This is a genomic window from Magnetospirillum fulvum (genome assembly GCF_900108475.1).
Taxonomy (GTDB): Bacteria; Pseudomonadota; Alphaproteobacteria; order Rhodospirillales; family Magnetospirillaceae; genus Phaeospirillum; species Phaeospirillum fulvum_A.
In genome coordinates this window covers 230,687-287,395 of the sequence record NZ_FNWO01000003.1, presented here as the reverse complement: position 1 = coordinate 287,395, position 56,709 = coordinate 230,687, and the positions used below count along the sequence as shown (strand labels likewise).

The window sequence follows — 56,709 nt, the reverse complement described above, 5'->3', positions numbered from 1 at the left end:
GAGGATTTTGCCGCGCAAGGGGAGGATCGCCTGGGTCTCGCGGTTGCGGCCCTGCTTGGCCGAGCCACCGGCGGAATCGCCCTCGACCAGGAACAGTTCGGTGCCGACATTGACCGAGCGCGAGCAATCGGCCAGCTTGCCGGGCAGCCGCAGCCGCTTGGTCGCGGTCTTGCGGCTCATCTCCTTGGCCTGACGGCGGCGGAGTCGGTCCTCGGCGCGGTCGATCAGGCGGGTGAGCAGCGCGGCGGCCGAGGCTTTGTCGGCCGACAACCAATGGTCCAGCCGGTCCTTGACCGCGTTCTCGACCAGACGGGAGGCTTCGGGGCTGACCAGCTTTTCCTTGGTCTGGCCCTGGAATTGGGGATCGCGCAGGAACAGGCTGACCATCACGCAGGCCCCGGCCATCACGTCTTCGGCGGTGATCTGGGCGGCTTTCTTATTGCCGGCCAGATCGCCATGGGCGCGCAAGGCGCGGGTCAGCGCGGTGCGGAACCCGGCTTCGTGGGTGCCGCCGTCGGGGGTGGGAACGGTGTTACAATAGGTGTTGACGAAGCCGTCCTCGTCATCCTCGGGCCAGGCCACCGCCCATTCGACCTGCCCCATATCGTCGGCCAGCGGCGCGATCCCGTCGAACAGGTCGCGGGTGACCAGCGGGCGCTCCTTCAGCACGGCGCGGAGGAAGTCGGACAGGCCGCCGGGGAAGTGCAGCACGTCCTTGGCCGGGATCTCGTCGCCCTCGGCGATCAACAGCGGATCGCACTTCCAGTGAATCTCGACGCCACGGAACAGATAGGCTTTCGACCGGGCCAGCCGGTACATCGGACCGGCGCGCAGATGGGCGCGTTCGCCGAAAATCTGCGGATCGGGGCGGAACATCACGGTGGTGCCGCGTCGGTTCTGCACCGGGCCGACCGTTTGCAGCGGCCCCATCGCCACCCCGCGCGAGAAGGTCTGGCTGTAGAGGGTGCGGTCGCGGGCCACCTCGACCACCAGCTTGTCGGACAAGGCATTGACGACCGAGACGCCGACGCCGTGCAGACCGCCCGACACCTTATAGGCGTCACCGCCGAACTTGCCGCCGGAATGCAGCGTGGTCAGGATCACTTCCAGCGCGCTTTTGTCGGGGAATTTGGGGTGGGGGTCGATCGGGATGCCGCGCCCGTTGTCGCGGACCGTCGCGGTACCATCGACCGACAATTCCAGCTCGATCCAACTGGCGTGACCGGCCACCGCCTCGTCCATCGCGTTGTCGAGCACCTCGGCGACGAGATGGTGAAGCGCCCGGTCGTCGGTGCCGCCGATATACATGCCGGGGCGGCGGCGAACGGGCTCAAGTCCTTCAAGAACTTCGATGTCCTTGGCGGAATAGTCGGTGCTTTTGGGAGCAAGCTGCTGGAACAGGTCTGACATGGCGGGCATTATAGGGGGGCGAACGCCGGGTGCAAGCCCATGCTGTGCCGCACTATGCCCTTAATACAAGATGTTGACGAAAAGAGGTAGCCCCAATGAGCGAGAGCGCTGACGCGTCGGACGGCCCGAACGGACGGTTGTCGATCAGGACGATTGCGATGCCCGCCGACACCAACATGTTCGGCCATATCTTCGGCGGCTGGCTGCTCAGCCAGATGGATCTGGCCGGGGGCACCCATGCCTATCGCCGCACCGGGGGACGCTGCGCCACCGTCGCGATCGAGGGGATGGAGTTTCACCAGCCGGTCTTCGTCGGCGACGAACTGAGCTGTTACACCGACATCAAGCGGATCGGCCATACTTCGATTGCGATCCGGGTCGAAAGCTGGGTCCGTCGCCATGGCGGCAACGACACCCAGGTCAAGGTCACCAGCGCGATGTTCACCTATGTCGCCGTCGATGATCTGGGACAAAAACGCCTGATTCCGCAGGAAGATTAGGACCGCCCCCGGCCGCTCTGCTCGCGGCCGGGGACCATCTCATCATCGCGGGCCTGATTTCGGAAATACAAAATCACCGCTTGATTTGGGTATTTTCCGATTCTAAACAATCACATCAATATTTGATAGTTTTCATCGTCAATCATGACGCCGCGATTATGTCGCAGCCTCATTAGTCTTATATTCATTTCACGATGGCAGGGGCGATACGGATTTCCGACGGATTTCCGATCGCGGCAAGTTCCCGCCATTCGTCCCTCAAGGAGGGCGCACTGATGTCCACAATTCTGCTGATTATCCTGGTGCTGTTCCTGGTCGGCGCTTTGCCGAGATGGCCGCATAGCGCGAACTGGGGCTATTACCCCAGCAGCGGGGTCGGAATAATTCTGATCATCGTCGTCATCCTGCTGCTTACGGGACGGCTATAGCCTTCCTGCCCTAACCGGATCAACGATCAGGACAGGATCAAAACACATGATGCGCCCTCTCCATCTCATCGCCCCTCTTCTGCTCTGCGGAGTGGCCGCCTGTACCGGCACGCCGCAGAACGGGATGATCCCGCGCAGCACCTACCAGTTGGAACTGCTCAATCGCACCACGCCCACCGGCTCCCCCTTCACGCAGGCACTGACGAACGATTACCGGACCCTGGCCCTCTATGAATGGGGCGAGTACGACTGGTACGCTCAACAGGTTTTTGCCAAAAAGGGGCTTGCCGCCGCCGCCGGAACTGCGGTGCCGCCCGAGCGGTTGGAGGATTGGGCCGTTTCCGATCCCGACGCCGCCGCCGACCTTCGGGTGGCACGCGGGCATCTGATCACGCTGTTGTCCAGCGACGCACCGCGCCAGTTTCCGCAATGGATGTCGACCGCCCAGACCCGTTTCGATTGCTGGCTGCACGAGCAATATGAAGGCTGGGAAACCGAGCGAATTCGGGAATGCCGCGATGGATTCAGACAGGCGATCAAATTGATCGCCGCCAAACATAGCGTCGGCTCCGCTCCGGCGGCCCAAGAGAGCCCTGACGCAGCGCGGACTCAGCCCTCCTCCTTCATCGTGTTCTTCGATTTCGACAAATCCGATCTGATGGAGGAATCGCGTCAGGTCATCGCCGCCGCCGTCAAGGCGATCACGGCGACCAAGGGAAGCACGGTCAAAATCGTCGGCTACACCGACACCTCGGGTACGGCCGCCTATAACCTTTCCCTGTCGTTGCGGCGCAGCACATCGGTCGAACAGGAATTGATCGACAACGGCATTCCGCGCGGCTCGATCAGCATCGACGGCAAAGGGGAAAGCGACCTGCAACTGGCAACCTCCGATGGCGTCCGGGAGCCGCAAAACCGGCGGGCGACGATCCAGGTGATCAAGCCGTGACGATCCCGCCGCCTCGCCCCCATGGCGGCATGAAAGGAACATCTGAGATGAGCCGTATCTTCTTTACCCTTGCGGTCGTTGTCACCGTTTCGACCCTGTCTGCCTGCGGATCAAGCACCGGAGACCGCGCCTTGAGCGGCGGCGGGATCGGTGCCGGGGTCGGGGCGCTGGGTGGGTTTCTGGTCGGCGCCCCTCTGGAAGGCGCGCTGATCGGCGGGGCCGTCGGGGCGGGTACCGGTGCTCTGACCAACAAGAATCAAGTCAATCTCGGTCGCCCGGTCTGGCGTTAACACTCCGTCCCATCACCGAAGCAGAGGAAATCGCCATGTATCCGTTCAAGAGATCGGGCTCGATCGCGACGGCGTTGCTCGCCCTTGCGACCCTTTCCGCCGCCGCGGGCTGCACCGAATCGGGGGACAAGCCGCCGCTGCGGCACACCCGGTCATCGACCGCCACCCCCGAACTGGCTGGGGCTTGGTATCAGATCTTTTTCGACAGCAACAAGACCGAGATCGATGAACGGGGGCGGATGATCGTCCAGAACGTCGCCTATGTTGTTGCTCATGACGACACGACGCGGGTGACTGTGATCGGCAAGACCGACCGGGTCGGCAACGCCTCGACCAATTTGAGCCTGTCGGAGAAACGCGCTGGCGAGGTTCGCGACGCATTGATCGCCGCCGGGATTCCGACCGGTCGGATCGATGTCAGTTGGTCGGGGGAAAAAGGTCAGGCGGTCGAAGCCGCCAACAGCGCGGCCGAGCATCATGACCGGGTCGTCGATATCACGGTGGTGAAGAGTGCGAAACGACAATAATCCGTCGGGATGTAAGACGGTTGCCTCACTCTCAGGGAGAGCTTCTCCCCCTGAGAGTGAGGCGCCACACCGGCTCTTACCAAGCCCCATCGGCTAATTGGTCTTACTGGCGGCGGATGTTCTTTTTCGCCACCCACCCGACCGAATCTCCCGACTTGACCTCGATCCACCCCTCTTTTTCGCGTCCGGTCGGATTGACCTCGGTTCCAGGGGCCAGACGCCCCAGCGCCTCACTCCCTTTGCCGGGCGATTCGCGGAGGACGAGATTGCCGTTGGCCAGCCACCGGGGGGCCTGGGCCTGGAGCGCCACCGACGGCAATGGCGGCATTTCGCGAACCGAGCGGACCACTTTATTGAAGGCGTCCATCAGCGCGGCGGCGATGACCTTGCCTTCCGGCGTGTTGCCATAGGCCCCGACCGAGCCGCCAGCCATCCCGCCGAACAGACCGCCGCCGATGCCGATATCGCGGGCGGTCGCGGTGCCTTCGGCCGACGAAATCTGGATGCCGGAGCGAATGTCGGTCACCGCCAGCATCGTCTGGGCTGAGGTGAATTTGAGCGAACTCGCCACCGCGCTGGCGAGAATCCCACCGACGCCGGGAATCAGCCCGCCCAGCGCGGCAACGCCGCCGCCGGTATTGCCCTGGAACAGCACCGTGGGGGTCAGGGCTAGGTCGGCCGCGACCAATTGCCCGCCGCCCATATTGCCCCCGGCGCGCATTTCACCGGCCTGAGACAAGGCGCGTTCCTGCTGGATCGCCTGCATCGCCTGACCGCGATCGGCGATGATGAAGCATTTCGATTGCTGGGCGATCAGCCGTAGCACCGGAACCGGCGAACCCAGACCCAACGCCGACAGCGATTGCGACATGCCGACATCCTGACTCTCGATCAGGGTCAGCACCCCCAACGGCCGCTCGCACCGTTCCAGTTGAGACGAGGCGTTTTCCGACGCTCCGCCCGGACCGGCCGAGCCGGTCACCGGCCCCTGATCGGTCCCCATCGTCGTTTGCGACAGGCAGCCCGACAACGCGACGACCGCAAGGGCCGACACCGCCTTGGCAACATTCTTGAACGACATACCCCCTCCTCCCCTCTTCAATGCACAGTCCGCCACGATCCGTCCGGCTGCTGGCACTCGGTGCCGAACTTCGTGATTTTGTAGCCATAGAGCACCTCCTCGACCGGGACGGTGCGGCACTCCAGTTCGTTCAGCCCCGTGCGCCGCACGGGGGCAACCTTCGGGAGGTCAAGCGGTCGCGGCGGCTCGACCGGCCGCGCCGCAGCGACCGGCTGCACCGCGACTGGAGGCGGAACCGGCGCGGGCACGGCGGCGGGCGCGATCACGATCGAGGCCCGGTCCTGGCCATCATGCGGCGGGGACGGGACGGCAACCGGCTCGACACGCGGCGCGGTCGGGATGGAAACGGCTCCTTCGGGCGGCCCGGCGAAATAGAAATCCCCGGTCAGCGACGAGGATTCCCACGGCACCTGCTCGCCGTTGGATTGACGCGACACCGCGACCCGCACCCGCTTGAACATTTCCTCGACCGAGCGGCCGGGTTCCTGCATGAAGCGGATCAGTTCGGCGGTGTAGAGTCCGTTCTGCCCCTCGCCGTCGCTGGCGACCTGACCGGGCGCGGTGGCATAGGCGATCAGGGTTCCCTCGGGCGCGTTGATCTGAGCCAGTCCGCCGCCGGACGAGCGGAACTTGCGCTCGAACGGATTGTTGCGGCAGGCATCGAGGATCACGATGCTGACGCGAGCCTTGGCGTGGGCCATCTGGTCGAGAACGACGTCGATATCGACGGTTTCCAGCCGGACCCGCTGTTCGGCGCTGATCGCGGCATCGACCGGGATCAGGTAATTGTGGCCCTGCACCTGCATCGCGTGACCGGCGTAGTAGAAAATGCCGGTCGAGCCGCTTTTCAGTCTGTCGCCGAAGGCACCGATCGCCTTTTCCATCCCGACCTTGTCGAGATTGCTGTGAAAGATCACCTCGGCCCCCAGCTTGGCCAAGACGGCGGCGACGTCGCGAGCATCGTTCTGCGGATTGGTCAGGCCGGGTACTTTTTGATAGGCGGCGTTGCCGATCACCAGCGCCACCCGCCGCTCGTCCGGGGCGGCGGCGGCGGGGACGGCAATCGTCGCAGCCAGGATCAGGACGAACAGCGCGGCCAGACGCATCAACGGCCCTCGATGCGGCGGAACTGCACCCGGCGATTTTCCGGGGCCGCAGGGTCGGCGGTATTGAGCGGGTCCGATTTTCCCTTGCCGACATGCTGCAACCGCGACGGCGCGATAGCGTAGGTGGCGATCAGATAGCGTCGCACCCCCTCGGCGCGGCGTTCGGACAATGAAAAATTGTACTCATCCGATCCCACCGCGTCGGTGTGCCCCTCGACCAGCAGGGCCAGCGACGGATCGGAGCGGAGCAGCTTGCCGACCTGATCGAGATAGGGACGGGATTCGGGCAGGACGCTGGCCGAATCGTAGCCGAACGCGATCGGCAACCCGACCGAGGCCGACAGCGACGCCGAACTGTCGCCCGCCACCGGACTAGGCGAATCGCCCAGGACGATGCCCCGGCTGCGCGGCTTGGCCGGAGCCAGGGCCGAGCGCAATTCCTCGATTGTGGGAACATGCTGGAACATCTGGACCTCCTCGGCCCGGACGGAGCCCACTCCCACCAGCACCAAAGCGGCGGCCAAGCCCCTCCATGCGAGTCTGTTCATCTCCCCCCCTTTCTTTCAGTCGTCGTCACTCGCTGACGGCATGGGTGTAGTCCGACAGCATCCGGCACCAGCCCAACGAGTAGATGAAGCCGGGCGCGCAGCCCGAATTCGGCGGCTTGGGGTGACGGGCGATCACGCAGCGGCGGAGGTAGAATTCGAGGCAGCATTTCCCGTCACGAAAGCCCTCGCACGGGCCATTGCCGCCCACGGTCAGATTGCCGCCCATGTTCATCACGCTGCCGCTGACATGGACGTTGGTGCTGGCCGCCCGCCCCACCTCCGAGGTGGTCGAGCCGATATAGGTTCCGGCATCGCGGGTGCGTCCGTCGGTGACGACGCTGCCGCTGACATCGACCGATGTCCTTGTGTTGCCCTTGGAACTGCCGATATCGGTGCGGGCGGTATTGCCCATCGCGGCCTTGGTGGTGACCGAGCCATCGACATGAGCGTCGATCCGGACGTTGCCGCCGGTGGTGGTGCCGACGCGGGTGACCGCCGTACCCCCACCGGTCGCGGTGTTGACGATGTTCTTGGCATCGGCGTTGATCTGGACCCCGCCGGATTCCTGGGCCCGCGCCGCCGCCATTCCCACGGCGATCAGCATCGCGACGGCACAAGCAAGGAAGCGCGACATCGTCCTCTCCCTTCTGTTAACGGAGGGAACGGCAGGATTCGTCGCCGACCCCCACCGTTCCGATCGTGACGCAGGCTTTCCCCGACCGGGTCTTCTGGACATTGACGATGGTCGGCCCCACTCCCGGCCGGGTGCCGAGGACAATGACTTCGGCGGTGTCATCCTCATAGGCGGTGACCTGCCCCTCGTTGAGGGCACGCACAGCCCTGGCCCGCGCCTCTCCAGCGGGAGTGCGCTCCCGCAGCCGGATTTCGATCGAACTGTCGCCACCTGCCGGACCGGGGTCGATCCGGCGCACCTCGACGACGTCCGAGGTCGAGGGCAAGTCCGTCGGCTTGCCCCGCTCGATCGCCGCCACCGCCTGATCGCGGATTTGGGCCGCCGATTGACGGCGATCCTGTTCCATCAGCAGGATTGGTCCGCCCCGTCCCTCGCCGGGATCGACATAGACCTTCCCGCCCCGCAGCACGATTGCCCCGGTCGCGCCGTCGATCTGGACCGAGGTCGGGCCGTCGAGCCGGGCGGGCGGGGCCTCCTGCGCCGGGGCGACAGCGGCGGCTCCGATCAGGAGAAGTGCTAGGAACAGCCCCCGACCCTGCCGCATCTCGTCGCCTCCTACTGGACAGCGATGGTCAGGGTGCGGACGCTGCTCCGATGCCGGTCCGCTCCCTGATGCTGGTAGATCACCGACGACAGATTGTTGACCTGGGTCAGGGGGACCAGATCGCCCTGGCTCAAGACCGCAGGCTTCTTCTCGGGCGGATAGGGGACCTTGGTGGCGATACAGGCGATCCGTTCCTGAACCCCGCTTTTGTCGAGTTTGATCGAAAAGCCGGATTCCGGCGGAATCTGAACCTGGGTACCGGGCAACAGCTTCGCATTGGGCTGGAAGCGGTTCGGAAAGATCCGCACCACCGAAGAGGCGCCGGATTCGTAATAGCAATAGAGATCGGCGGGTTGCTGGACCGACACCGAGAGCCGGACCCGGTCCCCGGCGTGATAGCCGCCCTTGGGCGTCGCGGCGGGAGCGATGGTCAGACCGATCGGGTCGAATCCGGCGGTTTCGTTGTCCAGCGCCGTGGGAGTCGGCAGCGGCGGCGCGCCGCCCGGACCGGACTTGGCCAGCTTGCTGTCGGGCGAAGCCAGATCGTCGGCAACGAAGCGGAAATAGAGATCGAAATCGACCCGGCCGTTGGCGATCAGGTCTTTTTCCGATTTGTAGCGATTGATCGCATCCTTCAGGGCGCGGTTGTCGGTTCCGTCCTCGGGACCGTCGTAATAACCGATCCGGCGCAACGCCCCCTGGGCCATCCGGATGCGGCCTCGCTCGTCGAGATCGTCGAACCAATCGTGCGCCACCTGCATCATCTCGGGATTGGTCGATTCGATTTCGAGGCAGCGCCAATAGGGCACCCGGGTGAACTTGCCCAGAAGCTCGATCATCCCCAGTTCGACCAGATTACGGACGGCGGCATGGGTGCCCTGCGAGCGGTCGGCCGACACGTTCAGCATCACGCTGGCCTTCTGGATCAGACCCTCGGACTCGACGCTGCTGCCGCTTTTGACGATCGCGATGGTGTTGGTCGAGGAAATCCCCGGCATGATCTGAAGGGTCTCGGTCTGGCCCATGTTGAGGTCCATCGACACCAGCGACACCAATTGGTCGCGCGAATAGCCCAAGGACAGAAACGGCAGCGCGACGCTGGCCGAATGGCTGTCGTTCAGCACCGATTGATCGACCTGGGTGATCGCGCCGCGAATGTAGAAATTGGGAACGGTCAGGCTGTTGCGGGTGTAATTCTGGTTGAACCAGAACACCGCATCGCCCGAGCGCTCGACATCGACATAGCGGAACGCCCCGCTTTTGGTCGACATCTTCGAGATGGCGCTGATCATCATCTCTTTCGTTCCCGAGGTAATCACCCCGGTATGGTCGGGCAGTCCGTCACTGGTGATGACGATGTCGCGCTTGCCAAACGAGACGAACAGCGAATCCATGCAGCGCAAGGCGTTGGAGAAGTTGGTCAGATTCTTGACCACCGGGGTGGTCGGCTGCGACACCACCGGGGCCGAGCCCGGATCGGCGACCATCCGGCAGCCGGGCAGCCCCAGCGCAAGACCAACCATCAGACCGAGGAGAGGGACGAGTCGCAGGCTCACCATCGACCTCACCGGCACAGATTGACGACATTGCCAAGGACGACGGTGGCATTGTCCTTTTGCAGGCTTTTCTTGCCCTGCCCCGGCTGGGGCGCGCCGATCGAAAGGTCGGAACAATCGGTATTGACGATGTCTTGACGGCTGAGATCCTTGCCCTGCCCGGCAACGGTGCTGCGGGTCTTGGCGACCAGCCGATCCTGCACCGCCTTGGCCGAGGGCGGCGCGTCGGTCCGCTTGTTCAGTTCCTGGGCAGAAGCCAGAGACGGCATCGCCATCAGCAGCACCGCCAGCATCCCCCGCATTGTCCGCGTCATCGCTCCTCCGATCACTGACAGGCATTTCGGCCGACGGTTCCGACCTCGACACAGGCCTTCGATCGGCTGGTTGCGCGATTGGTGATGTTCTGACCGGTCGCGTTAATCCTGACGTCGCCGCCAACCTTGCTTCCGGCCCCGACCCGGCCGATGCCCAGATCGGCGACCGAGCCGTCGGTCGCGGTATTGGTCAGATCCTTGCCGGTGGCATTGATCGTGACGCTGCCATTGACTTGAACCCCGTTGGCGGTTTGGCCAAAGGCGGCGGGCGAAAGCGACGCCAGAACGACGACAGCGCAAAAAATGACCGGAATGCAGCGGCGCATCACATCCCCCCAACCGAAAGGGAGAGGGTTTCCCCTCCCCCGGACCGACTATTGGCAATCGGCGTTGCTGCTGATCCCGCCGATGTTCTGGCAAGCGCGCGACTTGTTGCCGATCGCGGCGTTGACGACGTTCTTGGCCTCGGTTTCCTGGGTCACGTTGCCTTTGATATCGACATTGCCCTGGATGCCGCCGACCTGCTGCTTGGCCAACGTGTCGTTGCCGACCGCCGCGTTGACGGCGTTATCGACCTTGGTCTTCATCGTCACGTTGCCGCCGATCTTGACTCCACCCGCCTCTTGCGCCGGGGCGATCCCCGCCGACGCGACAAACACGACGGCGGCAGCACCCAAAAACAAAGCCTTCTTCATGATGTCCCGTCCCCTCTTCCGGTTCCAATCAAACCGGGAGCATCCATCATCGCTCCCACCATAGGAATAAGGTTATCTCAAATTTAAACCAAAAGAAAGCTGTACACAGAGCTTGCAACCATAGGATTCTGGCGACAAGGAGCCAGCCCGCCGACACCCCGAAGACGATTACCTAAGGTTGTGACGTCCCGCCAGAGCGCCGGACAGACGGCGCGACACGGCAAGCCCCCTGAGCCGACGCTTGATCGCGACGACACCCACCCATACTGTTAAGGGAAGGACATCCGCTTTGACGAAGCCGGACAGAACGCGGGGCAATGCGGGGGCCTGGATTTAAATAACTCAATAAAAACAATCATCAGGGAAGGATTCGATATGACGGGAGTGAGCATCCGGCACGACGGGGCGACGCTGATCCTCGGCTTCGACCGGCCGGATAAGCGCAATGCGATCACCGTGGCGATGTATGGCGAACTGGCGGCGGCGCTGGAGGCGGCCGAGGCCGATCCGGCCGTGCGGGTCGTTCTCTTTCAAGGCCATGGCGGCTTTTTCACCGCGGGCAACGATCTGCGCGATTTCCTGGACAACCCGCCCGAAGGCCCCGACCACCCGGCATTTCGCTTCATCCGCGCCCTGGCCTCGGCCAGCAAGGTGCTGGTCGCAGCAATCGAGGGACCGGCGATCGGGGTCGGTGCCACGATGCTGCTGCATTGCGACGTCGTGATCGCCGCGCGGGGAGCGCAAATCGCGTTCCCCTTCATCAATCTCGGTCTGGTCCCCGAAGCGGGCAGTTCGCTGCTGCTGCCCCGCCTCGTCGGCTATCACCGCGCCGCCGCGATGCTGATGCTGGGCGACCCCATCGACGCCGAAACCGCGCGCGAGATCGGTCTGGTCGCCCGCGTCGTCGATAGCGAAGACCTGCTCCCCGAGGCGCTAGCCCTAGCCGCCCGCCTCGCCGCCAAGGCCCCCGAAGCGTTGCGTCAGGTCAAGGCCCTGCTCAAATCGCCTCGGGAAACGGTCGATGACCGCATCGTCGCGGAAGCGGACGTGTTCATCGGTCGGCTGCGCTCGCCGGAATTGCGCGAAGCGGTCGATGCGTTCTTCGCCAAGCGTCCGCCCGACTTCTCGCGCTTCGCCTGATCCGTCAGAGCTTTGCAGATCGAGAACGATGTTGAATGCCGTCTCATGGGAGCGGCTCGGCCCTTGCCTCCCGGCGAGGGCCGGGGGGGATGGCCTTGTCGGCCAAGCGAAAAGCATGGCTGATAATTTTAGGTATATCCCTTTGACATATCCCAGGGCGGGATATACGGTTTATCCACTCACACACTGAGGTGCCGGATGACCCGTACAACCTTGTTCCAAAGCAATCGGTCCCAAGCTGTCCGCCTGCCGAAGGATGTTGCGTTTCCCGAAGGGGTGCGGGATGTCGCGATTCTGCGCGATGGTGCGCGTCGAATCATCGTTCCGGCCACAGCTATATGGGATGATTTTTTTGACGCTTCCGGGATTGATGTGCCGGAACGCGAACAGCCCGCGATGCAGGATCGGGAGAGCTTCTGACGTGCTCCGCTTCATGCTCGACACCAATCTCTGTATCCGGCTTTTACGTGATCGCCCCACCGGCCTCCGAGAGCGCTTTAACGTGGAGGCGGCGGCGCTCTGCATCTCGACGGTAACGCTTGCCGAACTCCTGAACGGCGCGGAGAAATCGGCAAAACCAGTCGAAAACCGAAATCAGGTTGAGGCATTCGCGGCGCGGCTTGATGTATTGCCATTCGACAATGCGGCGGCGGCGCATTTTGCCGATATTCGAGCCGATCTCGAACGAAAAGGGCACGTCATCGGCCCCTATGATTTGATGATCGCCGGGCATGCTCGAAGCCGGGGGTTGGTGGTCGTCACCGGCAACTTAGCTGAGTTCAAGCGCGTCGATGGCTTGCGGTCAGAAGACTGGCTCGCAAATCCTGCCGGAGATTAAACGGCGACAGCGCTGTTACACAAATCCAGGGGACACGATCCGAAGTGGCGTGCGCCTATCAGATCCCCATCAACCGGCTAACGACCTCACCACGTCATTGAAATGGGCTTCAGCCAGCTGGTGGCTGTCGAAATTTTTTATCTCTGGAGTGTCCGGTCGTCTCACCACATAGGCTTTCGCCAAGGGCAATCCTCCGGGACCATCCAAAGTCACCTCCACCAAAGTAACCCCGAGCTTCGAGGCCAACACCTTCTTCGTCTGAGACATCATTTAACTCCTAGTTGATATAAATTACGATACATCACCTATAGAGTAAACGCAAAGCCCCGCTCGCCCCCCCCTATGCCGCGCCCCTGCCTGGACTTTCGGGCGTGGCGCTGCGGATCGGCGGTGGAGTTGGATGGCCATCGGGATGTATGGCCTCGGTGGAAAATGAACCCCAAGGCCGGGAAGTATATCAGCGGCTTTGGTGAAGATCATAAAGAGAAAACCCCTGCCGCCATAAGACGACAGGGGCTTCCTTTAACTTAGTCCACCGGGCTGGTCCACCATCCCATTGTCTGGGTCGGTGAAAGCCACGGAACCCCTTACAGCGATTAAACGCTGTAATACATCTGGAACTCGACCGGATGCGGGGTGTGCTCGAAGCGATAGACTTCTTCGAACTTCAGGTCGATGTAGCTCTCGATGAAGTCCTTCGAGAAGACGTCGCCCTTGACGAGGAAGTCGTGGTCGGCCTTCAGGCTGTCCAGAGCTTCGCGCAGCGAACCGCACACGGTCGGGACCTGGGCCAGCTCGGCCGGCGGCAGGTCGTACAGGTTCTTGTCCATCGGATCGCCGGGGTGGATCTTGTTGGCGATACCGTCGAGGCCAGCCATCAGCATCGCCGAGAAGGCGAGGTACGGGTTGGCACCCGGATCGGGGAAGCGGATTTCGACGCGCTTGCCCTTCGGCGAGGCCGAGTAGGGAATGCGGCACGAGGCCGAACGGTTACGCGACGAGTAGGCCAGCAGCACCGGAGCCTCGAAGCCGGGGATCAGGCGCTTGTAGCTGTTGGTCAGCGGGTTGGTGAAGGCGTTGATCGCCTTGGCATGCTTGATGATACCGCCGATGTAGTACAGCGCGGTTTCCGACAGGTCGGCATAGCCGGTGCCGGCGAACAGCGGCTTACCCGCCTTCCAGATCGACTGGTGGACGTGCATGCCCGAGCCGTTATCGCCATAGATCGGCTTCGGCATGAAGGTCGCGGACTTGCCATAGGAGGCGGCGACGTTGTGGACGACGTACTTGTAGATCTGGATCCAGTCGGCGGCCTGGACCAGGCTGCCGAACTTGATGCCCAGTTCGTGCTGCGACGAGGCCACTTCGTGGTGATGCTTCTCGATCGGCAGGCCCATTTCGCCCATCACGGTCAGCATCTCGGCACGAATATCGACATGGCCGTCCACCGGCGGAACCGGGAAGTAGCCGCCCTTGACGCCCGGGCGGTGGCCCAAATTGCCTTCGGGGAAGTCCTTGCCCTGCGCTTCGACGCCGTCTTCCGACGACACTTCGTAATAGCCCTTGTTCATCCCGACCGAGTACTTGACGTCGTCGAAGATGAAGAATTCGGCCTCGGGGCCGAAATAGGTCGCATCGCCCACGCCCGACGACTTGACATAAGCCTCGGCACGCTTCGCGATCGAGCGCGGATCGCGGTCGTACAGCTGGCCGGTCGCCGGCTCGACAATGTCACAGTTGATGATCAACTGCGCCTGGGCGGCAAACGGGTCCATCACGGCCGACGAGGGGTCCGGCATCAGAATCATGTCGGATTCGTTGATGCTCTTCCACCCGGCGATCGACGAGCCGTCGAACATGATGCCTTCGTTCAGCATGTCGGCATCGACGGTGGAAACGTGCTGGGCGGTGTGCTGCCACTTGCCGCGGGGATCGGTAAAACGGAAATCGACGTACTTGACGTCATTTTCTTTGATCAGTTCGAGGACCTTCTGGACGTCGTCGGACATGGCCACTTTCCTGACAGTTGGATTCAAAAGACGGATGTGCTCAGAAAACGTGTTCGGCGGCCCTTGCCGTTCATCACGAGATGGAGCCGCCACCCCCCTTAGATTGCGTCGCTGCCGCGCTCGCCGGTGCGGATGCGGATCGCTTCCTCGACCGTGGAGATGAAGATCTTGCCATCGCCGATCCGGCCGGTGTGAGCGGCCTGCTGGATTGCCTCGACGGCGCGTTCGACCAGAGACTCGTCGATCACCAGCTCGATCTTGACCTTGGGCAGGAAGTCCACCACGTACTCGGCGCCGCGATACAGCTCGGTATGCCCTTTCTGCCGGCCGAAACCTTTGGCCTCGGTCACGGTAAGGCCCTGAAGCCCGACTTCGTGAAGGGCTTCCTTCACTTCATCAAGCTTGAAGGGCTTTATGATCGCTTCGATCTTCTTCATGTACCCGCCGTCTATGGAAGAAATGGCGTAGGGCCCGCGTTGAACGAGCGTCGAGCCCACGTTGAATGAGCCAATCATTTAGCACGGCTCGTGCCACTTCGGCCACCCGGAAAAGCGCATGAATCCGCCGCTCTGCGTCGTGAACTCTGCCCGATACTTGTGCAGGAGCGCCTGTTTTTCAGGCAGAGCGGCCATGTTTGGCAATCGAGCGCCCCGTCGTGTTTCCGGTTGCCTGCGGCGTCATCTGCTGAAATGGTTATGGTCAGAGCGGCGGGGGGCGCCGCCACGCGACGAGGGGGATGAAATTCGCCGCGATGAACCTTTGAGTTCCCCAGGAGGGACTATGACGTCAAGAACCCCTTCCCTGCCGCGGGCAGCCGCTTTGGTCGGCCCTTACGCCAGCGGCAAAACCAGCCTTCTCGAAGCTTTGCTGTCCGCGTGTGGGACGATTGCCCGCAAGGGCCGCACCCGCGACGGATCGACCGTCGGCGATTCCAGTCCCGAGGCGCGCGCCCGGCAGATGAGTGTCGAGCCCAACATCGCCGCTGCCCAGTATCTGGGCGAGACCTGGACCTTTATCGACTGCCCCGGCTCTGTTGAATTCAAACAGGAGTCCCTGAACGCCCTGGCCGTCGTCGATGCCGCCATCGTGGTGTGCGAGCCCGATCCCGCCCGCGCGGTGATGGTCGCGCCGATGCTGAAATTCCTCGACGAGCGCAAGATTCCGCACCTTCTGTTCATCAACAAGGTCGATACCGCCGGCACCCGGCTGACCGAGACCCTGGACGGTCTTCAGGCGGTGTCGGACCGTCCGCTGGTGCTGCGCGAAGTGCCGATCCGCGAAGGCGAGGCCGTCACCGGCTATATTGATCTGGTGTCCGAGCGCGCCTACCGCTACCGCCCCGGCCAGCCCTCGGACCTGATCCGCATCCCCGACGAACTCCAGAGCGAGGAATCACGCGCCCGTCAGCAATTGCTGGAGCATCTGGCCGATTACGACGACCACCTGATGGAAGAATTGCTGGAGGACATCCAGCCGCCGCCCGACGAATTGTATCAGGATCTGTCGCGCGATGTGGCCGAAAATCTGATTGTTCCGGTGTTCTTCGGCTCGGCCGAGAACGACAGCGGCATCCGCCGCCTGCTGAAGGCCCTGCGCCACGACGTCCCCGGCCCGCAGACCACCGCCCGCCGCCTGGGCGTCGCCGCCGACGGCCCCCCGCTGGCCCAGATTTTCAAGTCGATCCACGCCCAGCATACCGGCAAGCTGAGCTATGGCCGGGTCTGGCGCGGCGAGTTCGCCGATAACCAGACCATCGGCGGCGACCGCATTTCCGGCCTCTACCTCCCCACCGCCACCGGCCCGGCCAAGGCTCCCCGCGTCTCCGTCGGCGATGTCGCCGCGTTCGGCCGCCTCGATTCGATCCTGACCGGCGGGGTTCTGTGCGCGGACAGCGCCGCCGCTTTGCCCTGGTCCAAGCCGCTGTCGCCGCTGTTCGCTCTGGCCGTCGCCGCCGAGAAAAAGGGCGACGACGTCAAGCTGACCGGGGTTCTGGCCAAATTGTGCGAGGAAGACCCCTCGCTGGTGCTCGATCACAGTGAGTTCGGCGAACTGGTCCTGCGCGGCCAGGGCGAAATCCACCTGCTGGTGGCGATCGACCGGCTGAAAAGCCGCTTCAACATGCAGGTGGTGACCCGCAAGCCAACCGTTCCCTACAAGGAAACGATCCGCAAGGCCACCACGGTGCATGGACGGCACAAGAAGCAGTCGGGCGGCCACGGCCAGTTCGGCGACGTCTATCTCGACATCGCCCCCCTGCCCCGCGGCTCGGGCTTTCAGTTCCGCGAGACGGTGGTCGGCGGCGTGGTGCCGCGTCACTTCATCCCGGCGGTCGAGCAGGGTGTCACCGAATCCCTGTCGCAGGGGGCGCTGGGCTTCCCGGTGGTCGATCTGTCGGTCACCCTGACCCAGGGCAGCTATCACGCCGTCGATAGTTCCGACATGGCGTTCAAGACCGCCGCCCGGATCGGGATGGCCGAAGGGATGCCGCAATGCGAGCCGATCCTGCTCGAACCGGTGCTGCTGGTCGAACTGTCGGTCCCCAGCGACTATACCGCCAAGGCGCAACGGATCGTGTCGGGACGGCGCGGCCAGATCCTCGGCTTCGACGCCCGCGAGGGCTGGCCCGGCTGGGACACCGTCAACGCCTATCTGCCCCAGGCGGAAATGGACGATCTGATCGTCGAACTGCGCTCGCTGACGATGGGTGTCGGCACCTTCGCCTGGACGTTCGATCACCTTCAGGAACTGAGCGGACGGGTTGCCGAAAAGGTCATCGAGGCGCGGCGTGAGGCCCTGGCCGCCGATTAGACTGTGATAGGATTATGCTTTTTCAATGACCGGGGACCGGGGGGAGTTCAGGCTGTGGACAAGGCCGCTCCCGCCCGGACCCCCAATCCGGCTGGAGAGGCGCGAAAAGCGGCGCGACGTGGAAGCCGCAGGTCTTTTCGCGTCTCTTCGTCTTCACCAGACCTGACCGGGAGCGGTCGCACCCCCTGCCGTCTGTCGCCTCAATAAAGCTGGGCGACGAAATCGGCCAGATAGGGCACGACGCGCCTGCGCTCGGAATCGGTGCGGCCAAAGCTGCCCAACAGCTTGCGTAACCACGCCGCGTCGATCTTCTCGAACTCGAACATCGCCTTGATCGCCATATGCTCGCCGACATGGTCGGGCATCTTGGCGACCCATTTGATGATGCCGTCGCGCAGGGCCCCTTCGCGTCCCTGGTCGGGACGACCGGAGGGGACGAATTCCTGCGCATAGAGTTGCCCCAGTTCGCGCCAGCATTTGGCCATCACGTCGGCCTCGAAGCGGATCACGTCCTTCAGCAAGACGATGTCGTCCTCGCCGGGCGGCTGGAAATTGCACCGGGTCGCCTCTTCGCGCAGCAGCGGCCACGGATTGTCCTCGGGCTTTAACGTCGGCTTGCGCCCCTTGACCGGCTTACTCGTCCGGAACGAAGCCCAGCGCGAATCCCAATTGTGCAGAACCGGGTTATTGACCTCGCTGCCCTGAATGATCTCGATCAGGCGGTCGGCCCCGGCCTCGGCCCAATTGGTGCTTTGGGCCAGGGTCTGGATGTGGCGGGTGGCGCGCATCTGCGGCAGGACGAAGCGTTGCAGCACCTCGCGATAGGCCTGACCGAATTCGGGGGCGAGCAGAAAAGGCAACCGAACCCCGTGCGATGACCCGGTGATGCGGAACATGCTGAGCGTCTTCTGAGCATAGGCGCACAGGGTTTCGTCGAAAAAAGTGGCGAAATCGACCACAGCGACGGGACCGGTCTCGGACTCGGTGGCGGGAAGGGCCGCCAACATCCGACCGGTTCGGCGCTCGGCGGCGGGGCCTAATTGGGCGGCGAACAACGGCGGCGGCTCGCGCAGCGGAGTCTGGGTCCGCGCCGCCCGTGCCGGAGTGGGCGGAAAATCACGCTCGATCAGCGCCCGAAACGCCGAGCGGGTGGCCTCCGCCTCGCTCATCTCGGGCGGCCCCAGCAATTGGGTAACGACGTCGGACAGCACCCGGAAATCCTCGCCCTGCCCGGTCTTGTCCTTGGGCAGCAGCGGGATCAGCCCCTGCTCGCGCATCCGGCGCAGCGCAGCCAGACCCAGCCGCTCCGCCGCCTTGGCCAGCACCACCGAAAAAACGACATTAAGCTGTTTTTCGCTGGCCCATTTGCGCGCTTCCGGGTCGGCCAGGGTCAGGCGACGCACCAGCAGGATATGAGGAATGTCCAGGGAGCGGGTCGCGGCGATCAGGTTGGCCGCCTTCGCTTCGAAGGCTTTCATGGCGTCGTGCGAACCGGAAGGACTCATCTTGCTGCTGCCGACCCTCTCGAGGCCGCCCCTGTTTTCAAGACGTTGCGCCGACCGGCAAACCCCATCCATGGGGATAACTCATCCTCCGCCGGGGGCGCAAGCCCGAAGAGGCGGGAGCGAGCGGCCCGCAAGGGTGGCCCCATCCGAAACCCTCGGCAAGGCCGTCCCTTGCGGCGAAGCCTCTGGATCAGGCCGTCAGGTCGGCGGCGAGGACACGGTCGCCATGCCGCTCGCACGAGGGCAGGCACAGCGCCAGGAACGCCCCGGCCACCGCGTCGGGCTGGGTCAACCGGGTCTGGTCTTCGCCGGGATAGGCGATGGTCCGCAACCGGGTGGCGACCGGGCCGGGATCAAGCAGGTTGATCCGCAAGGACGTGACGTTGGCGACCTCGGCCGCCCAGCAACGCACCATCGCCTCCAGACCGGCCTTCGACGCGGCATAGCCGCCCCAGAAGGCAGGAGCCTCGTGCGCCTCGGCAGCGGCGGTGAACACGGCGCGGCCCGCCTCGGACATCCGCAGCAGCGGGTCCATCGCCCGGATCAGACGCCAATTGGCGCTGAGGTTGACGGCGATCATCTCGTCCCAAACGCGGGGTTCGAGATGGGCGACCGGCCGCAGCCCGCCGCCGACCACCCCGGCATTGCCGACCAGGGCGTCAAGACGGCCCCAGCGGTCGAAGATCGCGGCGGCAACGCGGTCGATCACATCCGGAGTCCGCACATCCTCGGGCACCAGCACCAGCGGCTTGCCGCCCTTGGCGCGAATCTCGTCGTCGAGTTCCTCCAGCGAGGGCTGATTGCGGGCGATCGCGATGATCTCCGCCCCTTCGGCAGCGAAACGCCGCACCACGGCGGCACCGATTCCCCGCGACGCGCCGGTGACCAGCGCGACCTTACCCGCGAGCAGCCCCGACATCAGGCATTGTCCTCCGTCAACAGGGACAATTGCTCGATCTCGCCGCCATTGTCGATGAAATCGGTCGGCCGCACCGGATAGTCGCCGGTGAAACAGGCGTCGCAATAATGCGGCAGGGCGGCATCGCGGCCGGGTTCGCCGACGGCGCGGTAAAGGCCGTCGAGCGAGATGAAGGCCAGCGAATCGACCCCGATCAGGCGGGCCATTCCCTCGACATCGTGACGGGCGGCCAGCAGCTTGCTCCGCTCCGGCGTGTCGATGCCGAAATAGCAGGAATAGGTCGTGGGCGGGCTGGAAATCCGCATGTGGACCTCGGTCGCCCCGGCCTGACGCACCATCTCGACGATCTTGCGGGACGTGGTGCCGCGCACGATCGAATCATCGACCAGCACCACCCGCTTTCCGGCCAGCGAGGCGCGGTTGGCGTTGTGCTTCATCTTGACGCCGGTATGGCGGATGCTGTCGGTCGGCTGGATGAAGGTGCGGCCGACATAATGGTTGCGGATGATGCCCAGTTCGAACGGCACTCCCGCCTCGGCGGCATAGCCGATCGCGGCCGGCACGCCGGAATCGGGCACCGGCACCACCAGATCGGCCTCGACCCCGCTTTCACGGGCCAGTTCGGCGCCGATGCGCTTGCGCACCTCATAGACGCTGATGCCTTCGATCATCGAGTCCGGACGGGCGAAATAGATGTACTCGAAGATGCAGAAGCGGCTGGGATGCTTGGCGAACGGCTTCAGCGAGCGGACGCCCTCGGCCGACAGGATCACGATCTCGCCCGGTTCGACGTCGCGGACGAATTCCGCCCCGATGATGTCGAGCGCGCAGGATTCCGAGGCCAGCACCCAGCTCTTTTCCATCCGACCCAGACAGAGCGGACGGATGCCGAGCGGATCGCGGACACCGATCACCGAATCCGGCGTCAGCGCGACCAGGGAATAGGCCCCTTCGACCTGACGCAACGCGTCGATCAGCCGGTCCTCGACCGTCGAATAGAGGCTGATCGCGATCAGATGGATGATCACTTCGGTGTCGGTGGTCGATTGGAACAGACAGCCGCGCCGGACCAGTTGGCGACGTAGCGCCATTGCGTTGGTCAAATTGCCGTTATGGCCGAGCGCAAGTCCGCCAAACTCCATCTCGGCGAACAGCGGCTGGACGTTGCGCAGCAGGGTCTCGCCGGTGGTCGAATAGCGGACATGGCCGACGGCCATCGTCCCCTTCAGCTTGCGGATCACCGATTCGTTGCCGAAATTATCTTCGACATGGCCGAGGCCGCGGTGATTGTGGAACTGGTGACCGTCGTAAGTGACGAGTCCGGCCGCTTCCTGGCCGCGATGTTGCAGCGCGTGCAACCCGAGCGCGGTGTGAGCCGCCGCCTCCGGGTGGCCGAAGATGCCGAACACCCCGCACTCTTCATGCAGGTGGTCGTCGTCGAAAGGATGGGTGGTCAGCATCGGGGGATCCTACTGATTGCCGCGGATCAGCCGCTCCATCTGGGCGCGGCTTTCGCTGTCGTAGACTGGGGCCGGACGGGCTGGAGCGGGTGTGGCGCCCGGAGCCACGGTAGAGGGTACGGCCGGTTGGGGGGAAACGAATTTCTGGAAGGTCTGCTCCGCCTCGATCATCTGGCGGGTTTCGGACGAGACGCTGCGGGCCTTCAACTCGGCTTGGCCGAATCCTTCGGGCGCCAGCGCCTTCAACATATTGCCGCCGCGCTCGAGCCAGGGGCGGCTGCGCGCCTCGGCCAGCCACGCCGGATAATGGTCGGGACGGTCGAACAGCCACGCGGCGGCGAGAAAGGCCAGCGACAGCAGCACCGCGCCGCGCGCCAGACCGAACACGAAGCCGAGCGAGGAATCGACACTGTTCATCGCACTTTGGCGGACGCGGTCGGACACCCGTTTGGTCACCAGCGACAGAACCAGCAGGGTGACCAGGAACAGGCTGGCCCCGGTCGCGGCGTCGGCGGCCCATGGCACGCCGATCTGGGAGCGGAAAAACGGCTGGAGCGTCGAGAACCCGTACAGGGTGGCGAATATCGCGCCGACCCACGAGGTGATCGAGAGGACTTCCTGGACAAAGCCGCGCAGGAAGGCAAACCCGGCCGAGCCGAGCAGAACCCCGATCACGACAACATCGACCACGGTGATATTGAGGTTTCCCATGCGCCCTGTTTCCAATCGACGGCTATGCCGGGCGGAACAGCCCCAACACGTCCTGAAGATGCCCGACGGTGCGGATCGTCAACGGCCCGGACGACGCTCCCACCGATTTGTCCCGGCGCGGCCTGGACGGCACCATCGCCTGGGCGAAACCCAGCTTGGCGGCCTCCTTCAACCGAAGGTCAGCCTGGGCCACGGCACGAATTTCGCCCGACAGCCCGACCTCGCCGAACACGACCATATCGGCCGGAACCGGTACGTCTGACGACGAGGACACCAAAGCCGCCGCCACCGCGAGATCGGCCGCCGGTTCGGTGATGCGCAATCCGCCTGCGACGTTCAAATAAACGTCATTCCCCGACAAAGCAAGCCCGCAACGGGCGTCGAGCACCGCCATCACCATCGCCAGACGGCCGGTATCCCACCCGACCACGGCACGGCGCGGCGAAGACAGCGAAGAGGGCGCCACCAGCGCCTGAATTTCGACCAGCATCGGTCGGCTGCCCTCGATCCCGGCATAGACGCACGAGCCCGACACATTGCCCCGCCGCTCGGCCAGAAACAGCGCCGAGGGATTGGCGACCTCGGACAGGCCGCGCTCGGTCATCTCGAACACCCCGATCTCGTCGGTCGCGCCAAAGCGGTTCTTGGTCGCGCGCAGGATACGGAACTGGTGGCCGCGATCCCCTTCGAAGTAAAGCACGGTATCGACCATGTGTTCCAGCACGCGAGGACCGGCGATGGTACCTTCCTTGGTGACGTGGCCGACCAGGAACAGGACGAAGCCGCGCCGCTTGGCCAGACGGATCAATTCGGCGGCGGCGGCGCGAACCTGACTAACCGTCCCGGGCGCGGCCTCGATGCTGTCGGCGTAAACCGTCTGGATCGAATCGATCACCACCACGTTGGGAGCATCGGGACCGTCGAGGGTGGCAACGATATCGCGCAGACTGGTCGCCGAGGCCAGCGCCACCCCGGCCTGGGCATGGCCCAGCCGGTGGGCGCGCATCCGCACCTGATCGACCGCTTCTTCACCCGATATATAGGCAACCTTGGCCCCGGCGGAAAGGGCCGCGCTGGCCTGAAGCAGCAAGGTCGATTTGCCGATGCCGGGATCGCCGCCGACCAGCAGGCACGAGCCGGGCACCAGCCCACCGCCGCAGACCCGGTCCAGTTCGCCGATACCGGTGATCAGGCGCGGCAGCGGGGCGGAATTGCCCTCCAGCGCGACGAAATCGATTCGCCGCCCCTTGCCGCCCGACAGCCCCTTGGGGATCTCGTCGCGGGTGGCTTCCTCCAGGATCGAGTTCCACGCCCCGCAGGCTTCGCACTTGCCCGCCCACTTGGTGGTGACGGACCCGCATTCCTGACAGACGAAACGAGGAGAGGCTTTGGCCAAGACGATCCGGCTTTGCGGTCATGGAGAAGCGGGCAACCTTATCATCGGAACATTGGAGCAACAATGTGAAAAGCGCTCGCGTGATCGGCCTTGGCTCCCGTCGCCTTGTGGGGTATCCCTGACACCGATTATTCACCGGGGGGTGGGGGAATCCATGCTGGAGCGTCTGTTCGCGATCAAGGCTCAGGGAAGCTCGGTATCGACCGAGATTCTGGCCGGGCTGACCACCTTTCTGACGATGGCCTATATCATCATCGTCAACCCGGCGATCCTGGCCGAGGCCGGGATGGATCACGGCGCGGTGTTTGCCGCGACCTGTCTGGCGGCGGCGGCGGGCAGCCTGCTGATGGGGCTGTTGGCCAATTATCCGATCGCGCTGGCGCCGGGAATGGGGCTGAACGCCTATTTCACCTATACCGTGGTGTTGGGGCTGGGCCATTCCTGGCAGGTCGCCCTGGGCGCGGTGTTCGTCTCGGGGCTGCTGTTTCTCGCCTTGGCGCTGTCTCCGGCGCGCGAGACGATCATCGACGCGATTCCCCATTCGCTGAAACTGGCGATCTCGGCCGGGATCGGGCTGTTTCTCGGCACCATCGCGCTCAAGAACGCCGGATTGATCGTCGCCCATCCCAGCACCCTGGTTACCCTGGGCGATCTGCACCAGCCGCCGGTCCTGCTTGCCATCGTCGGCTTTCTGATCATGGTCGCCCTTGACGCCCGCAAAGTCCCCGGCGCGATCCTGATCGGCATCCTCGGCACGGCGGCGGCGGGGATGGCGCTGGGGGTCAGCCCGTTCGGCGGCATCGTCTCCCCTCCCCCCCCGATTGCCCCGACCTTCCTCGCGATGGATGTCCGGGGCGCGCTCGATCTCGGGCTGGTCGCGATCATCTTCGCCTTCCTGTTCGTCGTCGTGTTCGACAATGCCGGAACCCTGGTCGGGCTGGCCCACCGCTCCGGGCTGCTGGATACAGGCGGCAAGCTGCCCCGCACCGGACGGGTGCTGATCGCCGACGCCCTGGCCGCGACCGGCGGAGCGGCGCTCGGCACCTCCCCCACCACCAGCTATATCGAGAGCGCCGCCGGGATCAAGGCGGGTGGACGCACCGGGCTCACCGCAATCACCGTCGCCGCTTTGTTCCTGCTGGCGCTGTTCTTCAGCCCGCTGGCGGCGTCGGTGCCGCCCTATGCCACCGCCCCGGCGCTGCTGTTCGTCGCCTGCGTGATGACCGGCAGCCTCTCCGGAATCGAATGGGACGACGTCACCGAGGCGGTTCCGGCGACGATCACCGCGCTGGCGATGCCGCTGACCTTCTCGATCGCCGACGGGATCACCTTCGGGCTGATTTCCTTTGCCGCGATCAAGCTGTTGTCTGGACGCGGGCGCGAGGTCGGTGTGACGGTGTGGCTGCTGGCGGCGGCGGCGCTGGCGAAACACGCTTTCGTTGGCTAAAGCCGTTATTTATCCCCCTCGCCGGGCGTGCCCTCCGGGCACTTGGCCGCGGCCTCAATGGCCGCCATCATATGGAGCATTATGTGTGACCAACGATGCTCTGTGGAACCGGATCGCGCAGGCGGTCGAGCCGCTCGGCGACGCGGGGCAGCCACAATTCGCCCAGCAAGGCGCACACCTCGTCGCGGGCGGCGCGGTGCGACTTCGTCATCTCCAGTCCGATTCCGGCCTGATCGAGATCAAGCACGGTCAGCCCCCACAGGAACAGATAGCGATAGATCATCCGCTCGCCGAACCCGTCGGCGAGACGAAAGCCCAGCACCTTCTGCATCGCGGGCAGCAGGTCGGCCATCATCAGCTTGTTGCGGTCGGACAGAGTCGATAGGCGCGAGCGGGTTACCACCCAATCAATGCCAGAGCGATGGCGTCGCCGCCGCTCGCGGCGCAAATCCCACACCAGATCGGCATAGGGACCGGCCTGAACCAGCGTGCGGTTAACCGGATCGAGCCGCCCCAGCAGATCGAGATCGAGCAGGCTGTCGTTGATCGGGGTAATCAGGGTATCGGCGTGGATGTGGGCGTGACGGGCCAGCGGGACATCGGAGCCGGGGCAATCGACGACGACGAACTCGCAATCGGTGGCGAGATCGTCGAGAGCCCGGTCAAAGCCCGCGCTTTCCTCGGCCACCGCCCCCGCTTTCGAATCGATGTCGGAGGCGGCGACACCCGCCATTCGGGGCATCGGCAGCGCGACCCCGGTCCGGCCGACCCAGCCGACCCGGTTGGCGACATAGCGACCGAGCGATTGCTGACGGTGATCGAGATCGATGCAGCCGACGCGAAACCCCAGCCGCATCAGTCCCACCGTCACATGCATCGCGACCGTGGTCTTACCCGACCCGCCTTTTTCATTGCCGATCACCACCACATGCGCGCGCGGCCCCACCACCCATGTCCTCCCGTTCCGGGGGCGGACCTCGCCCCGCGCGAAGGGTCATGCTACACTAAATCATGGGGAGCAGGATGCCCCATCCCTGGTTTAAGGCGATGTCATGACCCGTTCCGGCCCGTTCGGCTCCTCAGCCCGCTCTCTCGATGGCGAGGAGGTGTCCGCATTGTTCTGCGGATCACGGGCCGAGATTCTGGCCGAACTCGATTGCCTGACCTGGCAGCGTGAAATGCTGCCTGACGGCACCATCCGCTATCCGTGGATTTCCGACAAGACTGCCCGCACCCTTGGCTTCGCCCGTGAAATTCTCACCGTCACCGCCGACGGCGCGTTGGGAGGAATCCACTGGGCCGACCGCGACACCTATCTGGCGGCGATCCGGGAATCCGCCCGCACCCTGACCCCCTGCCGCCTTGATTTCCGCGTCATCACCGCCAGCGACGAAACCCGCTGGCTGCGCGAATCCTCGCGCCCGCGCCGGGCGGCGGACGGACGGATCGTCTGGGATGGGGGCTGGCTCGACAACACTCGCCAGGTCCGCGCCGAATTCCATCACCAGACCCTGATGGATCACGCCCAGGATTGCATCTTCATTCTGTCCAACGACGACCGGGTGACATGGTGCAATTCCGCCGCGCGCAGGAGTTTCGGGCTTGGCCCCGACGAAGGCCCCGGCCTGCCCTTCGCCGATCTGATCGAACCGGGCGCACCGTCACCGGTGGCGCTGGCGGCGGCCGATCCCGACGCGCCCGACCGCCCGATCGAGAACGAGATGATGGGGCGGCGGCGCGACGGATCGCGCTTCCCGTTCGATATGACCGTCAGTGAATTGCGCAGCGACGGACGGCTGTCGCTGATCGTGATCGGCCGCGACATCACTAGGCGGCGCGACGCCGAACGCAAGCTGGCGGAAAGTGAACGCCGCCTGCGTCTGACCTTCGTTACCGCCGCGCTGGGGATTGTCGTCGTGACGATGGACGGCACCATCCGCTTTTGCAACCCGGCGTTCGAGAGCATGGCCAACGACGGCGAGTCCAGCCTGCTCGGTACCAACCTGCGCAGCTTCATTCCCGACGAATTGCTGCCGCCGCCATCGCGGATTCCCCCGGCAGGGATGTCGTTCGCCCTGCTCTGCTCGCCCCGGCTTGCCGACGGAGTCGAACGTCACTGGCGGATGACCGGCACCCGCTATCCCGCCGCACCCGACGAGCCCGAACCGTCGCTGCTGTTCTTCATCGAGGACGTCACCGAGCCGACCCGGATCGTCCACGAGCGCCGTCAGCTCGAACTCCTGCTGAACGAAGGGCAGAAACTCGAAGCATTGGGACGTCTGGCCGGCGGCATCGCTCACGAACTGAACAACATGCTGGGGCCGATCCTGATGGGGGCCGAGATGATTGCCCGCACCGCCACGCTGGACGAGCGCAACGCCGAGCGCTGCGGGCGGATCATCGACGCCGCGAAGAACAGCCGCGACATCGTCCGCAACGTGCTGGCCTATTGCCGCAAGGAGAGCAAGATCCTCCAACCGGTCGATCTGGTCCGGGTGTTCGACGATTTCACCGCGATGGCGGCCTCGACCCTGCCGCCGTCGATCAAGGTGGAGCGGCGGCGCGAGATCGACAGCGCCACAATCATCGGCGATGCCGGGCAATTGCAGCAAGTGCTGCTCAATCTCGTCAACAACGCCCGCGATGCGATGGAGGGCCACGGCACCCTGACCCTGTCGCTGATCGCGCTCGACCCGGCCGCGTTGGCGGCGCTGATCGCCGCCGGACGCGACCGCCGCAGCGAGACGAACAGCGCCGACCCGCCGCTCAATCCGCTCTCGACCCTTTCGCCCACCGCCCATTACGTCAAGATCAGCATCGCCGATACCGGCAGCGGAATGGATGCGGCGACGGTCGCCCGTATCTTCGATCCGTTTTTCACCACCAAGCCGGTCGGCCAGGGCACCGGGCTGGGGCTGTCGGTGGTGCAGAACCTGATCAAGGGGATGGGCGGCGTCGTTAGCGTCGAAAGCGATCCCGGAGCGGGATCGATCTTCCGGGTCGTGCTGCCGATCGCCGAGACGGAGATGGCGGTTGCGACCATTTGATACAGTTTGTCAATATTTGTGATACAGTTTCAGCTTGTTTGTGTTCGGCCCTTGACCAGAAAGGTTAAGGAATGGCCAACGAGTTCCGCACCGACCCGCTGATCCCCATCGCCCCGGCCAAAGGGAGCGGGCACGAACGCGACTCGCCAGGGTTCGGCCATGCCCCTTCTTCTCAGCATTCGCCCTACCCCCCATCGGAGCCGCCGCGCACCGAGCATTCGACCAACGACGTCGCCTCGATCCTCGGCCTGCCCGAATCGGTAGTAACTCCGGCGGTAATGAAGTCGATTACCGGATTGTTGGGCGAGCTTGACCGGCTGCGCTGGGTCGATTCTCACTATCGTCGCCGTCTGTCCTATCTGGAAACCCTGGCCGATCAGGACGCCCTGCTTCCGATCTCGAACCGGCGCGGCTTTATCCGGACGCTGGACGCGTTGCTGGGATCGGGACACGCCGACGGAACCCTGGTGGTGCTGCACGTCGCCGGAATAGAACTGATCCGCCAGCAGGATGGGATCGCGGCGGGTGATGCCGCGCTCCGCCACATCTGCGCCACTCTGATCGGAGGCTTGCGGACCACCGATCCGCGGGGATTGCTGGGCGGCAGCGATTTCGCTCTGGTGTTGGTAGCCACCAATCTGGCGATGGCGCGGACCAAGGTGCGCGAGATCATGGAGCAGATCAACCTGCTGCCCTTTGTCTGGCAGGGCCAGTCGCACAGTTTCGCCATGTTCTCGGGCTATCACGTCTTAGCGACAGGCGAGAGCGCCGAAACGGCTCTGGTGGCGGCGGATGCGGCCAGACGCGGCGTGGCAAGTTGAAACGCTGCGGGCGTGAACAGTCGCGTTCCCTCTCTGTTCATCGGGTCAATGTGGTATAAATCACAGAGGCCAGATCGGCTTGCATGTTTTGCCCGAAACCTCGTGAAGTTTGACGAAATCTACTTATTCTCCGAGCGGCTATTGACGGGGTAATTCGGGCTGTGATTTCATCCCGCCATGATTCAGGATATTCGCCGCTATCTTCGTCACATTGCCGGACCCCTGGTCGGTGTCAGCGCGGTCGTCTATTTCGCTTATCACACGGTTGAGGGTGATCGTGGGATTCGCGCGTGGCTGCGCCTGCAAGACGAGATTCTCGCGGCGGAGATGCACCTGGCCAAGGTTTCGTCGGAACGGCGCGATATGGAGCACCGGGTTCTGCTGTTGCGGCCCGATCATCTCGACCAGGATATGCTGGAAGAACGCGCCCGCATCATGCTCAACATGAGCAAAGACGGCGATATCGTCGTGTTCGACCGCCGCCGATAACCGCGCCGCTGCGTCGAATTCCCTTTGCTCCCCTTGCGGAGCGGCCTGCAATGCTCCACCTTTGGATATAAGCTCTTCGCTCAAATCCGCAGGGGAGTTTTTATGGCTTCCAAGACCCGCTCGCCGTCTCCCATCCCGCCCCCGACCCCCGCCACCCCCCCGCCCGAAGAATTGTTGCGGCTGTACCGCTCGATGCTGCTGATCCGCCGCTTCGAGGAAAAGGCCGGACAATTGTACGGGATGGGACTGATCAACGGGTTCTGTCACCTCTATATCGGTCAGGAAGCGGTGGTCGCCGGGATGCAGGCGATGGCCGGACCGGCGGATTCCTGCATCACCAGCTATCGCGATCACGCCCACATGCTGGCCTGCGGGCTGGACCCCAAGGGGGTGATGGCCGAACTGACCGGACGCTCGGGCGGCTATTCGCGCGGCAAAGGCGGCTCGATGCATATGTTCAGCCGCGAGCATCGGTTCTATGGCGGCCATGGCATCGTCGGAGCCCAGGTGCCGCTGGGGATTGGTCTGGGCTTTGCCCACCAATACAGAAACGATGGCGGCGTCGCCCATGTCTATCTCGGCGACGGCGCGGTCAACCAGGGCCAGGTCTACGAATCCTTCAACATGGCCGCGCTGTGGAAGCTGCCGGTGGTGTTCGTGATCGAGAACAATCTGTACGCAATGGGCACCGCCTCGGCCCGCCATGCCGCTGGCGACGAATTGTGCGCCCGCGGGGCCGCCTATGGCATTCCCGGCGAACGGATCGACGGAATGAACGTGCTGTCGGTGCGCTCGGCAGCGGCCCGCGCCCTGGCCTATGCCCGCGCCGGAGCCGGTCCGTTCATCCTCGAAATGATGACCTATCGCTATCGCGGCCATTCGATGTCCGATCCAGCCAAATATCGCAGCAAGGAAGAGGTGTCCAACATGCGGGAACACCACGATCCGATCGACCGGCTGCGCCAGATCCTGCAAGACCAGGGCGTGATCGACGAGGCCGGGCTGAAGGAAATCGACCGGACGATCAAGGCCAGCGTCGCCGCCGCCGCCGATTTCGCCCAGGCCAGCCCCGAACCTGCCGCGTCGGAATTGTGGACCGACGTTCTGTCCGAAGCCTGAGCGGAGACCGCCACCCATGCCGATCGAGATTCTGATGCCGGCGCTGTCGCCGACGATGCGCGAAGGACGGCTGGCCCGCTGGCTGAAGGCCGAAGGCGATGCGGTCAAATCCGGCGATGCCTTGGCCGAGATCGAAACCGACAAAGCGACGATGGAGCTGGAATCGATCGAGGACGGTATTCTCGGCCGCATCCTGGTTCCCGCCGAAACCGACGGAGTCGCGGTCAACACGCCGTTGGCCCTGCTGCTGGTGGACGGTGAAACGCTGCCCGACGCCAATGCGGCTCCCCCCTCTCCCCAGCCTGCCCCGCCCCCGGCGGCCGCTCCCGCGGCTCCGGTTGCCGTGTCCGCCGCCCTCCCCGCTGCGCCGCTGGCGACCCATCGCCAGACCGTGCGCGAGGCCCTGCGCGACGCGATGGCCGAGGAGATGCGCCGCGACCCCGACGTCTTTCTGTTGGGCGAGGAGGTCGGCCAGTATCAGGGGGCCTACAAGATCAGCCAGGGCTTGCTCGACGAATTCGGGCCGAAGCGGGTGGTCGATACCCCGATCACCGAAATGGGCTTCACCGGGCTAGCCTGCGGGGCCGCCTTCACCGGTTTGAAGCCGATCGTCGAGTTCATGACGTTCAACTTCTCGCTTCAGGCGATCGACCATATCCTCAATTCGGCGGCCAAGACCCGCTATATGTCGGGGGGGCAATTGTCCTGTCCGATTGTCTTTCGCGGTCCCAACGGTGCCGCTGCCCGGGTCGGGGCCCAGCATAGCCAGGATTTCTCGTCCTGGTACGCCCATTGCCCCGGCCTGAAAGTGGTCGCGCCGTGGAGCGCCGCCGACGCCAAGGGCCTGCTGAAAACGGCGATCCGCGACCCCAACCCGGTGGTGGTGCTGGAAAACGAGTTGTTGTACGGCCAGACCTTCGACGTCCCCGACGATCCCGATTTCGTGATCCCGTTCGGCCAGGCCGAGATTGTCCAGAGCGGCCGCGACATCACCCTGGTGGCGTGGTCGCGGATGGTTCAGGTCGCGCTCGACGCCGCCCAGACCTTGAAGGCCGAGGGGATCGAGGCCGAAGTCATCAACCTGCGCTCGTTGCGTCCGCTCGACATCGACACCCTGGTCGCCTCGGTACAAAAGACCAACCGGATTTTGACTGTCGAGGAAGGCTGGCCGGTCGCCGGACTCGCCGCTGAAATCGCCGCCCAGATCGTCGAACGCGCCTTCGACTGGCTCGACGCGCCGCCGAGCCGGGTGTGCGGTGCCGACGTGCCGCTGCCCTATGCCGCCAATCTGGAACATCTGGCCCTGCCCCAGCCCGATACGGTCGCCGCCGCCGCCCGCACCTTGTGCAACCGGACAAGCGAAGGAGGCGCGTGATGAGCCAGCCTCCCCGCCTGTTCGCCAGCCCGCTGGCCCGCCGTCTTGCCGCCGCCGCCGGGATCGACCTTGCCACCCTGACCGGCAGCGGCCCGCACGGGCGGATCGTCAAAGCCGATGTCGAGGCGGCCAAGGCCGCTCCCCGTCCGGCTCCGCCCGTCCCTGCCGCTGCGCCCGCGCCCGCGCCTGTGCCTCAGGCTCCAGGGGTGACGGCCCCGGCGACCGGCTATACCGATCTCCCGCTCTCGCCGATGCGCCGCACGATTGCCCGCCGCCTGACCGAGGCGAAGGCGACGATTCCCCACTTCTACCTCACCGTCGATATCGAGATGGATGCGGTGCTGGCGTTGCGCGAGCAGCTCAACACCCGGCTCGCCCCCGACAAGCTGTCGGTCAACGATTTCATTTTGCGCGCGGTCGCGCTGGGCCTGCGCGCGGTGCCCGAGGCCAATGCCGCCTGGGCCGAAACCGCGATCCGCCGCTTCACCGAGATCGACATCGCCATTGCGGTCGCGACGCCCGAAGGACTGATTACCCCGATTGTCCGGCAGGCCGACCGCAAGGGACTGGGCGAACTCTCCGCCGAGGTCAAGGCGCTGGCCGCCCGCGCCCGCGACGGCGGGTTGAAGCCCGAAGAGTATCAGGGTGGTGGCTTCACCATCTCGAATCTCGGCATGTATGGCGTGCGCGAGTTCGCCGCGATCATCAACCCGCCCCAGGCCTGCATCCTGGCCGTTGGTGCCGCCGATCCCCGCCCCGTCGTCAAAGCAGGCGCGCTGGCGGTGGCGACAATGATGAGCGTGACCTTGTCGGTCGATCATCGGACGGTGGACGGCGCGACCGGTGCCCGCTTCCTCGCCGCACTGAAGGGTCTGCTCGAAGACCCGCTGCGGATGATGCTGTAGAAAAGAGAGAGTGCCATGGCCGAAAGCACAAGCGACCTGATCGTGATCGGGGGAGGACCGGGTGGCTATGTCGCCGCGATCCGCGCCGCCCAGCTTGGCCTCTCCGTTACCCTGATCGAGCGGGCGCATCTGGGCGGTATCTGCCTCAATTGGGGCTGCATCCCGACCAAGGCCCTGCTGCGCTCGGCCGAGATTTACCGCCTGATGGGCGAGGCGGACTCGTTTGGCTTGTCAACCGGTCCGCTGGGCTTCGACCTCGACCGCATCGTCGCCCGCTCGCGCGATGTCGCCGGGCGGCTTCAGGCCGGGGTGCGCCATCTGCTGAAAAAAAACAAGGTGACGGTGATCGAAGGCAGCGCCCGCCTGAGCGGGCCGGGCCAAGTCGCGGTCGAGGGCAAAGGCGCGTTCACTGCGCCCCACATCATCCTGGCGACCGGCGCGCGCGCCCGTCTGCTGCCCGGCTTTGAACCCGATGGCCGCTTCCTGTGGAGCTACCGCGAGGCGCTGACCCCCGACATCTTGCCCAAGCGTCTGGTGGTAATCGGGTCCGGCGCGATCGGGATCGAATTCGCCAGCTTCTTCGCCGCCTTCGGCTCCGAGGTGACGGTGGTCGAAGCGCTCGACCGCATCCTGCCGGTCGAGGATCAGGAAATCTCGGCGCTGGCCCGGACCGCATTCGAGCGCCAGGGGATACGCATTCACACCGGGGCCAAGGTCGTCGGCCTGACGCGGCACGAGTCCCACGTCGAAATCGCGGCCGAGGCCGGGGGGCAATCGCTGCGCCTGCCCGCCGATCGGGTCATCGTCGCGATCGGCATCACCGGCAATGTCGAGGAGATCGGGCTCGACACCACCCGCGCTCGGGTTGAAAAAGGCCATATCGTCACGGATTCGCTGTGCCGGACCGATCAGCCCGGCCTCTATGCGATTGGCGATGTTGCCGGTCCGCCCTGGCTTGCCCACAAGGCCAGCCACGAAGGCGTGCTGTGCGTCGAAGCGATCGCCGGACTGACCGGCCTGCATCCGATCGACCCTCGGCACATTCCCGGCTGCACCTACGGCCATCCCCAGATCGCCTCGGTCGGACTGACCGAAGCCGCCGCGCTGGCCCAGGGCCACACGCTGCGCATCGGTCGCTTTCCCTTTGCCGCCAACGGCAAGGCCATCGCGCTGGGCGAAGCCGACGGGCTGGTCAAGACCGTGTTCGACGCCACCAGCGGCGAGTTGCTGGGGGCTCACATCATCGGCCCCGAAGCGACCGAAATGATCCAGGGCTACGCCGTCGCCGGAACCCTGGAAGCGACCGAGGCCGAGTTGATCGCCACCATCTTCCCCCACCCCACCTTGTCCGAAGCGATGCACGAAGCCGTTCTGGCCGCCTTTGGCCGGGCGTTGCATATTTAAAGCTCCGCTGCGCGGCCGGGCTATCGCCCGGACCGATTTGGAGGCGAACGCCTCCAAACCTCCATTTCCTTTATATATCAATGAATTGAAGATAGAGTGGGGTCGGGGGAAAACGCCCCCGAAAGACGTCCACCCAGCGCGTATTAAAAGAAAAGGGCCGCGCGGCCCAAAGGCGGCGCGGCCCCAATCGTAACCCGACCGAACGATTTAGCGGGTGGTCCCGATCCGGGCCGGTTCCGCCGAGGTGAGATCGGCCAACACCGTCTCGCCCGCAATCGCGGTCTGGCCGACCACGACCAAGGGCTTGGCCCCCTCGGGGAGATAGATGTCGAGACGGCTGCCGAAACGGATCAGGCCGAAACGCTCACCCACCTTGACCTTCTGACCGTCCTTCAGATCGTTGCTGATCCGACGCGCCACCAGACCGGCGATCTGGACGAAAGCGATGTCGCGGCCGTCTTCCAGGGTCAGCCGCACCGCGACGCGTTCGTTATGCTCGCTGGCCTTGTCGAGCGAGGCATCGAAGAACTTGCCGGGACGATAGGCGGTCCGGGCGACGGTGCCGTTGGCGGGAACGCGGTTCACATGGACGTTGAACACATTCATGAACACGCGGACGACCGGACGCGGCGCGGGGCCAAAGCCCAGTTCCGCCGGCGGAACCGCCTGTTCGACGGTCTGAACCACACCATCGGCAGGCGAAATCACCAGACCGGGGCGAACCGGAACCACCCGCTTCGGATCGCGGAAGAACCAGGCGCACCACACGGCGAACAGCAGGGACAGCGTTCCGAGGAAGCCCCAGATGGCGCCCAGCACCAGCCAGCCGATCAGACCGGCACCGACGAACAGCCAGCCTTCGCGGTTAATCCCGAGAAAAGCGGGCTTGGCCGCCAGCTTGCCGCCGGGGGTCTGGGGCCGCACCACGATGGCGGGCTCCGCCTTGGCGACGGGAGCGGAAGCGACAGGCGCGGGCTTGACTTCGACCGGCGCAGGCTTCGGCGCGGCAGCGGCCGGAGCAGGCTTGACTTCGACCGGCGCGGGCGCGGACGGCGCGGCCTCAGCGGCCGGAGCAGGCTTGACTTCGACCGGCGCGGGCGCGGACGGCGCGGCCTCAGCGACCGGAGCGGGTTTGACTTCGACCGGCGCGGGCGCGGGCGGCGCGGCCTCAGCGACCGGAGCGGGCTTTGCCTCGACCGGAGCGGGCGCGGGCTTCGGCGCGGCAACCGGAGCGGACTTGGCCGGAGCCGCAGAAGCGGCAGCGGCGGGCTTGGGCGTGGCCGCAGCCTTCGGCGCGGCAGACTCTGCGCCAGCCGGTTTGGCGGCGGCAGGTTTGGTCTTGGACAGAGCGGACGTATCGCCGCCCTGGTGGTTTTTTCCACTTTTGCGGGACATAACTCCCCCCTTACGTGATCGGCCCCGCCGGGCAGGAAACCCTCCCCCGTTCGCGAGGAACGAAGGAGGGTCATTCAGGCTTAATCGTAAGGCCGGTTGCCCGATGAAGAGTGCCCCCCTAGGGCAGTCGTTTCGAGCCCCCTGCGCCGGTCGGGTGGAGACGCGACCCCCACACGACCGACATCCGGTCCGGCCCCACCCGCCGGGCCGGGTTCGATTTAAGCGAGTTCGGCCAGAACCGTCTCGCCGGCGATGATCGACTGGCCGGGAGCCACGGTCGCCGCCACGCCTTCGGGCAGATAGACGTCAACGCGGGTAACCAGCTGGCCGAGCGAGAAGCTGGAAGACGCCTTGGCGGCATCCTTCGCTTCGGCGGAAGCTTCGCCCTTGAAACGCTTCACCAGATCCTTGATCGGATCGAGGCTGAAGCGGGAGATACCGGCGCGCTGACCGGCCTTGACCGGCTGGCCTTCGACCAGATCGTTGCTGATGTGACGAACGACCAGACCGGCAACCTGAACGACGGCGACCGGGCGGTTGTTGGCAGCAGCGACGACAACACCGAGACGATCGTTCTCGGAATCGGCAGCGTCACGCGAGGCGTCTTCGAAAACACCGGCGACCTCGACGGTCTTGGTGACCTTGCCCTCGACCGGGACGCGATTGACATGTACATTGAGCAGATTACGCAGCAGGGTCACCCGCACCCGCGGCTTGTCGCCCAGGCCCAGTTCGGCCGGCGGCGCGACGGTCGCGACGGTCTTGACCACACCATCAGCCGGGCTCACGACGACACCGTCACGAGACGGGGTCACGCGTTCCGGATCACGGAAAAACCAGACGCTCCAAACGGTAGCGAAGAATCCCAGCCACCCCAGCAACCCCCAAATCTGACCCAGCACCCACGCCACCACGGCGAAGAGCGCAATGAAAAGCCACCCTTCACGGTTCACGGGGAACGACAGGTACTTGGTCAGTGAATTTTCCTCGGCCATTTCCACCCCTCCGGATCATGTATCCCGCCGGATGCGTCGGGACATGGCACCTTATACACCCGGTCTTTTGGATTTTCATCCCGAAAAACAGCATGCATAGTAAGGGCTTTGGGGCTCGTAACGTAGGTGGGCATGACGAAAATAATGAGTTTAGGGTCTGGAGGATGGGCTTTGCCGATCGACCCGGGTTCGGTGTTGCGCGACGGAAGCGGCAACGCCCTCCCGCTCGCCGACGGGACCACCCAATTTGACTTCCATTACCGTGACATTCGCTTCGCCGGGCGGGTCGAGGTCGATCATGGGTGCGTGACCCTCCGCGTCGTCGGCGATGTCGGCCCGATGCCCTATTCCGCCGAATCGACCCAGGCCCGCGCCGGTCTGGCCCGCATCTGCGCCGTCGCCAACGAGTCGCTGGCGGGGGCTCGGCTGCGGGTGGCCCAGGGTCGGATTTTGCTCGGCACCGACCTCAGGCTGGAAACACCGCCGACCGCGACCGCCCTGGTTTCGGCAATCGTCGAATTCCTGTTGCCGGCGCGGCCTTACTTGGAATTGATTGCGGTTTACTTGCGGCCGCCTCTGGCTCCGGCGCGAAGTGGCGAAACCGCGCTACAGCCTGAATGGCGCAAACGGCCGCGCTGACGCCCGCACCGGACGCACGGTCGGACAACAGCGCGAGAGCCCCGCGCCATTGCCCGACCGGCTCAAATCAGGCCGACAGAACCTTGAGGCTGTCGCGAGTCGCCCGCGCCGACCGTTCGATCCAGCGATCCTGTAGAACGGTGACGTCGAGAGTCCGCTGGGTCGAGTGAACCAGCGGCGACAGGCATTGCTCGGCGGCGGAGAAGAATTCCTCGACCACCCCGTCGAGAATGCGGTCATGGGTGGTAACGGTGTCGGCCATCAGCCCATCCAGCCGGGTCAGGATGCGGGCACGGCGGCGACGCGCCGCGCGAATCCGGCGTTTTTCCGGGCTGGCCAACCATTTGTAAATCCCCGCCAGCAACATCGGCGCCCCCAAGGCGGCGGCCAAAGTCAGCGCCTCTGGTGCCAGATCCTGGAGCGTCAGCGCCTCCAGCAGCACTTCGTAGGCCCCGACGCAGATCACCAGGGCGCCGACGACCAGCACGATGTTGGCCAGCAGATCGCCGAACTCGAACAGCCGGGGCAGATTCTGGCCCAGCCAGGATTCGCGGCGGATCGACGGACTGGTGTTGCGACCGAACGGACGGGTGTGAATCGGATCGGCTTCGACGACGCTACCTGCCGTCGAGGGCAGAGCCAGACTGGCGCTGCGCTTGGGATCAATCGTCTTCATGAAGGTGGTGCGATTGGCGATCAGTTCCTCGCGGAACTGCATCAACTCTTCCTTCAGCAGGGTGATCTGGGATTCATAGCGGCGCTGCAACTCGCCATAGCGAAGCTGAACCGCGCGGCCATGGCCGCTATTGGCGAAGCTGTCCCAGATATCACGGTCGAGCGGATCGTCCTGGAACATCAGTTCGCGCACCACCAGATCGACCCCGTTGGCGGGATCGTCGAGGAAGGTGCGGACGTCCTCGCGAAAGGTTTCCTTCTGGAAGTCGATCCGCCGGATCATCGCCGCCAGCCGCTGTTCGATCTGGCGGACGTTGGCTGCAATCGACTGGCACAGGATTTCGGCCAGCTGGCGCTGCGGCCCCAGCGCCTCGCGCTGGGCCGACAACCGCTCGACCTGGGCCTCGATCCGGGGCGAAAGCTCGACGATCGAGGCGCGCAAAGCGGCCAGATTGGTGTTGCCCTCGGCCAGTTGCTCGCCGACCGAACGGGCCAGAGCGGTGTGGCCATGAGCCTGGGCAACGGCGAGGATCGCCAGCAGGCGTTCGTCCTCGCGCCGGTTGACCAGTCGGCTGAACGGGCTTGGCCGGGACGAGCGGCGACGGAGGCGGACCGGAGCGGCAATACCGAGCGACTCGATATCGACCTCAAGGCCCAGCGCGGCGGCGAACCGGGCAGCGGTGTCTTGGGCATCGTCGCCGCTGACCCGCAGCAGCGGCAGAGCGACCTCGAACCCGGCGCGGCGGACTTCTTCTTCCTGACCGCGCGCAGCCTCTCTCAACCGGCGCAGGGCGATTTCGAGCCCTTCCGGCGCGGCCAGCGCCCGAAGCGCGATCGCGGCGGGCATCGCCGGGTCTTCGGACTGGTCGGCCAGCGCAGTGGCGGCTTCGACCAAACACAGATATTCCGACGTCGTCACGGTGCCGTCCAGAACCGTGACGGCGGCCAAAGCCCGGGACAGAGCCGGGACAAGGCCACCTGCCTCGGTTTCGGCCTCCTCAACGCTCCTGATTTCCAGCTTGCGCATCTGACCCCCCAAAAAAAGCCCGTCCGGAGGCCCCCGGCCTCCCGTCCAAATGGAAATGCCGGCCACCGTCTCCCCGGACGATAACCTTCCACTGATCCCAGCGCCTGCCACTGTGTCGCCGACGTCCCCCGGCGTCAAGCGCCATGGTCGGGATTTCCGCCGTCAGAACATCAGAATAGGTCGGCATTGAGCCAGAGGTGAACCAGGATTCCGGCGGCATACCCGGCCACCACCGCCCAACTCCAGCGCAGATGCGCGGAAAAGGTATAGATCCCCCGCGCCTGACCCATCAAAGCGACACCGGCGGCCGACCCGATCGACAACAGACTGCCGCCAATCCCGGTGGTCAGGGTGATCAGCAGCCACTGCCCCAGCCCCATGTCGGGGTTCATCGTCAGCACCGCGAACATCAGCGGGATATTGTCGAAGATCGCCGACAGCACGCCGATCGCGATATTGGCGCTGGTCGGCCCCAACTGGTCATACAGCAGGTGCGAGGTCAGCGACAGATAGCCGAGCAGGCCGAGCGCGCCGACGCACATCATCACCCCGTAGAAGAACAGCAGCGTGTCCCATTCCAGCCGCGAGATGCGCTCGAACACGTCGAAATTCCACTCGGTCCGGGTGGGATCGCGGCGATAATGGCTGCGCAGCGTATAGGAATACAGTTGCAGCAAACCAAGCCCGCTCATCATTCCGATCACCGGCGGCAGATGCAGCGCCGAGTGGAAGGTAACGGTGATCGCGATGGTCACCCCGAACAAAGCGGCGATCCCCAGCGCCCCCGGCAGCATCACCACCGCCGCCCCGCGCGCATTGGGCGCGCCCGACGGCAAGGCGGGATGCATCAGCAGCGCCGGAATCACGAAGGTCGCGACGGCGGGCAGAAACAAGTGGAAGAAGTCGGCGAACGGCACCACGCCCTTCTGCCACACCATCAGGGTGGTGATGTCGCCGAACGGGCTGAACGCGCCCCCGGCATTGGCGGCGACGACAATATTGATGCAAGAGAGGGTGGTGAACCGCGGTTGATCCCGCCCGACCGCCAGCACCACCGCGCACATCACCAGCGCCGTCGTCATGTTGTCGGCCACCGGGGAGAGAAAGAAGGCGAGGATACCGGTCAGCCAGAACAGCGCCCGATAGCCAAAGCCCGACCGCACCAGCTTCGAGCGCAGGGCATCGAACACCCGGCGTTCCTCGAGCGCGTTGACATAGGTCATCGCCACCAGCAGGAACAGCAAAAGTTCGGCATATTCGAGGAAGACATGGCGCACCGCCGCGGTCAGCGCGTCGGACTGGCCGCGCCGGGCCAGTTCGACCGCGAGCAGGGTCCACATCAGCCCGGCGGCGACCACCACCGGCTTCGATTTGCGCAGGTGGGTGGATTCCTCGGCGATCACCAGGGCATAGGCCAGTACGAACAGCCCCAATCCAACCAGTCCGACCCAATGCCCGGTCAGATCGGGCAAAGCGGCGGGATCGGCCGCGAAAACAACCCCAGGCAGAACGGTCAGGGCCAGCCCCCAAACCGCTGCAACACACCGCATCGCCACCCTCATCCCGGGTCTCCCTCTTCGGCACCAACCCGGGCGAGCAAAACCTTGTCGATCCGGCGTCCATCCATGTCGATTACTTCGAACCGCCAGCCATTATCGATAAAATGATCCCCGGCCTCGGGGATCGCCCGTAGCCGCCACAGCACAAAGCCCGCGACGGTGGTGAAATCGCTCTCACCACCGCTCATGACCCGACACCCGGTCCGCTCGGCCGCCATATCGACGGCAACATCCCCGTCGAGCAGCCACGAACCGTCCTCGCGCCGGGTGATGCGGCCTTCGTAATCCTCGCCATGTTCGGCCAGGGTCCCCAGCACCGACAGCAGGATATCGGTCGCGGTGACGATCCCCTCGGCCTCGCCATATTCATCGACGACCAGCGCCATATGAATGCGCGAGCGTTTCAGCACGTCGAGCACCTGAAGCGCCGGGGCGGTGTCGGGCACCACCTCGATTGGCCGCACCGCCGCCACCGGGTCAAAGCCGCTGCCCGACATGAAGCCGTCCAGCAAATCCTTGGCCTGGATCACGCCGACGACGTCGTCGAGAGTACCGCGATAGGCCGGGAAGCGCGAATGCGGGCTTTCGCGGACGATCGCCTCGATCCGCTTCGGCTCCCATTCCAGGTCGATCCACACCACTTCACCGCGCGGAGTCATGATCGCCCGCGCCCGCCGGTCGCCAAAGCGCAGCACGCCCGAGATCATCTCCTGCTCGCGCGGGTCGATGACCCCGGCCTCGGTGCCCTCGGCGACCATCTCGCGCACCTCTTCCTGGGTCACCGTCGCGGCGTTGGCCCCACTCACCCCCAGCAGCCGCAGCGCCAGCCGGGTCGATCCCTCCAGCAGCCAGACAACCGGCGAGGCAATCGTCGCCATCAGCATCATCGTCGGCGCGACCAGGGCGGCGATCCGCTCCGGGTTCGACAAGGCGATCCGCTTGGGCACCAATTCGCCGACGATCAGCGAGGCATAGGTGATCAGGCTGACCACCACGGTGATCGACAGCGCGTCAGCCACCGGGGCCAACATTGGAAACTCGGCCAGCCACAGCGCCAGATGCCCGGCCAGGGTCGCGCCGGAATAAGTTCCGGCGAGAATACCGACCAGAGTGATGCCGATCTGGACGCAAGAGAGGAACCGGCCGGGATCGTCGGCCAGCCGCAGCGCCAGCGCGGCCCCCCGGCTGCCTTCGGCGGCCCGCGACGCCAGACGCTGGCGGCGCGACGACACGATCGCCATTTCCGACATGGCGAAAGCGCCGTTCAACAGGACAAGAAAGACGATGACGGCGATTTCGAAGGCCAGTGACATCGAGGGAAATACTATCCTTGCGGAAAGCGCATCAGGCGAAAGGTTGCGCCGGAACGGCACACCCCGTCTCGCCGAGCTGTGGGGGAATAAGGCATTATAGCCGCCCCGGACCCCGGCGCAATCCGCGTCACCACCAACATGCCCCCAGCCCCCCAGGAGTCCCTTGATGCACGCCGCGCCCGCAATTGTCGATTGGCACGCCCACTGGCTCCCGCCCGAGGCGATCGCGGTGCTCGCGGCCCGGACCGAACCGCCCCGGATCGTCGCCGACCCGGCAGGACAACGGTGGTTCGACATCGGCGACGGACGGAGGCTGTCGCTCAAAGAGGCCCAACTCGACCTCGACCGCCGCCGAAACGAGATGGACCGGACCGGAGTGGATCGGCAAATCCTGTCGCTGGCGGTGGTGGCCGGGATCTTTCCCGCCTGCCTGCCCCCCGAGATCGAGCAGGCGGTCGCCTCCGCCACCAATCGCGGCCTGGCCCGGGTGAGCGCGCAATCGGGCGGACGCTTCGGCGGTCTGGCCTGCCTGCCCAGCGGAGACCCAGCCCTCGCCGCGCGAATGCTGGAGCAGGCTGTCGATGAATACGGACTGGAGGGCGGCGTGCTGCCCGCCGATGCTTTCGCCGACGAGACACTCGCCCGTTCCCTCACCCCGGTTCTGGCCGTCGCTCACCAGCTACGAACCCAGATTTTCGTCCATCCCGGCCCGCGCTCGGGCCACCCGCTGCCCACCGGAGGCGACGATCCGCTGGCGATGATCCGTCGCCGCGCCGTGGGCTTCCAGGATGCGCTGACCCAGGCGGCGATCACCCTCGAATACAGCGATCTGCTCGATCCCTATCCCGACGCCAAGGTTCGGGTCGCCAATCTGGGTGGCACCCTGGCCCTGTTGGCGGAACGGATCGCGCTCACCGCCGACCGGATGGAGCTACCCCCGGCCTGGGCCGACGGGCGGCCCCGCCGCATCCTGGTCGATACCGCCTCGTTCGGGGCAGACGGACTGACCCTGGCCGCCAAGACGCTGGGCGCCGACCGGCTGGTCTATGGCAGCGACAGCCCGGCCCTCGCCCTCTCCCCCGGCCTCGACGGGCTGCGCGCCGCCGCCCTGTCCGAGGCAGACCGCGCCGCGATCCTCCGCGGGCAAGCGTTGGCCTGACGCGAAGTCTAGCCGCCGACCGTCGCCCAGACCTTTTCGGCAATGGCGCGATAGGCGCGGGCGTGGGGGCCGTCGGGACTGGCCAGCACGATCGGCTGGCCCGCATCGCCGCCCTGGCGGATCGCAATGTCGAGCGGCAATTCGCCCAGGAAATCGACGCCGAACCGCTCGGCTTCGGCCTTGGCTCCGCCATGGCCGAACAGATGGGCCTCGTCGCCGCAGTTCGGGCAGACGTAATAGCTCATATTCTCGACGATCCCCAGCACCGGCACGCCCACCTTGCGGAACATCGCCAGCCCCTTGGCCGCGTCGATCAAGGCGATATCCTGCGGGGTCGAGACGATCACCGCCCCGGCCAGCGCCACCCGCTGGGTGATCGTCAATTGGGTATCACCGGTCCCGGGCGGCATGTCGATCACCATCACGTCAAGCGGCCCCCAGGCGACGTCGCGCATCAATTGCTCCAACGCACCCGCGACCATCGGCCCGCGCCACACTACCGGCGAATCCTCAGGCACCAGAAAGCCGATCGACATGCATTCCAGCCCGAAGCGGCGGATCGGCTGCATCATCTTGCCGTCGGAACTGTCCGGCTTGCCGTCGATCCCCAGCATCCGCGGCAGCGAGGGGCCGAACACGTCGGCATCGAACAGACCAACCGACAGGCCCATCGCGGCGAAACTGAGCGCCAAATTGACCGCAGTGGTCGATTTGCCGACGCCGCCCTTGCCCGATGCCACCGCGATCACCGCCCGGATACCCGACAGCAGCTTGGCCGGGGCGGCGGGCGGAGCCGACGCGACGGGCTGACGTTCGGCGGTCAGCACCGCCGCGACCGAAACAACGCCGGGCAATGCCCGCACGGCAGCCTCGGCGGCGGCGCGGAGCGGCTCGAACGCTTCGGCACGCTCGGGAGTGACGGACAAGGCAAACGCAACCCGGCCGCCCTGCACCGACAGACCGGCAACCCGGCCACGGGCAACGATGTCACCGCCGCCATCAGGATCGGCAAGACCCGACAAAACCTTGGTAATCTGGTGTTCGGAAACTTCGGCCATAAATCCCCCGGCGGACGTTGATGCCCGACTGCCGGGCGGAAATAACGGCGGCAACCACCTCCGTCGCTCAGATATGGCACCCGCCAGACCCTTTGCAAAGTCCCCGGTGCCGGGGATAAGGGGGAACCGCAAGGGGAAAAAAGCACACGACCTCGCGTTGCGCCAAAGCCAAAGCTCCCCTATCTTCCGAAGGCGGAACCGGTTTTCCGCAATGCAGGGACAGCGACAAGGGGACAATTGATGGCATGGAATCCGCGCGGCGGCGATGGCGGCCCTTGGGGCGGCGGCGGCGGAAATGGCGGCGGCGGCCCGTGGGGGCGGCCCGGCGGCCCATCTGGCGGCGGCCCCGGTCCCGATATCGAGGACTTTATCCGCCGTGGCCAGGAGATGCTGCGTCGGGCAATGCCGGGCAATAATTTCGGCGGACGCGGAATCGTCGCGGTGGCCCTGGTCGCGGCGCTGACCGCCTGGGGTGCCACCGGCATCTACAAGGTCAGCCCGGACGAACAGGGCGTGGTGCTGCGCTTTGGCAAGTGGGTCGATACCACCGAGCCGGGGCTGCATTACCGCCTGCCCTATCCGATCGAGGCGGTTCTGCTGCCCAAGGTGACCAAGGTCAACCAATTGCAGTTGGGCTATCGCTCCGGCGGCGAAACCCGGATCGAGCGGAACGCGATCGCCCGCAACGTCCCCGAAGAAAGCCGGATGCTGACCGGCGACGAGAATATCGTCGAGGCCGACGCGGCGGTGTTCTGGCGGATCAAGGACGCGGGCAAGTTCCTCTTCAACGTCCGCGACCCGGAAAACACCGTCAAGGTAGCGGCGGAAAGCAGCCTGCGCGAAGTGATCGGCCGCAATCCGATCCAGGCCGCCCTGTCGGACAAGCGCGAACTGATCGCGATCCAGGCCCAGGAAGAATTGCAGCGTCTGCTCGACGCCTATGGTGCCGGCATCCACATCCAGCAGGTCCAGTTGCAGAAGGTCGATCCGCCCGGCGCGGTCATCGACGCCTTCAACGACGTCCAGCGCGCCCGCGCCGACCAGGAACGCGCCCGCAACGAGGCCGAAGCCTATCGCAACGACATCATTCCCCGCGCCCGCGGCGAGGCGGAACGGCTGGTTCAGGAATCCCAGGCTTACCGTGAGCAGGTGGTCAATCTGGCCCAGGGTGACGCGAAACGCTTCCTGTCCGTGCTCGGGGCCTACAAGCAGGCCGAGGACGTCACCGCCCGCCGCCTGTACATCGAAACGATGGAAGAAGTGGTGAAGAAATCGAACCGGATCATCATCGACCCGTCGTCGAAAGGATCGCAGGGGGTTCTGCCCTACCTGCCGCTGCCTGAACTCAAGAAGACCGCCGGAGGCGCGAAATGAACCGGGCTCTGCCGATCGCCCTCGTCGCCGGGATCTTTATCCTGATCCTGGTCGGGTCCTCTCTGTTCGTCGTCAATCAGGCCGAACAGGCCCTAGTGCTGCGTCTGGGTGCCCATCGGGACACCATCAAAGACCCCGGCCTGCACGTCAAAATTCCGTTCATCGAGGACGTTGTCCGCTATGACAACCGCCTGCTGGCGCTCGATCCGCCCGACGAGCAGATCATCCTGGGCGACCAGAAGCGAATCGTCGTCGATACCTTCACCCGCTTCCGGATTGCCGATCCGCTGAAATTCTATCAGTCGGTCCGCACCGAGACCCAGGCCCGCGCCCAGTTGGCCCAGATCGTCTCGTCGGCGATGCGCCGGGTGATGGGTCAGGTGATGCTGCAATCGCTGTTGTCGGACGAACGCGCCAACATCATGAGCCAGATCCAGCACGAAGTGGCCGAGCGGGCTGACCAGGAACTGGGGCTTCAGATCGTCGATGTCCGCCTGCGCCGCGCCGATCTGCCGGAAGAGACCAGCCAGTCGATCTACGACCGCATGAAGTCGGAACGCGAACGTCAGGCCAAGGAAGCCCGTGCTCAGGGCTACGAATGGGGCCAGCAGATTCGTGCCCGCGCCGACCGCGAACGGACCGTTCTTCTCGCCGAAGCGCAGCGTCAGGCCCAGATCGAACGCGGCCAGGGCGACGCGGAAGCGAACCGCATCTTCGCCGAAGCGTTCAGCAAGGACCCGCAATTCTTCGCCCTTTACCGCTCGCTTCAGGCTTACCGCGAGGCTCTTGCCGACGGCAACACCACCCTGGTTCTGTCGCCCGACAACGAGTTCCTGCGGGTGATGAGCAACGGTCCGGGCGGGCGGCGCTAACCCTTTGATCCGCCGATCCAGTCTCAACAGGAGGGTTTCGATCCGTGTTCGTCCATAAGAAACACGACTTGGCGCGAGTCGGGCTCTCCGTCAGACCCGCCGCCCCGCTGTCGCTGGTCGCGGCGGTGCTCGGGCTGTTTGTCCTGCTGATCCCCGCCGCCACTCCGGCGGCGGGGGCTCCGGACAGCTTCGCCAACCTGGCAGAAAAGCTGTTGCCCAGCGTGGTCAACATCTCGACCACCCAGACCGTCCGCAACCCCCATGGCGGTATGGAAATGCCGCAATTCCCGCCCGGCTCCCCGCTCGAGGAATTCTTCCGCGACTTCATGGAGCGGCAGCAGGGCGGCGGCCAGGGCGGTCAGGCCGACGCGCCGCCGCGTCGGGCCAATTCGCTCGGCTCGGGCTTCATCATTGATCCGGCCGGGTACATCGTCACCAACAACCACGTCATCGCCGACGCCGACGAAATCAGCGTCAAGCTGAATGACGACAGCGTGTTTCAAGCCACCGTCGTCGGCCGCGACCCCAAGGTCGATCTCGCCCTGCTGAAGATCGATCCGGGCAAAAAGGTGTTGAGCGCCGTCGCTTTCGGCAATTCCGACGACGCCCGCGTCGGCGATTGGGTGCTGGCGATCGGCAATCCGTTCGGCTTTGGCGGCACCGTCACCGCCGGGATCGTCTCGGCCCGCGCCCGCGACATCAATGCCGGTCCCTACGACGATTTCATCCAGACCGACGCGCCGATCAACCGGGGCAATTCCGGCGGCCCGATGTTCAACATGAAGGGCGAGGTGATCGGGATCAATTCGGCGATCATTTCACCGTCGGGCGGGTCGATCGGGATCGGCTTTGCCATTCCGGCGGCGCTGGCGATGCCGGTGATCGACGATCTCCGCAAATCCGGCAAGGTCCGCCGCGGCTGGCTGGGCGTGCGGATTCAGTCGCTCGATTCCGACATGGCTGAAACGATGGGCCTGCCCGACTCGCACGGGGCCTTGATCGCCTCGATCGACGCCAACGGACCGGGCCAGAAGGCCGGACTGAAGAACGGCGACGTCGTGCTGCGCTTCGACGGCAAGGACATCACCGAGATGCGCCGCCTGCCCCGCCATGTCGCCAGCACTCCGATCGGCAAGAAGGTCGAGATCGTGGTCTGGCGCGACGGCAAGAAGCTGACCCTGAACGGCACCGTCGGCGAAATGCCCGAAGACCCGGCCGAAAAGCTGGCCCGGACCAAGGGCGACAACCAGAAGCCGGCCCAGCCCAAGGAAGGCAGTCAGGTGATCACCGGTACCGGATTGACGGTGTCGCCGGTGACCCCGGCCTTGCGCGAACGGTTCGGGCTGGACGAAGAATCCACCGGTATCGTCGTCACCGACGTTAAGGGCGACAGCCTCGCCTCGGAAAAGGGACTGCGTCCCGGCGACATGATCATCGAGGCCGATCACAAGCCGATCCGTCTGCCGCAGGATCTGGCCAAGGCGGTCGAGGATGGACGCAAGGCGGGCAGCCGCTCGCTGTTGCTCCGGGTCGAGAACCCGCAGCAATTGCGCTATGTCGCCCTGCCGCTGGCCGATGCCAAGGGTGGACGGAAATAGACGGTTCGACCGGCAAAGTCGGACCAGGATTGGGAAGGGGGCGGATTCATCTCCGCCCCCTTTTCCGTTTCCACCATCTGTCTTATCTCCGTTGGCGCATACCCCTATTCCGTCGTCGCCCTTGACGTCACGGCCCCTTTTACGGCCAATCTTATCGGAACGAAAAACCGTAAAGCAGGAAGACCTTCATGCCCACTTTCACTCCTCCGGTTCGCGATATGGCCTTCGCCATCGACGAGATCGGCGCGCTGGACCGCATCTCCGCCCTGCCCGGCTATGAAGAGGCAACGTCCGATCTGGTCGGCGCGGTGCTGGAAGAAGCCGGCCGGTTCGGTGCTGGCGTGCTGGCCCCCTTAAATCCGGTCGGCGACCGCGAGGGATGCGTGCTGGAGGGAGAAAAGGTCCGTCTGCCCACCGGCTTCGCCGACGCCTATCGCCGCTTTGTCGATGGCGGCTGGAACGCGGTGCCGTTCGACCCCGAATTCGGCGGCCAGGGCTTGCCCTGGCTGGTGGCGACGGCGGTGCAGGAAATCTGGCATGCCACCAACATGTCGTTCGGACTGATCCCGATGCTGACCCAGGGCGCGGTCGAACTGCTGTCGATTCATGGCACGGCGGATCAAAAGGCCCTGTATCTGCCGCAACTGGTCAGCGGCGTCTGGACCGGGACGATGAACCTGACCGAACCCGGCGCGGGTTCGGACGTCGGCGCGCTGCGCACCCGCGCCGTGCGCGACGGCGACCGCTACCGCATCACCGGCCAGAAAATCTTCATCACCGCGGGCGAACACGACGCCGCCGAAAACATCATCCATCTGGTGCTGGCCCGTCTGCCCGATGCCCCTGCCGGGGCCAAGGGAATCTCGCTGTTCGTGGTGCCGAAATTCCTGGTCAATCCCGATGGCAGCCTGGGCAAGCGCAACGACGTTTCCTGCATCAAGCTCGAACACAAGCTGGGCATCCACGGCAGCCCGACGTGCGTGATGGCGTTCGGCGAGGATGACGGCGCGATCGGCACCCTGGTCGGGCGGGAAAACCAGGGTCTGGCCCTGATGTTCACGATGATGAACAACGCCCGCCTCTCCGTCGGCCTGCAAGGCGTCGCGATCGGCGAACGCGCCGCCCAGAAGGCGGTCGCCTATGCCCGCGAACGGATACAGGGGACCGGCCCCGGCCGCGACGCCCCCGGCCCGATCATCCACCATCCCGACATCCGGCGGTCGCTGATGACCCAGCGCGCCCTGGTCGAGGCGAGCCGCGCCCTGACCTATTTCACTGCGGCCCGAATCGACATCGCCCGCCACGCGCCCGACAAGGCCGAACGCGCCGCCGCCCATGCTCTGGTCGATCTGTTGATCCCGGTGGTCAAATCGTGGGGCACCGCCAACGGGGTTCTGGTCGCCGATTTGGCGGTCCAGGTGTTCGGCGGGATGGGCTTTGTCGAGGAGACCGGGGTGGCCCAACATCTGCGCGATGCCCGGATCGCGCCGATCTATGAAGGCACCAACGGCATCCAGGCGCTCGACCTGATCGGCCGCAAGCTGATCCGCGACAAGGGAGAGGCGATGGAGGTGCTGCTGGCCGAATTCCGTCGCGCCGAGGCCGATCTGGCCGAACAGGGCGGCGAGGATCTGGCCCGGCTGCGGATCGAACTGGCGGCGGCGACCGGGCGCTGCGCCGATACCGTCGCCTGGGTTCTGGCCCATCAGGGCGACGATCCCTGCCTGGCCGGAGCGGCGGCAACGCCGTTCCTGGACTTGATCGCGCTGACAGCGGGCGGGTGGATGACGGCGCGGATGGCGCTGGCGGCGCAACGGCGGCTGGCCCAAGGAGACACCGACACGCCGTTCCTGACCGCCAAGATCGCCACGGCGCGGTTCTACGCCGAGCAGATTCTGCCTCGGACCGCCGGTCTGGACGTCCTGGTCACCGCCGGAGCCGACAGCGTGATGGCCCTTCCGGTTGACGGATTCTAAAGCGGCGCGGCTTTACTGAGGCGCGACGCTCCAGCGCCCATTGCGGGCGCGGCCAAGCATGCGGAGGCATGCGCCCGGCGAGGGAAAATGATGAAGGTTAGACCGTGATGCACATTTAGGGCATCACGGTCTAAAGCGAACAGTTTCGCTGTTCGACATCGCGGGGGATGTCTATAATCCCCCGCGATGTCGGGAATTACACGCTACGTGCTGCGCCAAATGGTGGTGGGGATGCTATTCGTCTCCATCGCGCTGGCGTGCATCCTCTGGCTGACCCAGTCGTTGCGCTTCATCGAGATGATCGTCAACAAGGGTCTGTCCATCCTCACCTTCCTCAAACTGACCCTGATGCTGATGCCGGGCTTCCTGGTCGTGATCGTTCCGGTCTCGCTGTTCGCGGTGGTGCTGTTCACCTATAACCGCCTGATCGCCGACCGCGAACTGGTGGTGCTGCGCGCCGCCGGTCTTAGCCACGTCGCCTTGGCCCGCCCGGCTCTGCTGCTGGCCGGGTTCGTCACCGCGCTCGGTTATCTGCTGACCTGCTGGCTGATCCCGCTGACGGTGCGCGACTTCCACGAGATGCAATGGACGATCCGCAACGATATCGGCACCGTGCTGTTGCAGGAAGGCGCCTTCAACAAATTCGGCGACGGACTGACGATCTATGTCCGCTCCCGCGCCCCCTCCGGCGAATTGTCGGGCATCCTGGTCCACGACACCCGCAACCCGCAGCGCCCGGTGACGATGATGGCCGAGCGCGGCGCGCTGGTGATGACGGAAAACGGCCCGCGGGTGCTGATGATCAACGGCAACCGCCAGGAAGTGCCGCCCGGCACCGGGCGGCTGTCGCTGCTCCATTTCGACAGCTACACCGTCGATTTCGCCGCCGCCTCGGGAGCCAAGGGCGAGCGTTACCGTGATGCCCGCGAACGCGACATGGTCGAATTGTTCACGATCGACGAATCCGAGATCGGCCCCAACGAGTTCCGCCGCTTCCGGGTCGAGCTCCATTCGCGGCTGACGTCACCCTTGTACCCGCTGGGCTTCGCCCTGATCGCCGCCGCCGTGCTGCTGACCTCGGGCTTCGACCGTCGGGGGCAAATCAAGCCGATTATGACCGCGATCGGGCTGATGATCGCGGTCCAGGCGGCGGCGCTGGGGGCAACCAACCTCGCCACCGGCAATCTGGTCTTCACCCCGGCGATCTATATTGTGGTATTGCTGCCGATCGCCCTGGGGTCGTGGGTTCTGGTCCGGCCTCCCTGGCCGCGCTATCGCCGCTCTACCCTTGCCGCCAATTCCGCCTGACCTCCGGCAGAGACATTCGTGACCGTTCCGCGCCCCCAATTGCTGCTCGCCCTCCTTGCCTCCTCGACGGCATTGACCGGCGTCGCCTATGCCGATCCGTCGTCCGCTCAGGCCTATACCGAGGTCGGATCGTGGGGGCAGGCGTGGGGCGACGACGATCCGATGCCGATGGGGGCACCCCCGCCCCGCCGCGACGACGCGGCGACGTCGGCTCCCATGCCCGCCCCCGTCGCCGCCTCGGTCGAGCCCGCCCAGCCGGTCAGTCGGGTTGCTCCGGCTGAGGCTCCGGCCAGTTATCGGCAGGCGCAAAGTTCCTATCCCGAGGTCGGGTCGTGGGGACAGGCATGGGACGAGGGCGAACCCGCGCCCACGCCAGTTCCCGCGCCCGCGCGGCGCCGCACCGCCGCCGAACCGGCAACGACCCTAAATCCGGACGAAGGAACCGGCGCCGAACCCGCACGAGAGACGGCTGCCGCGCCGTCGGCTCCAACCGTCGCGACGATGCGGCGGCCGCCGCGTATCCTCCCCACCGCGATGATCAAGGCCCAGGAGCGCGAGGCCGGGTCTAATCCACCGGTCAATCTCGAAGCCGACCAGATCACCTACGACCGCGAATACGACATCGTCACCGCCCGCGGCCGGGTCGTGATGATCCAGACCAACCGCACCATCACCGCCGACAGCCTGACCTACAACCTGAAGCAGGATCTGATGGGGGCGTCGGGCAACGTGGTGTTGACCGAACCGACCGGCGAAGTGACCCACGCCGATTATTTCGAACTGACCGGCGATCTGAAGAACGGCGTCGCTCGCAAGATCCGGATGATCCTGTCGGATAATTCGCGGATGACGGCCGCGACGGCACAGCGGGTCGGCGGCGACCGGCTCGACCTCGACAACGCCACCTATACCGCCTGCGAGCCGTGCCGGAACAATCCCGACCGTACCCCGCTGTGGGCGGCCAAGGCAGAACGGATCACCCACAATCAGGCCGAAGCGCAGATCGAATATCGCAACGCCTGGATCGAACTGGCCGGACTGCCGGTGGTCTATACCCCCTATCTATCGCATCCCGACCCGACGGTGCGGCGGAAATCGGGCTTCCTCGCCCCTGGGCTCACCTCGAACACGACGCTGGGGACATCGGTCACGACGCCTTATTTCTTCGTGATGTCGGACCATGAAGACTTGACCCTGACGCCCCGCTTCATGCTGGAGAAGGCCAAGGGAGTGGTCAAAGGCAACGGCGCCGATGACATCGTGACCAGCACGATGCAGCAGCTCCAACTGACCGCCGAGCATCGCTGGCGCGGCTTCAGCAGCGAAGCGCGGACCCGGGCCAGCATCACCGCCGACCGCAACAGCGGCGACACCCGCGGCCATATCGATTCGAAGGGCGTGGTCGATCTTAACGAAACGTGGCGGGCGGGCTGGCAAGTCCAGTATCAATCGGACCAGAGCTACCGGACCTTGTACAAGGTCCGGATGGACAGCGACCGCCCCTGGCTGCTGACCAGCCCCTATGTCGAGGGCTTTGGCCGACGCAGCTATGCCTTGGCCGAAACGATGTCGTTCCAGGGGCCGCAGGTGATCGACGACGGCAACAAATCGACCGTCGTGTTGCCGCATATGGTTCACCATCTGGTCAGCCAGCCCGGCTGGGGCGGCAGCTATTGGACCGCCGACAGCGACTTGCTGGTCTATACCCGCACCCGCGGCACCGAGGCGCAGCGTCTGTCGCAGCGGACTGCCTGGACCTTGCCGGTGATCACTCCGGACGGACAGATCTTCACCCTCTCGACCGGTCTGCGCGGCGACGGCTATAACGCCAACCGTCTGTCCACTGGCGGCAGCGGTACTACCGGGCGCGCCATCCCGGACGCCTCGGTGCAATGGAGCTATCCGTTCAGCCGCACCAGTTCGTCGATGAGCCAGGTGATCGAACCGGTGGGTATGCTGGCGGCCAGCCCGGTCGGCGGCAACAGCAGCCGCATCCCCAACGAGGATTCGATCGATTTCGAGTTGGACGAGACCAACGTGCTGCGGCCCAACCGGCTGGTCGGCCTCGACCGGGTCGAAGGCGGGCTGCGCGGCGGCTATGGCCTGCGCTGGACGGCCTATCCCCGCGTCGGCGGCAAGGTCGGCGCCCAGGTGGCGCAGGGCTGGCGCCAACATGCCGACAGCACTTTCAAGGAAGGCAGCGGCTTTACCGATTCGTTCTCAGACTATCTCGGCCGACTGGAAATTGTGCCGACCGGCTTGCTCACGCTCAGCGACCGCATCCGGCTCGACAAGGACACGCTCCAGATCAAACGCAACGAAGCGACGCTGGCCGTCGGGCCGCGCGCGCTTCAGGGGTCGGTCAGCTACGGCTATCTGTCGTCCAACGGCACGGATAGCGGTGTCGTCTATACCCGCCGCCAATACGTAACCTATGGATTGACGACCCAGGCCAGCCAATACTGGCACTCCTACTTCGCGCTTAACGAAGACCTTGAGAAAAATGGCGGCATTCTGAGCGTAACGTCGAAGACAGGATACAATGACGAGTGCTTCGCCATTATCTTCGGATTCAACCGTTATTTCAGCACGCAAGAAGATGTGAATTCGGGATACGATGCGATGTTGACCATCGTGTTGAAGACCCTGGGTGAAACCTCGACCAGTCTGTTCTGATGAACCGGCCGTCGCGGCAATCGATGTCAAAGGGGATCGCAGGAATGGTGCTTGCTCGTTTCGTCGCCCTGGTCATCGCCGGGCTGATGCTGTCGGCGGTCACACCGATCCGGGCCGAAGAGATCGACCGCATCGCCGCTGTCGTCAATGACGACATCATTTCGGTCCGCGATCTCGATGCACGGGTCAAGCTGGCGCTGGTGGTGTCCAATCTCCAGGATTCGCTGGAAAATCGCCGCCGCCTGCTACCCCAGGTGATGCGCAAAATGATCGACGAGCATTTGCAGATGCAGGAGGCCGGGCGGGTCAAGATCCAGATCGGGTCCGAGGATCTCAACCGCGCCATCGCCGCAATCGAGCGTCAGAACCGGATGAAGCCGGGCGGTCTACTCGGTCAGTTGAGCAATGCCGGAGTCGATACCGACGCCGTCCGCGAGCAGATTCGCGCCGATATCGCCTGGATGCGGGTGGTGGGGCGTCTGCTCCAGCCCACCGTCCGGGTCGGCGAGGAGGAAATCACCGAACGTCTCGACACCATCCGTCAGCAATTCGGCCGCCCCGAATTCATGCTGGCCGAGATCGTCCTGCCGGTCGATTCCCCGGCCCAGGAGGAAGAGGCGCGCCGTCTGGGCGAACGCCTGCTCGACCAGATCAAGGCGGGGGCGCCGTTCCAGGCCCTGGCCCGTCAGTTCTCGCAAAGCAGCAGCGCCAGCAATGGCGGCATGCTGGGCTGGGTCGGCGAGGCCTCGCTCGACGACGATTTGCGCGATCCGGTCGGCCGCCTGGACAAGGGACAGGTCAGCGGCCTGATCCGGGGCACCGGCGGCTATAACATCGTTCTCGTCGTCGATCGCCGGATCACCGGAGGCAACACCGAACCCGACATGATGACGCTGTTCCGTCTTGTCTTCCCCACCCCCAGCGGCAAGGCCCCGCCGCGCGATCAGATGGTCGCCAAAGCCACCTCGATGACCGCGACGGCGAAGGATTGCGACACGATCGAGGATTTGTCGAACGAGATGAATTCGGTCAAATCCGGCCGGATGGAAAATGTCCGTCCCGCGACCCTGCCACCCGAGATCGCCAAGGCGATCGGCGGCTTGCCGGTCGGCCGGGCCAGCGCCCCGATCGATTCCCCCGACGGTCTGGCCGTCTTCATGATCTGCTCGGGTGGCGGTACCGCCGGTCTGCCCAGTCGCAGTCAGGTCCGCCGCCAGATCGAGGACGAACGGGTCGAATTGCTGGCCCGCCGCCATATCCGCGACCTGCGTCGCGCCGCTTTTGTCGATTTCAGGCTGTAAACCGATGACTCATCCCCTTCCTCCCCTCGCTTTGACGATGGGCGAACCGGCCGGTATCGGCGGTGATATCGCCCTGGCCGCCTGGACCCGCCGCGGCGAAGGTCTTCCTCCGTTCGTAATGCTCGACTCGCCGGACCGACTGGCCAAGCTGGCGACGCGATTGGGGCTTGCCGTACCGATTCGCATCGTCTCCTCGCCCGCCGAAGCCGTCGAGCTGTTCTCCCAGGTGCTGCCGGTGCTGCCGGTCGCGCTGCCCCATCCGGTCGAGCCGGGCTTTCCCAATTCCGCCAACGCCGTTGCCGTCGCGGGCGCAATCGAGCGGGCGGTAAAACTGGCCCTGGCCGGTGAGGTCTCGGGCATCGTCACCAACCCGATTCACAAAAAGGTGATGTATCAGGGCGGCTTCCGCTTCCCCGGTCACACCGAGTTCCTCGCCGCGCTGGCCGTCCCCCAAAGCGGGCGTGAGGTGATGATGCTGACCTGCCCCGGTCTGCGGGTGGTTCCGGTCTCGATCCATATCTCGCTGGCCCAGGCGGTCGCGACGCTGAGCACCGAGGCGATTGTCGCCGTGGCCACGGTGACGGCCCGGGCGCTGACGCGCGATTTCGGCATCGCCGCGCCGCGTCTGGCGGTGGCCGGGTTGAACCCCCATGCGGGCGAAGGCGGCACAATGGGGCGCGAGGATATCGACATCGTCGCTCCGGCGGTCGAACGGCTGCGTCAGGCCGGAATCGACGCGATCGGCCCGCTGCCCGCCGACACCTTGTTCCACGAACGGGCCAGACGGGGCTATGACGCCGCGTTATGCATGTATCACGATCAGGCGCTGATTCCGCTGAAGACGATCGGCTTCGACCGTGGCGTCAACGTCACCCTGGGCCTGCCGGTGGTGCGGACCTCGCCCGATCACGGCACCGCCTTCGATCTGGCCGGAAGCGGCCGGGCCGGAGCCGACAGCCTGATCGCCGCCCTGAAAAGCGCCGCCGAGATTGCCGCCAACCGCGCCCGTCTGAATGTCTGATCTCCTCCCCCCTCTGCGCGAAGTGATCGCCCGCCACGGCCTGGACGCGCGCAAGTCGCTCGGTCAGCATTTCCTGTTCGACCTCAACCTGACCGGTCGGATCGCGCGGGCGGCGGGCGATTTGACCGTCGGCACGGTGATCGAGATCGGCCCCGGGCCGGGTGGGCTGACCCGCGCCCTGCTCGATGCCGGGGCGCGTCAGGTGATCGCGATCGAGCGCGACGACCGCGCCATCGCGATCCAGGACGAGATCGCCGCCGCCTATCCCGGACGGCTGGAGATCATCGCCGCCGACGCGCTGGCGATCGACACGGCCAGCTTGGGCGAAACCCCGCGCCGGATCGTCGCCAACCTGCCCTACAACATCTCGACCGTGCTGTTGCTGGCGTGGCTGCGCCGGGCCGAGGCGTTCGAGCGGATGATCCTGATGTTCCAGAAAGAGGTGGTCGACCGCCTCGCCGCCGCGCCGGGATCGTCGCATTACGGCCGCCTCTCCGTCATAACTCAATGGCTGTGCGAAGTCCGGCCGCTGTTCAACGTCGATCGTCGCGCCTTTACCCCGCCGCCTGCGGTGACCTCGACAATTGTCGAGATCGTGCCCCGCCCCGCTCCGCTGGCTCCGGCCCGGTTCGAAACGATGGAGCGGGTCACCGCCGCCGCCTTCGGCCAGCGGCGCAAGATGCTGCGCTCCAGTCTGAAGGCGCTGGGCGATGCCGAGGCACTGATCG

The 56,709-nt window shown here is 65.1% G+C and carries 53 protein-coding genes (2 of these 53 only partly in view); 28 read left to right on the top strand and 25 right to left on the bottom strand.

Annotated features, from left to right (window positions below; genetic code table 11):
• Positions 1-1,410, bottom strand: partial view of a DNA topoisomerase IV subunit B gene (gene parE / locus BLW40_RS05305; protein ID WP_170834527.1) — the 5' portion only. Its footprint begins 582 nt before the window's first position; the window shows 1,410 of its 1,992 coding nt (coding positions 1-1,410); it begins with the start codon at positions 1,408-1,410; its stop codon lies off the left edge, out of view.
• Between the two features lie 95 nt (positions 1,411-1,505).
• On the opposite strand from parE, the gene BLW40_RS05300 reads away from it, so the two are divergent.
• From BLW40_RS05300 to BLW40_RS05280, 5 genes are all read left to right on the top strand, one after another.
• Complete coding sequence (locus BLW40_RS05300) at positions 1,506-1,910, top strand: acyl-CoA thioesterase (RefSeq protein ID WP_074766258.1); 405 nt, start codon at positions 1,506-1,508, stop codon at positions 1,908-1,910.
• A gap of 275 nt (positions 1,911-2,185) precedes the next feature.
• The gene (locus BLW40_RS05295) at positions 2,186-2,338 is read left to right on the top strand and encodes a DUF3309 family protein (RefSeq protein WP_083386641.1); all 153 of its coding nucleotides are present in this window, start codon (positions 2,186-2,188) and stop codon (positions 2,336-2,338) included.
• A gap of 46 nt (positions 2,339-2,384) precedes the next feature.
• Complete coding sequence (locus tag BLW40_RS05290; protein ID WP_074766256.1) at positions 2,385-3,287, top strand: OmpA family protein; 903 nt, start codon at positions 2,385-2,387, stop codon at positions 3,285-3,287.
• Positions 3,288-3,334: 47 nt separating this feature from the next.
• The gene (locus BLW40_RS05285; protein WP_074766254.1) at positions 3,335-3,577 is read left to right on the top strand and encodes a YMGG-like glycine zipper-containing protein; all 243 of its coding nucleotides are present in this window, start codon (positions 3,335-3,337) and stop codon (positions 3,575-3,577) included.
• A 35-nt stretch (positions 3,578-3,612) separates the two neighbouring features.
• The gene (locus BLW40_RS05280) at positions 3,613-4,104 is read left to right on the top strand and encodes an OmpA family protein (protein ID WP_074766252.1); all 492 of its coding nucleotides are present in this window, start codon (positions 3,613-3,615) and stop codon (positions 4,102-4,104) included.
• A gap of 103 nt (positions 4,105-4,207) precedes the next feature.
• On the opposite strand, the gene BLW40_RS05275 is transcribed toward BLW40_RS05280, so the two are convergent.
• Genes BLW40_RS05275 through BLW40_RS05235 form a run of 9 tightly spaced genes read right to left on the bottom strand, consistent with a single transcriptional unit; the run spans position 4,208 to position 10,642 of the window.
• Positions 4,208-5,185 carry an SH3 domain-containing protein gene (locus tag BLW40_RS05275; RefSeq protein ID WP_074766250.1) on the bottom strand — a complete coding sequence of 326 codons (978 nt, stop codon included), beginning with the start codon at positions 5,183-5,185 and terminating at the stop codon, positions 4,208-4,210.
• A gap of 17 nt (positions 5,186-5,202) precedes the next feature.
• Positions 5,203-6,291, bottom strand: coding sequence for a caspase family protein (locus BLW40_RS05270; protein ID WP_074766248.1), 1,089 nt, complete (start codon positions 6,289-6,291; stop codon positions 5,203-5,205).
• Positions 6,291-6,839, bottom strand: a complete 549-nt coding sequence (locus tag BLW40_RS05265) for an OmpA family protein (RefSeq protein ID WP_083386628.1) — start codon at positions 6,837-6,839, stop codon at positions 6,291-6,293. The genes BLW40_RS05270 and BLW40_RS05265 overlap by 1 nt, the downstream gene beginning before the upstream one ends.
• 25 nt (positions 6,840-6,864) lie before the next feature.
• The gene (locus BLW40_RS05260; protein WP_074766244.1) at positions 6,865-7,473 is read right to left on the bottom strand and encodes a hypothetical protein; all 609 of its coding nucleotides are present in this window, start codon (positions 7,471-7,473) and stop codon (positions 6,865-6,867) included.
• Between the two features lie 16 nt (positions 7,474-7,489).
• Positions 7,490-8,077, bottom strand: a complete 588-nt coding sequence (locus tag BLW40_RS05255; protein ID WP_074766242.1) for a hypothetical protein — start codon at positions 8,075-8,077, stop codon at positions 7,490-7,492.
• A gap of 11 nt (positions 8,078-8,088) precedes the next feature.
• A complete protein-coding gene (locus BLW40_RS05250; RefSeq protein ID WP_139305494.1) occupies positions 8,089-9,636 on the bottom strand; it encodes a DUF4384 domain-containing protein in 1,548 nt (515 codons plus the stop codon).
• 5 nt (positions 9,637-9,641) lie between these two features.
• On the bottom strand, positions 9,642-9,947 hold the full coding sequence (locus tag BLW40_RS05245; RefSeq protein WP_139305493.1) for a hypothetical protein: 306 nt from the start codon (positions 9,945-9,947) through the stop codon (positions 9,642-9,644).
• A gap of 11 nt (positions 9,948-9,958) precedes the next feature.
• Entirely contained in the window at positions 9,959-10,273 is a 315-nt protein-coding gene (locus tag BLW40_RS05240; protein ID WP_074766238.1) for a hypothetical protein, read from the bottom strand.
• 48 nt (positions 10,274-10,321) lie between these two features.
• Complete coding sequence (locus BLW40_RS05235; protein WP_074766236.1) at positions 10,322-10,642, bottom strand: hypothetical protein; 321 nt, start codon at positions 10,640-10,642, stop codon at positions 10,322-10,324.
• Between the two features lie 375 nt (positions 10,643-11,017).
• On the opposite strand from BLW40_RS05235, the gene BLW40_RS05230 reads away from it, so the two are divergent.
• The 3 genes from BLW40_RS05230 (at position 11,018) to vapC (ending at position 12,620) form a co-directional block, all read left to right on the top strand.
• Positions 11,018-11,782, top strand: coding sequence for an enoyl-CoA hydratase (locus BLW40_RS05230; RefSeq protein ID WP_083386627.1), 765 nt, complete (start codon positions 11,018-11,020; stop codon positions 11,780-11,782).
• Positions 11,783-11,980: 198 nt separating this feature from the next.
• Positions 11,981-12,202, top strand: a complete 222-nt coding sequence (gene vapB / locus BLW40_RS05225; protein WP_074766234.1) for a type II toxin-antitoxin system VapB family antitoxin — start codon at positions 11,981-11,983, stop codon at positions 12,200-12,202.
• 13 nt (positions 12,203-12,215) lie between these two features.
• Positions 12,216-12,620: a type II toxin-antitoxin system tRNA(fMet)-specific endonuclease VapC gene (vapC, locus tag BLW40_RS05220; RefSeq protein WP_425283698.1), complete on the top strand. Its 405-nt coding sequence runs from the start codon at positions 12,216-12,218 to the stop codon at positions 12,618-12,620.
• A 69-nt stretch (positions 12,621-12,689) separates the two neighbouring features.
• On the opposite strand, the gene BLW40_RS05215 is transcribed toward vapC, so the two are convergent.
• The 3 genes from BLW40_RS05215 to BLW40_RS05205 all read right to left on the bottom strand — a co-directional run bounded on the left by BLW40_RS05215 (position 12,690) and on the right by BLW40_RS05205 (position 15,066).
• On the bottom strand, positions 12,690-12,890 hold the full coding sequence (locus BLW40_RS05215) for a hypothetical protein (protein ID WP_074766230.1): 201 nt from the start codon (positions 12,888-12,890) through the stop codon (positions 12,690-12,692).
• Positions 12,891-13,216: 326 nt separating this feature from the next.
• Complete coding sequence (glnA, locus tag BLW40_RS05210) at positions 13,217-14,629, bottom strand: type I glutamate--ammonia ligase (protein ID WP_074766228.1); 1,413 nt, start codon at positions 14,627-14,629, stop codon at positions 13,217-13,219.
• A 98-nt stretch (positions 14,630-14,727) separates the two neighbouring features.
• Positions 14,728-15,066, bottom strand: coding sequence for a P-II family nitrogen regulator (locus BLW40_RS05205; protein ID WP_002726357.1), 339 nt, complete (start codon positions 15,064-15,066; stop codon positions 14,728-14,730).
• 343 nt (positions 15,067-15,409) lie between these two features.
• Here BLW40_RS05205 and BLW40_RS05200 point away from each other — a divergent pair, with 343 nt between their 5' ends.
• Positions 15,410-17,437 (top strand): elongation factor G, encoded by a 2,028-nt coding sequence (locus BLW40_RS05200; RefSeq protein ID WP_074766226.1) that lies wholly within the window; start codon positions 15,410-15,412, stop codon positions 17,435-17,437.
• A gap of 200 nt (positions 17,438-17,637) precedes the next feature.
• On the opposite strand, the gene BLW40_RS05195 is transcribed toward BLW40_RS05200, so the two are convergent.
• The 5 genes from BLW40_RS05195 to radA all read right to left on the bottom strand — a co-directional run bounded on the left by BLW40_RS05195 (position 17,638) and on the right by radA (position 23,428).
• Entirely contained in the window at positions 17,638-18,942 is a 1,305-nt protein-coding gene (locus tag BLW40_RS05195) for a hypothetical protein (RefSeq protein ID WP_074766381.1), read from the bottom strand.
• 190 nt (positions 18,943-19,132) lie between these two features.
• Positions 19,133-19,861 carry an SDR family NAD(P)-dependent oxidoreductase gene (locus tag BLW40_RS05190; protein WP_074766224.1) on the bottom strand — a complete coding sequence of 243 codons (729 nt, stop codon included), beginning with the start codon at positions 19,859-19,861 and terminating at the stop codon, positions 19,133-19,135.
• Positions 19,861-21,321: an amidophosphoribosyltransferase gene (purF, locus tag BLW40_RS05185; RefSeq protein ID WP_074766222.1), complete on the bottom strand. Its 1,461-nt coding sequence runs from the start codon at positions 21,319-21,321 to the stop codon at positions 19,861-19,863. The genes BLW40_RS05190 and purF overlap by 1 nt, the downstream gene beginning before the upstream one ends.
• A 9-nt stretch (positions 21,322-21,330) precedes the next feature.
• Complete coding sequence (locus BLW40_RS05180) at positions 21,331-22,032, bottom strand: CvpA family protein (protein ID WP_074766220.1); 702 nt, start codon at positions 22,030-22,032, stop codon at positions 21,331-21,333.
• A 22-nt stretch (positions 22,033-22,054) separates the two neighbouring features.
• On the bottom strand, positions 22,055-23,428 hold the full coding sequence (radA, locus tag BLW40_RS05175) for a DNA repair protein RadA (RefSeq protein WP_074766218.1): 1,374 nt from the start codon (positions 23,426-23,428) through the stop codon (positions 22,055-22,057).
• Positions 23,429-23,582: 154 nt separating this feature from the next.
• Between radA and BLW40_RS05170 the strand changes: the two genes are divergently transcribed.
• Entirely contained in the window at positions 23,583-24,875 is a 1,293-nt protein-coding gene (locus BLW40_RS05170; RefSeq protein ID WP_074766215.1) for an NCS2 family permease, read from the top strand.
• 79 nt (positions 24,876-24,954) lie between these two features.
• Here the strand turns inward: BLW40_RS05170 and BLW40_RS05165 are convergent, their stop codons facing one another.
• Entirely contained in the window at positions 24,955-25,824 is an 870-nt protein-coding gene (locus BLW40_RS05165; protein WP_083386626.1) for a division plane positioning ATPase MipZ, read from the bottom strand.
• 103 nt (positions 25,825-25,927) lie between these two features.
• Between BLW40_RS05165 and BLW40_RS05160 the strand changes: the two genes are divergently transcribed.
• The 7 genes from BLW40_RS05160 to lpdA all read left to right on the top strand — a co-directional run bounded on the left by BLW40_RS05160 (position 25,928) and on the right by lpdA (position 34,035).
• Positions 25,928-27,922, top strand: a complete 1,995-nt coding sequence (locus BLW40_RS05160) for an ATP-binding protein (protein WP_074766212.1) — start codon at positions 25,928-25,930, stop codon at positions 27,920-27,922.
• 71 nt (positions 27,923-27,993) lie between these two features.
• Complete coding sequence (locus BLW40_RS05155; RefSeq protein ID WP_074766210.1) at positions 27,994-28,743, top strand: GGDEF domain-containing protein; 750 nt, start codon at positions 27,994-27,996, stop codon at positions 28,741-28,743.
• A gap of 177 nt (positions 28,744-28,920) precedes the next feature.
• Entirely contained in the window at positions 28,921-29,232 is a 312-nt protein-coding gene (locus tag BLW40_RS05150; RefSeq protein ID WP_244511060.1) for an FtsB family cell division protein, read from the top strand.
• Positions 29,233-29,334: 102 nt separating this feature from the next.
• The gene (pdhA, locus tag BLW40_RS05145; RefSeq protein WP_074766208.1) at positions 29,335-30,351 is read left to right on the top strand and encodes a pyruvate dehydrogenase (acetyl-transferring) E1 component subunit alpha; all 1,017 of its coding nucleotides are present in this window, start codon (positions 29,335-29,337) and stop codon (positions 30,349-30,351) included.
• A 16-nt stretch (positions 30,352-30,367) separates the two neighbouring features.
• On the top strand, positions 30,368-31,726 hold the full coding sequence (locus tag BLW40_RS05140) for a pyruvate dehydrogenase complex E1 component subunit beta (RefSeq protein WP_074766206.1): 1,359 nt from the start codon (positions 30,368-30,370) through the stop codon (positions 31,724-31,726).
• Entirely contained in the window at positions 31,726-32,631 is a 906-nt protein-coding gene (locus BLW40_RS05135) for a 2-oxo acid dehydrogenase subunit E2 (protein WP_074766204.1), read from the top strand. Before BLW40_RS05140 ends, BLW40_RS05135 begins: the two co-directional genes overlap by 1 nt.
• 15 nt (positions 32,632-32,646) lie before the next feature.
• Positions 32,647-34,035, top strand: a complete 1,389-nt coding sequence (lpdA, locus tag BLW40_RS05130; RefSeq protein WP_074766203.1) for a dihydrolipoyl dehydrogenase — start codon at positions 32,647-32,649, stop codon at positions 34,033-34,035.
• 207 nt (positions 34,036-34,242) lie between these two features.
• Here the strand turns inward: lpdA and BLW40_RS17885 are convergent, their stop codons facing one another.
• On the bottom strand, positions 34,243-34,932 hold the full coding sequence (locus BLW40_RS17885; RefSeq protein ID WP_074766377.1) for a phosphatidylserine decarboxylase: 690 nt from the start codon (positions 34,930-34,932) through the stop codon (positions 34,243-34,245).
• A gap of 716 nt (positions 34,933-35,648) precedes the next feature.
• Entirely contained in the window at positions 35,649-36,425 is a 777-nt protein-coding gene (locus BLW40_RS05120) for a phosphatidylserine decarboxylase (RefSeq protein ID WP_074766202.1), read from the bottom strand.
• Positions 36,426-36,596: 171 nt separating this feature from the next.
• Between BLW40_RS05120 and BLW40_RS05115 the strand changes: the two genes are divergently transcribed.
• Positions 36,597-37,064: a hypothetical protein gene (locus tag BLW40_RS05115; RefSeq protein ID WP_244511059.1), complete on the top strand. Its 468-nt coding sequence runs from the start codon at positions 36,597-36,599 to the stop codon at positions 37,062-37,064.
• A gap of 67 nt (positions 37,065-37,131) precedes the next feature.
• Here the strand turns inward: BLW40_RS05115 and BLW40_RS05110 are convergent, their stop codons facing one another.
• The 3 genes from BLW40_RS05110 to BLW40_RS05100 form a co-directional block, all read right to left on the bottom strand.
• Entirely contained in the window at positions 37,132-38,766 is a 1,635-nt protein-coding gene (locus BLW40_RS05110; protein WP_074766198.1) for a hypothetical protein, read from the bottom strand.
• Between the two features lie 170 nt (positions 38,767-38,936).
• Complete coding sequence (nhaD, locus tag BLW40_RS05105) at positions 38,937-40,316, bottom strand: sodium:proton antiporter NhaD (protein ID WP_074766196.1); 1,380 nt, start codon at positions 40,314-40,316, stop codon at positions 38,937-38,939.
• An 8-nt stretch (positions 40,317-40,324) separates the two neighbouring features.
• Entirely contained in the window at positions 40,325-41,638 is a 1,314-nt protein-coding gene (locus BLW40_RS05100; RefSeq protein WP_074766193.1) for a hemolysin family protein, read from the bottom strand.
• Between the two features lie 166 nt (positions 41,639-41,804).
• Between BLW40_RS05100 and BLW40_RS05095 the strand changes: the two genes are divergently transcribed.
• Positions 41,805-42,797, top strand: a complete 993-nt coding sequence (locus BLW40_RS05095) for an amidohydrolase family protein (protein WP_074766191.1) — start codon at positions 41,805-41,807, stop codon at positions 42,795-42,797.
• An 8-nt stretch (positions 42,798-42,805) separates the two neighbouring features.
• On the opposite strand, the gene BLW40_RS05090 is transcribed toward BLW40_RS05095, so the two are convergent.
• Positions 42,806-43,855 (bottom strand): Mrp/NBP35 family ATP-binding protein, encoded by a 1,050-nt coding sequence (locus BLW40_RS05090; protein ID WP_074766189.1) that lies wholly within the window; start codon positions 43,853-43,855, stop codon positions 42,806-42,808.
• 240 nt (positions 43,856-44,095) lie between these two features.
• On the opposite strand from BLW40_RS05090, the gene hflK reads away from it, so the two are divergent.
• The 9 genes from hflK to rsmA all read left to right on the top strand — a co-directional run.
• Positions 44,096-45,229, top strand: coding sequence for an FtsH protease activity modulator HflK (gene hflK, locus BLW40_RS05085; RefSeq protein ID WP_074766187.1), 1,134 nt, complete (start codon positions 44,096-44,098; stop codon positions 45,227-45,229).
• Complete coding sequence (gene hflC / locus BLW40_RS05080; protein WP_074766185.1) at positions 45,226-46,101, top strand: protease modulator HflC; 876 nt, start codon at positions 45,226-45,228, stop codon at positions 46,099-46,101. The genes hflK and hflC overlap by 4 nt, the downstream gene beginning before the upstream one ends.
• A 44-nt stretch (positions 46,102-46,145) precedes the next feature.
• Positions 46,146-47,699, top strand: a complete 1,554-nt coding sequence (locus BLW40_RS05075; RefSeq protein ID WP_074766183.1) for a DegQ family serine endoprotease — start codon at positions 46,146-46,148, stop codon at positions 47,697-47,699.
• Positions 47,700-47,887: 188 nt separating this feature from the next.
• Entirely contained in the window at positions 47,888-49,675 is a 1,788-nt protein-coding gene (locus tag BLW40_RS05070; RefSeq protein ID WP_074766181.1) for an acyl-CoA dehydrogenase, read from the top strand.
• Positions 49,676-49,861: 186 nt separating this feature from the next.
• On the top strand, positions 49,862-50,983 hold the full coding sequence (lptF, locus tag BLW40_RS05065; protein WP_074766179.1) for an LPS export ABC transporter permease LptF: 1,122 nt from the start codon (positions 49,862-49,864) through the stop codon (positions 50,981-50,983).
• A gap of 18 nt (positions 50,984-51,001) precedes the next feature.
• Complete coding sequence (locus BLW40_RS05060) at positions 51,002-53,659, top strand: LPS assembly protein LptD (RefSeq protein WP_074766177.1); 2,658 nt, start codon at positions 51,002-51,004, stop codon at positions 53,657-53,659.
• Positions 53,659-54,960: a peptidylprolyl isomerase gene (locus tag BLW40_RS05055; RefSeq protein WP_342027652.1), complete on the top strand. Its 1,302-nt coding sequence runs from the start codon at positions 53,659-53,661 to the stop codon at positions 54,958-54,960. The genes BLW40_RS05060 and BLW40_RS05055 overlap by 1 nt, the downstream gene beginning before the upstream one ends.
• Before the next feature lie 4 nt (positions 54,961-54,964).
• Entirely contained in the window at positions 54,965-55,981 is a 1,017-nt protein-coding gene (pdxA, locus tag BLW40_RS05050; protein WP_074766175.1) for a 4-hydroxythreonine-4-phosphate dehydrogenase PdxA, read from the top strand.
• On the top strand, positions 55,974-56,709 hold the 5' portion of the coding sequence (gene rsmA / locus BLW40_RS05045; protein WP_074766173.1) for a 16S rRNA (adenine(1518)-N(6)/adenine(1519)-N(6))-dimethyltransferase RsmA. It continues 107 nt past the right edge of the window; only the first 736 of its 843 coding nucleotides appear in the window; it begins with the start codon at positions 55,974-55,976; its stop codon lies off the right edge, out of view. The genes pdxA and rsmA overlap by 8 nt, the downstream gene beginning before the upstream one ends.

What these genes read in the sequence shown, in the direction of transcription:
- BLW40_RS05200 (WP_074766226.1), top strand. Translation starts at nt 15,410, where the DNA reads ATGACGTCAAGAACCCCTTCCCTGCCGCGGGCAGCCGCTTTGGTCGGC.
- BLW40_RS05140 (WP_074766206.1), top strand. Translation starts at nt 30,368, where the DNA reads ATGCCGATCGAGATTCTGATGCCGGCGCTGTCGCCGACGATGCGCGAA.
- vapC (WP_425283698.1), top strand. Translation starts at nt 12,216, where the DNA reads ATGCTCGACACCAATCTCTGTATCCGGCTTTTACGTGATCGCCCCACC.
- BLW40_RS05285 (WP_074766254.1), top strand. Translation starts at nt 3,335, where the DNA reads ATGAGCCGTATCTTCTTTACCCTTGCGGTCGTTGTCACCGTTTCGACC.
- hflC (WP_074766185.1), top strand. Translation starts at nt 45,226, where the DNA reads ATGAACCGGGCTCTGCCGATCGCCCTCGTCGCCGGGATCTTTATCCTG.
- glnA (WP_074766228.1), bottom strand. Translation starts at nt 14,629, where the DNA reads ATGTCCGACGACGTCCAGAAGGTCCTCGAACTGATCAAAGAAAATGAC.
- BLW40_RS05230 (WP_083386627.1), top strand. Translation starts at nt 11,018, where the DNA reads ATGACGGGAGTGAGCATCCGGCACGACGGGGCGACGCTGATCCTCGGC.
- BLW40_RS05290 (WP_074766256.1), top strand. Translation starts at nt 2,385, where the DNA reads ATGATGCGCCCTCTCCATCTCATCGCCCCTCTTCTGCTCTGCGGAGTG.
- BLW40_RS05265 (WP_083386628.1), bottom strand. Translation starts at nt 6,839, where the DNA reads ATGAACAGACTCGCATGGAGGGGCTTGGCCGCCGCTTTGGTGCTGGTG.
- BLW40_RS05240 (WP_074766238.1), bottom strand. Translation starts at nt 10,273, where the DNA reads ATGCGCCGCTGCATTCCGGTCATTTTTTGCGCTGTCGTCGTTCTGGCG.
- vapB (WP_074766234.1), top strand. Translation starts at nt 11,981, where the DNA reads ATGACCCGTACAACCTTGTTCCAAAGCAATCGGTCCCAAGCTGTCCGC.
- BLW40_RS05270 (WP_074766248.1), bottom strand. Translation starts at nt 6,291, where the DNA reads ATGCGTCTGGCCGCGCTGTTCGTCCTGATCCTGGCTGCGACGATTGCC.
- BLW40_RS05205 (WP_002726357.1), bottom strand. Translation starts at nt 15,066, where the DNA reads ATGAAGAAGATCGAAGCGATCATAAAGCCCTTCAAGCTTGATGAAGTG.
- BLW40_RS05260 (WP_074766244.1), bottom strand. Translation starts at nt 7,473, where the DNA reads ATGTCGCGCTTCCTTGCTTGTGCCGTCGCGATGCTGATCGCCGTGGGA.
- BLW40_RS05280 (WP_074766252.1), top strand. Translation starts at nt 3,613, where the DNA reads ATGTATCCGTTCAAGAGATCGGGCTCGATCGCGACGGCGTTGCTCGCC.
- BLW40_RS05055 (WP_342027652.1), top strand. Translation starts at nt 53,659, where the DNA reads ATGAACCGGCCGTCGCGGCAATCGATGTCAAAGGGGATCGCAGGAATG.
- BLW40_RS05120 (WP_074766202.1), bottom strand. Translation starts at nt 36,425, where the DNA reads ATGGCCGAGGAAAATTCACTGACCAAGTACCTGTCGTTCCCCGTGAAC.
- BLW40_RS05275 (WP_074766250.1), bottom strand. Translation starts at nt 5,185, where the DNA reads ATGTCGTTCAAGAATGTTGCCAAGGCGGTGTCGGCCCTTGCGGTCGTC.
- lpdA (WP_074766203.1), top strand. Translation starts at nt 32,647, where the DNA reads ATGGCCGAAAGCACAAGCGACCTGATCGTGATCGGGGGAGGACCGGGT.
- BLW40_RS05155 (WP_074766210.1), top strand. Translation starts at nt 27,994, where the DNA reads ATGGCCAACGAGTTCCGCACCGACCCGCTGATCCCCATCGCCCCGGCC.
- purF (WP_074766222.1), bottom strand. Translation starts at nt 21,321, where the DNA reads ATGCTGACCACCCATCCTTTCGACGACGACCACCTGCATGAAGAGTGC.
- BLW40_RS05215 (WP_074766230.1), bottom strand. Translation starts at nt 12,890, where the DNA reads ATGATGTCTCAGACGAAGAAGGTGTTGGCCTCGAAGCTCGGGGTTACT.
- BLW40_RS05195 (WP_074766381.1), bottom strand. Translation starts at nt 18,942, where the DNA reads ATGAGTCCTTCCGGTTCGCACGACGCCATGAAAGCCTTCGAAGCGAAG.
- pdxA (WP_074766175.1), top strand. Translation starts at nt 54,965, where the DNA reads ATGACTCATCCCCTTCCTCCCCTCGCTTTGACGATGGGCGAACCGGCC.
- BLW40_RS05190 (WP_074766224.1), bottom strand. Translation starts at nt 19,861, where the DNA reads ATGTCGGGGCTGCTCGCGGGTAAGGTCGCGCTGGTCACCGGCGCGTCG.
- BLW40_RS05255 (WP_074766242.1), bottom strand. Translation starts at nt 8,077, where the DNA reads ATGCGGCAGGGTCGGGGGCTGTTCCTAGCACTTCTCCTGATCGGAGCC.
- BLW40_RS05095 (WP_074766191.1), top strand. Translation starts at nt 41,805, where the DNA reads ATGCACGCCGCGCCCGCAATTGTCGATTGGCACGCCCACTGGCTCCCG.
- BLW40_RS05135 (WP_074766204.1), top strand. Translation starts at nt 31,726, where the DNA reads ATGAGCCAGCCTCCCCGCCTGTTCGCCAGCCCGCTGGCCCGCCGTCTT.
- nhaD (WP_074766196.1), bottom strand. Translation starts at nt 40,316, where the DNA reads ATGCGGTGTGTTGCAGCGGTTTGGGGGCTGGCCCTGACCGTTCTGCCT.
- BLW40_RS05070 (WP_074766181.1), top strand. Translation starts at nt 47,888, where the DNA reads ATGCCCACTTTCACTCCTCCGGTTCGCGATATGGCCTTCGCCATCGAC.
- BLW40_RS05110 (WP_074766198.1), bottom strand. Translation starts at nt 38,766, where the DNA reads ATGCGCAAGCTGGAAATCAGGAGCGTTGAGGAGGCCGAAACCGAGGCA.
- BLW40_RS05090 (WP_074766189.1), bottom strand. Translation starts at nt 43,855, where the DNA reads ATGGCCGAAGTTTCCGAACACCAGATTACCAAGGTTTTGTCGGGTCTT.
- BLW40_RS05160 (WP_074766212.1), top strand. Translation starts at nt 25,928, where the DNA reads ATGACCCGTTCCGGCCCGTTCGGCTCCTCAGCCCGCTCTCTCGATGGC.
- BLW40_RS05245 (WP_139305493.1), bottom strand. Translation starts at nt 9,947, where the DNA reads ATGACGCGGACAATGCGGGGGATGCTGGCGGTGCTGCTGATGGCGATG.
- BLW40_RS05100 (WP_074766193.1), bottom strand. Translation starts at nt 41,638, where the DNA reads ATGTCACTGGCCTTCGAAATCGCCGTCATCGTCTTTCTTGTCCTGTTG.
- BLW40_RS05235 (WP_074766236.1), bottom strand. Translation starts at nt 10,642, where the DNA reads ATGAAGAAGGCTTTGTTTTTGGGTGCTGCCGCCGTCGTGTTTGTCGCG.
- BLW40_RS05150 (WP_244511060.1), top strand. Translation starts at nt 28,921, where the DNA reads ATGATTCAGGATATTCGCCGCTATCTTCGTCACATTGCCGGACCCCTG.
- hflK (WP_074766187.1), top strand. Translation starts at nt 44,096, where the DNA reads ATGGCATGGAATCCGCGCGGCGGCGATGGCGGCCCTTGGGGCGGCGGC.
- pdhA (WP_074766208.1), top strand. Translation starts at nt 29,335, where the DNA reads ATGGCTTCCAAGACCCGCTCGCCGTCTCCCATCCCGCCCCCGACCCCC.
- lptF (WP_074766179.1), top strand. Translation starts at nt 49,862, where the DNA reads ATGTCGGGAATTACACGCTACGTGCTGCGCCAAATGGTGGTGGGGATG.
- BLW40_RS05250 (WP_139305494.1), bottom strand. Translation starts at nt 9,636, where the DNA reads ATGGTGAGCCTGCGACTCGTCCCTCTCCTCGGTCTGATGGTTGGTCTT.
- BLW40_RS05180 (WP_074766220.1), bottom strand. Translation starts at nt 22,032, where the DNA reads ATGGGAAACCTCAATATCACCGTGGTCGATGTTGTCGTGATCGGGGTT.
- BLW40_RS05170 (WP_074766215.1), top strand. Translation starts at nt 23,583, where the DNA reads ATGCTGGAGCGTCTGTTCGCGATCAAGGCTCAGGGAAGCTCGGTATCG.
- BLW40_RS05300 (WP_074766258.1), top strand. Translation starts at nt 1,506, where the DNA reads ATGAGCGAGAGCGCTGACGCGTCGGACGGCCCGAACGGACGGTTGTCG.
- BLW40_RS05295 (WP_083386641.1), top strand. Translation starts at nt 2,186, where the DNA reads ATGTCCACAATTCTGCTGATTATCCTGGTGCTGTTCCTGGTCGGCGCT.